Annotated in this window: 38 protein-coding genes and 1 pseudogene (1 of these 39 running past the window's edge); 27 read left to right on the plus strand and 12 right to left on the minus strand. The window is 61.5% G+C overall.

What is annotated here, in order from left to right; all coding sequences use genetic code 11:
* From SGJ19_14625 to SGJ19_14675, 11 genes are all read left to right on the plus strand, one after another.
* Window positions 1–1,347, plus strand: a 1,347-nt coding sequence (locus SGJ19_14625) for a DUF1501 domain-containing protein (protein MDZ4781482.1), incomplete at its 5' end; no start/stop codon positions are given.
* 286 nt (window positions 1,348–1,633) lie between these two features.
* Window positions 1,634–3,826 carry a PQQ-binding-like beta-propeller repeat protein gene (locus SGJ19_14630; GenBank protein ID MDZ4781483.1) on the plus strand — a complete coding sequence of 731 codons (2,193 nt, stop codon included), beginning with the start codon at window positions 1,634–1,636 and terminating at the stop codon, window positions 3,824–3,826.
* Window positions 3,817–4,149, plus strand: coding sequence for a hypothetical protein (locus SGJ19_14635; protein ID MDZ4781484.1), 333 nt, complete (start codon window positions 3,817–3,819; stop codon window positions 4,147–4,149). The genes SGJ19_14630 and SGJ19_14635 overlap by 10 nt, the downstream gene beginning before the upstream one ends.
* A 102-nt stretch (window positions 4,150–4,251) precedes the next feature.
* Window positions 4,252–6,000, plus strand: coding sequence for a PQQ-binding-like beta-propeller repeat protein (locus SGJ19_14640; GenBank protein ID MDZ4781485.1), 1,749 nt, complete (start codon window positions 4,252–4,254; stop codon window positions 5,998–6,000).
* Window positions 6,001–6,288: 288 nt separating this feature from the next.
* Complete coding sequence (locus SGJ19_14645; protein ID MDZ4781486.1) at window positions 6,289–6,663, plus strand: response regulator; 375 nt, start codon at window positions 6,289–6,291, stop codon at window positions 6,661–6,663.
* 206 nt (window positions 6,664–6,869) lie between these two features.
* The gene (locus SGJ19_14650; GenBank protein MDZ4781487.1) at window positions 6,870–7,634 is read left to right on the plus strand and encodes a hypothetical protein; all 765 of its coding nucleotides are present in this window, start codon (window positions 6,870–6,872) and stop codon (window positions 7,632–7,634) included.
* A 7-nt stretch (window positions 7,635–7,641) separates the two neighbouring features.
* Window positions 7,642–8,115 (plus strand): hypothetical protein, encoded by a 474-nt coding sequence (locus SGJ19_14655; protein MDZ4781488.1) that lies wholly within the window; start codon window positions 7,642–7,644, stop codon window positions 8,113–8,115.
* A 199-nt stretch (window positions 8,116–8,314) separates the two neighbouring features.
* Window positions 8,315–11,290: an anaerobic glycerol-3-phosphate dehydrogenase subunit C gene (locus SGJ19_14660; protein MDZ4781489.1), complete on the plus strand. Its 2,976-nt coding sequence runs from the start codon at window positions 8,315–8,317 to the stop codon at window positions 11,288–11,290.
* 21 nt (window positions 11,291–11,311) lie between these two features.
* Window positions 11,312–11,563 (plus strand): MoaD/ThiS family protein, encoded by a 252-nt coding sequence (locus tag SGJ19_14665; protein ID MDZ4781490.1) that lies wholly within the window; start codon window positions 11,312–11,314, stop codon window positions 11,561–11,563.
* Between the two features lie 178 nt (window positions 11,564–11,741).
* Window positions 11,742–12,161 (plus strand): molybdenum cofactor biosynthesis protein MoaE, encoded by a 420-nt coding sequence (locus tag SGJ19_14670; GenBank protein MDZ4781491.1) that lies wholly within the window; start codon window positions 11,742–11,744, stop codon window positions 12,159–12,161.
* Window positions 12,162–12,527: 366 nt separating this feature from the next.
* On the plus strand, window positions 12,528–15,281 hold the full coding sequence (locus SGJ19_14675; protein MDZ4781492.1) for a DUF4214 domain-containing protein: 2,754 nt from the start codon (window positions 12,528–12,530) through the stop codon (window positions 15,279–15,281).
* 359 nt (window positions 15,282–15,640) lie between these two features.
* On the opposite strand, the gene SGJ19_14680 is transcribed toward SGJ19_14675, so the two are convergent.
* Complete coding sequence (locus SGJ19_14680) at window positions 15,641–17,086, minus strand: Gfo/Idh/MocA family oxidoreductase (GenBank protein MDZ4781493.1); 1,446 nt, start codon at window positions 17,084–17,086, stop codon at window positions 15,641–15,643.
* Between the two features lie 288 nt (window positions 17,087–17,374).
* Here SGJ19_14680 and SGJ19_14685 point away from each other — a divergent pair, with 288 nt between their 5' ends.
* The 4 genes from SGJ19_14685 to SGJ19_14700 all read left to right on the plus strand — a co-directional run bounded on the left by SGJ19_14685 (window position 17,375) and on the right by SGJ19_14700 (window position 22,271).
* Window positions 17,375–18,589 (plus strand): FAD-binding oxidoreductase, encoded by a 1,215-nt coding sequence (locus tag SGJ19_14685; GenBank protein MDZ4781494.1) that lies wholly within the window; start codon window positions 17,375–17,377, stop codon window positions 18,587–18,589.
* Between the two features lie 93 nt (window positions 18,590–18,682).
* A complete protein-coding gene (locus tag SGJ19_14690) occupies window positions 18,683–20,017 on the plus strand; it encodes a (Fe-S)-binding protein (GenBank protein MDZ4781495.1) in 1,335 nt (444 codons plus the stop codon).
* A 59-nt stretch (window positions 20,018–20,076) separates the two neighbouring features.
* Window positions 20,077–21,273 (plus strand): ATP-binding protein, encoded by a 1,197-nt coding sequence (locus SGJ19_14695; protein MDZ4781496.1) that lies wholly within the window; start codon window positions 20,077–20,079, stop codon window positions 21,271–21,273.
* A complete protein-coding gene (locus SGJ19_14700; protein ID MDZ4781497.1) occupies window positions 21,270–22,271 on the plus strand; it encodes an AAA family ATPase in 1,002 nt (333 codons plus the stop codon). Before SGJ19_14695 ends, SGJ19_14700 begins: the two co-directional genes overlap by 4 nt.
* 32 nt (window positions 22,272–22,303) lie before the next feature.
* Here SGJ19_14700 and SGJ19_14705 read toward each other — a convergent pair whose 3' ends face one another.
* Together SGJ19_14705 and SGJ19_14710 are read right to left on the minus strand one after the other, a co-directional pair.
* Entirely contained in the window at window positions 22,304–23,470 is a 1,167-nt protein-coding gene (locus SGJ19_14705; GenBank protein ID MDZ4781498.1) for a DNA topoisomerase IV subunit A, read from the minus strand.
* A 20-nt stretch (window positions 23,471–23,490) separates the two neighbouring features.
* Window positions 23,491–25,488 (minus strand): DNA topoisomerase VI subunit B, encoded by a 1,998-nt coding sequence (locus SGJ19_14710; GenBank protein MDZ4781499.1) that lies wholly within the window; start codon window positions 25,486–25,488, stop codon window positions 23,491–23,493.
* Between the two features lie 540 nt (window positions 25,489–26,028).
* Between SGJ19_14710 and SGJ19_14715 the strand changes: the two genes are divergently transcribed.
* The 3 genes from SGJ19_14715 to SGJ19_14725 all read left to right on the plus strand — a co-directional run bounded on the left by SGJ19_14715 (window position 26,029) and on the right by SGJ19_14725 (window position 28,048).
* Window positions 26,029–26,379 (plus strand): hypothetical protein, encoded by a 351-nt coding sequence (locus SGJ19_14715; protein MDZ4781500.1) that lies wholly within the window; start codon window positions 26,029–26,031, stop codon window positions 26,377–26,379.
* A 28-nt stretch (window positions 26,380–26,407) separates the two neighbouring features.
* Window positions 26,408–26,776 (plus strand): hypothetical protein, encoded by a 369-nt coding sequence (locus tag SGJ19_14720; GenBank protein MDZ4781501.1) that lies wholly within the window; start codon window positions 26,408–26,410, stop codon window positions 26,774–26,776.
* 291 nt (window positions 26,777–27,067) lie between these two features.
* Complete coding sequence (locus SGJ19_14725) at window positions 27,068–28,048, plus strand: RluA family pseudouridine synthase (protein MDZ4781502.1); 981 nt, start codon at window positions 27,068–27,070, stop codon at window positions 28,046–28,048.
* 73 nt (window positions 28,049–28,121) lie between these two features.
* On the opposite strand, the gene SGJ19_14730 is transcribed toward SGJ19_14725, so the two are convergent.
* Window positions 28,122–30,104, minus strand: a complete 1,983-nt coding sequence (locus SGJ19_14730) for an alpha/beta fold hydrolase (protein ID MDZ4781503.1) — start codon at window positions 30,102–30,104, stop codon at window positions 28,122–28,124.
* 384 nt (window positions 30,105–30,488) lie between these two features.
* On the opposite strand from SGJ19_14730, the gene SGJ19_14735 reads away from it, so the two are divergent.
* Entirely contained in the window at window positions 30,489–34,616 is a 4,128-nt protein-coding gene (locus SGJ19_14735) for a hypothetical protein (protein ID MDZ4781504.1), read from the plus strand.
* Window positions 34,617–34,730: 114 nt separating this feature from the next.
* Here SGJ19_14735 and SGJ19_14740 read toward each other — a convergent pair.
* The 3 genes and pseudogenes from SGJ19_14740 to SGJ19_14750 all read right to left on the minus strand — a co-directional run bounded on the left by SGJ19_14740 (window position 34,731) and on the right by SGJ19_14750 (window position 38,706).
* Window positions 34,731–35,644: pseudogene (locus SGJ19_14740) on the minus strand (IS630 family transposase).
* Between the two features lie 93 nt (window positions 35,645–35,737).
* A complete protein-coding gene (locus SGJ19_14745) occupies window positions 35,738–36,490 on the minus strand; it encodes an amino acid ABC transporter ATP-binding protein (protein MDZ4781505.1) in 753 nt (250 codons plus the stop codon).
* A 122-nt stretch (window positions 36,491–36,612) separates the two neighbouring features.
* Entirely contained in the window at window positions 36,613–38,706 is a 2,094-nt protein-coding gene (locus SGJ19_14750; protein ID MDZ4781506.1) for a UvrD-helicase domain-containing protein, read from the minus strand.
* Window positions 38,707–39,012: 306 nt separating this feature from the next.
* Here SGJ19_14750 and SGJ19_14755 point away from each other — a divergent pair, with 306 nt between their 5' ends.
* Window positions 39,013–40,098, plus strand: coding sequence for a hypothetical protein (locus tag SGJ19_14755; protein MDZ4781507.1), 1,086 nt, complete (start codon window positions 39,013–39,015; stop codon window positions 40,096–40,098).
* A gap of 66 nt (window positions 40,099–40,164) precedes the next feature.
* Here SGJ19_14755 and SGJ19_14760 read toward each other — a convergent pair whose 3' ends face one another.
* Window positions 40,165–41,229, minus strand: coding sequence for a sialidase family protein (locus tag SGJ19_14760; protein MDZ4781508.1), 1,065 nt, complete (start codon window positions 41,227–41,229; stop codon window positions 40,165–40,167).
* A 335-nt stretch (window positions 41,230–41,564) separates the two neighbouring features.
* On the opposite strand from SGJ19_14760, the gene kdpF reads away from it, so the two are divergent.
* From kdpF to SGJ19_14790, 6 genes are all read left to right on the plus strand, one after another.
* Complete coding sequence (gene kdpF, locus SGJ19_14765) at window positions 41,565–41,657, plus strand: K(+)-transporting ATPase subunit F (GenBank protein ID MDZ4781509.1); 93 nt, start codon at window positions 41,565–41,567, stop codon at window positions 41,655–41,657.
* Entirely contained in the window at window positions 41,654–43,426 is a 1,773-nt protein-coding gene (kdpA, locus tag SGJ19_14770) for a potassium-transporting ATPase subunit KdpA (GenBank protein ID MDZ4781510.1), read from the plus strand. Before kdpF ends, kdpA begins: the two co-directional genes overlap by 4 nt.
* 109 nt (window positions 43,427–43,535) lie before the next feature.
* Window positions 43,536–45,608: a potassium-transporting ATPase subunit KdpB gene (kdpB, locus tag SGJ19_14775; GenBank protein MDZ4781511.1), complete on the plus strand. Its 2,073-nt coding sequence runs from the start codon at window positions 43,536–43,538 to the stop codon at window positions 45,606–45,608.
* A gap of 42 nt (window positions 45,609–45,650) precedes the next feature.
* Window positions 45,651–46,226: a potassium-transporting ATPase subunit KdpC gene (gene kdpC / locus SGJ19_14780; protein MDZ4781512.1), complete on the plus strand. Its 576-nt coding sequence runs from the start codon at window positions 45,651–45,653 to the stop codon at window positions 46,224–46,226.
* A 120-nt stretch (window positions 46,227–46,346) separates the two neighbouring features.
* Window positions 46,347–49,067, plus strand: coding sequence for a sensor histidine kinase KdpD (locus SGJ19_14785; GenBank protein ID MDZ4781513.1), 2,721 nt, complete (start codon window positions 46,347–46,349; stop codon window positions 49,065–49,067).
* The gene (locus tag SGJ19_14790) at window positions 49,064–49,759 is read left to right on the plus strand and encodes a response regulator (GenBank protein ID MDZ4781514.1); all 696 of its coding nucleotides are present in this window, start codon (window positions 49,064–49,066) and stop codon (window positions 49,757–49,759) included. The genes SGJ19_14785 and SGJ19_14790 overlap by 4 nt, the downstream gene beginning before the upstream one ends.
* 111 nt (window positions 49,760–49,870) lie before the next feature.
* Here the strand turns inward: SGJ19_14790 and SGJ19_14795 are convergent, their stop codons facing one another.
* The 3 genes from SGJ19_14795 to SGJ19_14805 all read right to left on the minus strand — a co-directional run bounded on the left by SGJ19_14795 (window position 49,871) and on the right by SGJ19_14805 (window position 55,138).
* Window positions 49,871–50,200, minus strand: a complete 330-nt coding sequence (locus SGJ19_14795; GenBank protein ID MDZ4781515.1) for a DUF983 domain-containing protein — start codon at window positions 50,198–50,200, stop codon at window positions 49,871–49,873.
* Window positions 50,201–50,241: 41 nt separating this feature from the next.
* Complete coding sequence (locus tag SGJ19_14800) at window positions 50,242–51,627, minus strand: DUF1501 domain-containing protein (GenBank protein ID MDZ4781516.1); 1,386 nt, start codon at window positions 51,625–51,627, stop codon at window positions 50,242–50,244.
* A 184-nt stretch (window positions 51,628–51,811) separates the two neighbouring features.
* Window positions 51,812–55,138, minus strand: a complete 3,327-nt coding sequence (locus tag SGJ19_14805) for a PSD1 and planctomycete cytochrome C domain-containing protein (protein MDZ4781517.1) — start codon at window positions 55,136–55,138, stop codon at window positions 51,812–51,814.
* A gap of 100 nt (window positions 55,139–55,238) precedes the next feature.
* Here SGJ19_14805 and SGJ19_14810 point away from each other — a divergent pair, with 100 nt between their 5' ends.
* Entirely contained in the window at window positions 55,239–56,330 is a 1,092-nt protein-coding gene (locus tag SGJ19_14810) for a hypothetical protein (protein ID MDZ4781518.1), read from the plus strand.
* Here the strand turns inward: SGJ19_14810 and SGJ19_14815 are convergent.
* Window positions 56,272–57,671: the 3' portion of a RimK family protein gene (locus SGJ19_14815; GenBank protein MDZ4781519.1), read on the minus strand. 70 nt of this gene lie beyond the right edge of the window; only the last 1,400 of its 1,470 coding nucleotides appear in the window; its start codon lies off the right edge, out of view; the stop codon is at window positions 56,272–56,274. The two genes, SGJ19_14810 and SGJ19_14815, sit on opposite strands and share 59 nt — an antisense overlap.

A 57,671-nucleotide genomic window follows, 5' to 3' on the forward strand; every position in this document is an offset into this window, starting at 1 on the left:
ATCAAGGATCGCGAGCGGCCGAAAATCTCGCGCCGGGCGCTGCTCTGCAGCGGCGCGGTCGGGCTATTCTGGTCGCAGTGGTTGCGCGCGGCCGAGATCGCGGCGCCGGCCCCTGGTCGCAAGGCCAAGAACGTTATCCTGATCTTCAACTGCGGCGCCCCGAGCCACGTCGATCTTTGGGATATGAAGCCCGGGGCCCCGGACAATATCCGCGGGCCGTTTCAGCCGATCGCCACGCGGACGCCCGGCATCGAGATCTCCGAACTGATGCCGCATGTCGTGGAGCATTCGGACAAGCTCGCCATCGTGCGCAGCGTGCATCACGAGCAAAGTCAACACAACTCCGCCATGTACTGGTCGATTGTCGGCCGGCCGTATCCGATCGACAGCACGCTGATCAATCCCAGTCGCAGCGACTACCCGTGCTTCGGCACACTGGTCGGCTGGCTCGCGCAGCGCGACGGCTATAGCGGCCGATTACCGCCCTATGTGATCACGCCGCAGCCGCATTGCGACAGTTTGCAGTACGTCACGCCGGGGCAATTTGGCTCATGCCTGGGCTCCAAGTTCGATCCCCTGGTGTTGAACAGCGATCCCAACGCCAAGGACTTCGGTGTGCGCGGATTGAAACGTCTGGAGCACGTCGGCGTCGAACGACTGCGCGATCGACAAGGTTTGCTCGCCGAGTTGGGCGCGCGCGGAACGCCGATCATCGACGAACGCGCCCGCGACTTGGACGTGAATCAATCGAAGGCGCTCTCGCTGATCGCCTCGGCCGACGCCGCCGACGCCTTCGATTTGTCGAAGGAACCGGACAAAGTCCGTGAGCGTTACGGGCGGCACACTTGGGGACAATCCCATTTGCTGGCGCGACGTCTGGTCGAAGCCGGCGTCAAGTTTGTCACCACCGTGAACGGCCCGAGCATCACTTGGGATACGCACAAGGACAACTTCAAGCTGTTGAAGAATCGGTTGGTGCCGCCGATGGAGCAGGCCTACGGAGCGTTGCTGGGAGATTTGGCGGAACGCGGCTTGCTGGATGAGACGCTCGTCATTTGGATGGGAGACTTTGGACGCACGCCGATCATCAACAAAGACGCCGGGCGCGACCATTGGCCGCAGTGCTACACGACCGTCCTCGCCGGCGGCGGCATCCGCGGCGGGCAATACGTGGGCGAATCCGACGCCCACGGCGCCGTGCCGCGCAGCCGACCGGTCACGCCCGCCGACATCCACGCCACGGTCTTCACAGCCCTCGGATACGATCCGCACGCCATCACCTACCAGACCGCCGACGGCCGCCCGATCCCAGTCTCCGAGGGACAGGCGATCCGCGAACTGCTGTGAACCGAGGCGGATGAATGACGAATGACGAAATCTGAATGTCGAATCAAATCCGAATGACGAAGTGTCGGGCGTTCATGCGGAGTTTGAGTCCGATCGATTCGACATTCAGATTTAGAAATTCGTCATTCCCCCGCCCATTGTCTTTTTGGCGCTGATTAAAACTCCCCTCGCGCCCCCACCAATAGGGACCCCGCCACCGCTTGTCCGTGCGCTCCGGTCGGCGTATCCTACAAGGGCATAGAAAACCTCGCCTGACCCGCGATTTTTGCCCACCTGCGAGTCGATCATGTTGAATCCTGGCACGGCGATTCCGCCGTTTGTTCGCAGCGTTGCTCTGGCCTGTGTGGTGATGCTCGGGACGGGATACTCGGCCAACGCCGCCGACCCGCTCGATTGGCCTTCGTGGCGCGGGCCGGAGCAGAACGGCATTTCGCGCGAGTCGAACATCCCCGACAAATGGGATGATTCGACGCAGGTCTGGGAAAATAAGTCCGCGCCGACGCGATCCACGCCGCTCGTCATGAACGGCAAGGTCTACGTGCTGGCGATTCAAGACCCGCTTACCGAAAAGCAGCGCGAAAAGGTGATCTGCCTCGACGCGGTGACGGGCGAGACGAAGTGGGAAAACATCTTCAACGTCTTCCTGTGCGACGTGCCGGATACGCGCGTTAGTTGGTCGTACTGCGTCGGCGATCCGGCGACCGGCCATGTTTATGCCCTCGGCGTGCAGGGGATGTTTCAATGCATCGACGGCGAGACCGGGAAGACGATCTGGTCGCGCTCGCTAGGCGAAGAATTCGGCATGGTCAACGTCTACGGCGGACGGACCAACGTGCCCGTCGTGTTCGACGATCTGGCGATCATCAGCGCGGTGACGACCGGGTGGGGAGATCAAGCCCGGCCGACGCATCGCTTCCTGGCGTTCGACAAAGCGACCGGCGAACTGCGCTGGATCAACGGCACTCGGCCGCAACCGGAAGACACGACCTACAGCGTGCCGCAACTGGCCGTGATTCAAGGCCAGGCGCAAATGATCTTCGGCTCGTCCGACGGCGGCGTCTGGTCGTTCCAACCGCGCACCGGCAAACCGCTCTGGAATTACACCCTCTCGCCGCGCGGGTTGAATTGCTCGCCGATGGTCGTGGGCGAGACCGTTTACATGGGCAATAGCGAAGAGAATCGTGACGATAGTTCGATGGGCGCCGTGTGCGCGATCAACGCCACGCTTTCTGGCGACATCACGCAATCGGGCGAGCTCTGGCGCACGAAGGACGTTGCCGTGGGGCGTAGCTCGCCGGTGCTGATCGACGGCAAGTTGTATTTCTGCGAAGACACCGGTTCGATGCGCGTCGTCGATGCGAAGACCGGCGAAAGCCTGTCCAAGACAAAGCTCATCGGCACGATGATGCGGGCCAGCTTGCTCTACGCTGATGGCCGCATCTATGCCGGCACCACGAGCGCCTGGCATGTGCTGGAGCCGAACGGCGACAAGGTGAAAATCCTGCAGCGCAAGCGGTTGGAAGGCGAAGAGATTTACGGGTCGCCGGTGGTCTCGCACGGCCGGCTGTATATCCCGACCACGTCGCGCGTCGTGTGCCTCATGAACCCAGGCGCGGGCGAGCCGCAAGCCAGTGCAGCGCCGGCGCCTGCTGTCGAAGCCGACGTGGCCGCGGATACCAAGCCAGCGCAGATTCAAGTCGTACCGGGGGACTCGCTGGTCAAGCCGGGAGAGACCGTTTCGTTCAAGACGCGCCTGTTCAACGCCAAGGGGCAATTGCTGAAGGAAGAACAGGCGACGTACACCGTGGACGCCGCGGGCAAAATCGAGGCTTCCGGCGTTTACACCGCTGACGCGCTGCCCGCGCATCGCGCTTCGCTCGTGACCGCCAAGGTCGGCGAGTTGACGGGAACCGCCCGGGTGCGCGTGGTGCCGGAATTGCCGTGGAAGTTCGATTTCAGCGACGGCGTGGTACCCGTCACTTGGGTCGGCATTCGTTTCCGTCATGTCGGCCTCGACGTCGATCTCTACGACAAGCTCAAGGCGCAAGATCCGCAGGCGGCGCGGTTGTATGTCTATTTGCTCGGTGAATTCGCCGGTCCGCCGCAGCCCTCGGTAAAGGTCGACGATTCCACGCCGCAAAAGAAATGGACGACGATCGTTCGCAAGCTGGAGTTGATCGACAAAACACGCAGCCCGAGCAGTTCAAGGCGGCGATGGACCCGAGTCTCAAATTGTTGGTGGACGAAAAGGTGCTCGCCAAGTGGACGTGGGGCATGTCATTGCTGGGCGGCCCGCAATTGGAAGTGCAGCGAGGCCCGCGCAAAGTGGATGGCAACGGCGCGATGGTCAGGGCGACGACCGTTCCCAAAGGGACGCGCAGCCAAGGCTGGTTCGGCTCGCCCGCGCTGTCGAACTACACGATTCAGGCCGATTTGCGCGGCGCCGAAGTCAACGACAAGGTTCCCGACATGGGCGTGATCGCCCAGCGTTACAAGCTATTCTTGATGGGGGCCAGCCAGCAGTTGACGTTGCATACGTGGACGCCGCAACCGCAACAAAGCTGGAGCGTACCGTTCACCTGGCAGCCCGACGTCTGGTACACGGTGAAATTCCAGACCAAGAACGTCGACGGCAAGGCAGTGTTGAAAGGCAAGGTCTGGCCGCGCGATGAACAAGAGCCGGAAGCCTGGACGATCGAGGCCGAAGACAACATCCCCAACACCATCGGCAGCCCCGGACTCTACGGCGACGCAACCAACGCGGAGTTGTTTGTGGACAATGTGAGAGTAGGAGTGGAGTAGACGGGAGGAGAAGAGGAGTAAAGGAGACGTTTCTCCTCGCTACTTTTCTCCCGTGCTCCTTTGCTCCACTGCAACTGCTTTTTCTCTCTCTGGATTTACCGCATGAAACGCCCCTGGTTTATTTTGACGCTGGCCTTCATGGCTGGCTGCGTGGTCGCGGCGGCGACGAATTTGCTCGCCCAACAGAACGCCCGCCAACCTTCGCCCGCCAAGAAGGTCATTCGCACGGCCGCTGCGCCGACCAAACCGACGACGCCGGCGCACGAAGCCGCGCTCGCTCGTCCTGGCGATTGGAATCAGTGGGGCGGAACGCCCGCGCGAAATAACACGCCGGAAGGCACGAACATTCCGTCGGCATGGAATATCGGTGAGTTCGACAAAAAGACCGGCGAGTGGGATCGGGAATCAAGCGAGAACATCAAGTGGGTCGCCCGGCTCGGCTCGCAGAGCTATGGTAATCCCGTGGTGGCGAACGGCAAGGTGTTTGTCGGTACGAACAATGGCGCCGGCTACCTGAAGCGCTATCCCGCGGCCGTCGACTTGGGCTGCTTGGTCGCGCTCAACGACGCGGACGGCAGCTTCCTGTGGCAGGACAGCAGTGAAAAACTCCCCACGGGCTTCGTCAACGATTGGCCGTTGATGGGCATTTGTTGCGCACCGTACGTCGAAGGCAATCGCGCCTGGTTCGTCACCAGCCGCGGCGAAGTGATTTGCCTCGACACCGAGGGCTTTCTCGACGGCGAGAACGACGGTCCCTACAACGCCGAGCCGAGCAACAACAAGGACGAATCCGATCGCATCTGGGTGCTCGACATGATGCGGGACCTGGGCGTGTTCCAGCACAACATGTGCAGTTGCTCGATCACCGCGACTGGAGACATCCTGTGGATCTGCACGTCGAATGGCGTCGACAATAGTCATGTGAATCTGCCGGCGCCGAAGGCCCCGAGCTTCATCGCCGTCGACAAGAACTCCGGCAAGGTGCTCTGGACCGATGACTCGCCCGGTCTCAACATCCTGCACGGCCAATGGTCGTCGCCAGCGTACGCCGAGATTGACGGCGTGCCGCAAGTGATCTTCGCCGGCGGCGACGCCTGGATTTACAGCTTCAAAGCCGACGCCGGGCAGAACGGCAAACCGGAATTGCTCTGGAAGTTCGACGCCAATCCGAAGGAATCGAAGTACATCCTCGGTGGCGCCGGCACGCGAAACGAGATCATCGCCACGCCCGTGGTGCACAACGGCCTCGTGTTCCTCGCAGTTGGCCAGGATCCGGAACACGGCGACGGCATCGGGCATCTCTGGTGCATCGATCCCAAGAAGCGCGGCGATATCAGCGGCGAGCTGGCGTTCAAAGTCGATGATTTGAAGACGCCGATCGCTCCCAAGCGCTTGCAGGCCGTCAACGGCGAAGATGGGGAAGTCGCCCGGCCGAATCCGAATTCCGGCGTGGTCTGGCACTACGACAAGTTCGATCTTGATGGCGACGGCGAATTCGCCTTCGAGGAGACCATGCACCGCACGTGCGGCACGGCCACCATTAAGGACGACATCCTCTATCTGCCCGACTTCTCCGGTCTGTTTCATTGCGTCGACGCCAAGACCGGCAAGCCGTACTACACGCACGACCTGTTCGCGGCCAGTTGGGGCACAGCCCTCGTGGTCGACGGCAAAGTTTTCGTCGGCGACGAAGAAGGCAAGCTGACCATCTTCAAGACCGGCCCGGAAAAAGAGATCCTCGCCGAAATCGACATGGGCAACTCGGTCTACAGCACGCCGCTGGTGGCCAACAACGTCCTGTACGTGATGAACAAGACGCACTTGTTCGCGATCACGGAAGGCGGAAAATGAGGGAATGTCGAAGTCCTAAATCGGAATGACGAATCAAATCCGAATGACGAATGTCGAATGCTTGAATGACGATGCGGGTTGTGGCACGGTCTCCCGTCCGTGACACGTTGCGGGTTTGCGATGCATGGAGACCTTCGGTCGGGGCGGTGTCATGGTCGGGAGACCGTGCCACTACGCGAGTCGCGCTACCAATCATTCGACATTCGTCATTCGGATTTGATTCGACATACCGATTTAGAAATTCGTCATTCATCCCAACGACTCGTTTCCTCGAATAGAATTCTTTTCATGTCCAGGCGTGTTCTCGACGTCGGCCAGTGCGTGCCGGATCATACTTCGATTCGCACCATGCTCGAAGCCAACTTCGACGTGGAGATCGTCCGCGCGCATTTGCCGGCCGATACGCTGTCGCAACTGCGCGCCGGCAAATTCGATCTGGTGCTAATCAATCGCAAATTGGATGAAGACTACACCGACGGCCTCGAGATTCTGAAGGAGATCAAGGCCGATCCCAAGATCGCGGCGACACCGGTGATGGTGGTCACGAACTACGCGGACCACCAAGCCGCAGCCGTAGCAGCCGGAGCGGAATACGGCTTCGGCAAATTGGAGCTGGCGCAGGCGGAGACGCTCGCGCGGTTGGGGAAGTTTTTGGGGAAGTAAAGGAGTAGCGGAGTGAGAAGAGCAGTCGAAAGGCCTTGAACTGATCTCATCTTTGTTGTGACACGGTCTCCCGACCGTGACACGGCGCTGGATTGCGGCGCGTGGAGACCTTCGGTCAACCCGGTGTCACGGTCGGGAGACCGTGCCACAACCTGTTCACTCTTTTAATCCTCAGCCCCTTTACTCCTCCATTCTCCTCTCTCCCCGTGCTCGTTCTCCTCCAGTTCCTCTACCGCCTTAGTCTCGGCCTCGCCTTCGCTATGGCGATCACTTCGCCGAAGCAAGTCACGAGCGGGTTCTTTCGGAATCACCTCTACGTGCTGCTGGGGTTGAACGTGCTGGCGGCCGCCGTGGCCTGGACCGATGAAGCGGGGCGATTCACGGCCTGGATTCCCACGACGGCGGCCATTGTTTCGTATGTCGGCGCCGTGCTGTGGCTGTACGAACTGCCGCATGTCGGACGGCCGGCAATTGGCGTTGTCGGGCTGCTGGGGCTGCTCGGAGCCTGGCAAGAGACCGTGCTCCCGTCGCCGCCGACGTTCGGCGACCAACTGTTGTTCCGCCTGGACCCGGTCGCCGGCGGCCTGACGCTCGGTATGACCATCGGCGCCATGCTGCTGGGGCATTGGTACTTGAACGCCCCGGGAATGAAACTGGCGCCATTGCGCCAATTGGTGCTCGGAATGGCCGCTGCGATCGTACTACGGGCGGTCGTGAGCGGCGTCGGTCTAGGGTTCACCGTGGCGAGCGATAGCGGCGCCTTGGAGACTGGCGTTTTTCAGGCGATGCTCGCCTTGCGGTGGCTGGCCGGAATTGTCGGCAGCCTGGTGGTGGCCGGCATGACCTGGCAAACGCTCAAGATTCCGAACACCCAGAGCGCCACGGGCATTTTATATGTGGGCGTGATCACGACTTTTCTGGGGGAGTTGACCGCCCAGCTCCTCTCCCAGCGGACGCCGTTTCCCTTATGATGGAACGATGCAAATCACGTTTCCGTGCCCGAGTTGCGAGCAGGCCGCGCAGACCGAATGGTCGCCGGGCCAGGAGCGATTGCCCTGCGCGCAATGCGGCCTGCAACTCGAGGTGCCGGCCGATGCCTGGGACGATGGGCTGTTGCGGCGCTGCCTGGCCTGTCCCAGCCACGACCTGTTCGTGCGCAAGGATTTTCCCCAGCGGCTCGGCGTGGCGATTGTCGTGACGGGGTTCGCGCTCAGCTCCGTGGCCTGGTACTACTATCAGCCGCTGTGGGCGTTCGCGTTCTTGTTCGCCACGGCCCTGATCGACGTCGTGCTGTACCTGGTCATGGGCGACGCCATCTGTTGTTACCGTTGCGGCGCACTGTACCGTGGCCTGCCGGACATCGAACGATATCAATCCTTCAATTTGGAAACCCACGAACGCTATCGGCAAGAGAAAATCCGGCTCGCGGAGAGCGCCCACACCAGCCCGTAGCGCCAGCGAGGGAGAGTTGACGCCGCTTGCTGACAACGGACCAAACTCTAGGTTGCTTCTACGCGATCCAACTGAGATTTCGATCTCTAACTGCAATCGATCTCAATTCTCCCTCGCTGGCGCTACGGGCTAGTGTAGAGATTGCCGGCGCAAATACTGAAAACTGAAAACTGAACACTGAAAACTCCCCGCTCCCTCCATGGACGATTCCCGCCAGCGCATCCAGGACGATCTTCGCGGATTGATCGCCGGGGATGTTCGTTGCGATGACGTGTTCGTCCAGATGTACGCCAGCGACGCCAGTATTCATCAACTGCGGCCGCTCGGCGTGGTGCGTCCGCGCCGCACGGCCGACGTCGTCGCCACCGTGCAGTATGCGGCCGCCAATAAGATCTCGCTGCACGCCCGGGGCGCCGGTACGGGACTGGCCGGCGAATCGCTAGGCGAGGGGCTGATTGTCGATTTTTCGCGCTACATGCGGCGGATGATTCAGGTCGATGACGCAACTGTGCGCGTGCAGCCGGGGTTGCCGCTCGGTCGCCTCAACGCATCGTTACGTCCGCTCGGTCGGATGTTCGGTCCCGATCCGGTGACCCAGGCGGTGACCACGCTCGGCGGCGTGATCGGCGTCGATTCCGGTGGCAGCCATTGGCTGCGCTACGGTTCGGCGCGCGGCCGCGTGCGCGAATTGGAAATCGTGATGGCCGACGGCCGAGTCTTGCGCGTCGGCGACGAACCGCTCACCGTGGGCCGCAGCCAGGATCCGCAAGAAGAAAAACGCGAGGTGGTGAATCGCGTCGCCGATCTCGTCGCGCGTAATCGTGAGCTAATCGAACAGCACCGTCCGCGCAGCCTGGTGAATCGCTCGGGCTATCACCTCTGGGACGTGTTCACGGCGGAGCATCTTAACCTGGCGCGATTGCTCGTCGGCAGCGAAGGCACGCTGGCGTTTGTCACCGAAGCTACGCTGGCGACCGATCCGATCCCGGCCCATCGCGGCGTCGTCCTGCTGTTGTTCGATCGACTGGAAAACGCCACGCGGGCCGTACAGGAAGTCCTCACGCTCAGCCCCGCGGCCTGCGACTTGATGGATCGGCGGCACTTGAGCTTGGCGCGCGAGACCGACGTGCGGTTCGATTTGCTCGTGCCGCCAGCGGCCGAAGCCGTGCTGCTCGTCGAGCATGACGGCGACAACCCGGCCGAAGTGCTAGATCGATTGCGGCAAGTCGTCGATCGCGTCTGCCGGCAATGGAAACTGGCGTTCGGCTTTCGGCAGACGGTCGAACCGGATGAGAGCGAAGTCTATTGGAAGTTGGCGCGGAACGTGATTCCCACGTTGTATCGCGTTAAAGGGGCGACGCGGCCGGTGCCGTATGTCGAAGACTTCGCCGTCCCCGTCGGCGTGTTGCCGAGCTTCATGGTCACGATGCAGAACGTGCTCAAAAGGCACCAGGTCACCGCGTCGCTGTTCGCTCACGCGGGGCACGGGCAGATTCACCTTCGCCCGTTTATGGATCTGACCAATCCCGCACAAGTCGCGACGCTTCAACATCTCGCCAGCGATTTGTACGAGGCAGTCTTCGAAGTCGGCGGCACGATCAGCGGCGAGCACGGCGACGGGCTGAGCCGCACGCCGTTTCTGCGCAAGCAATACGGGCCGCTCTGCGACGTGTTTCGCGAGTTGAAGGCGATCTTCGATCCGGATCGGTTACTCAATCCGAACAAAGTCACGACCGATTTTCCGTTGGAACTGAGCGAAATCCTGCGGCCGTCCGGCACGCCGCAACCGGCGCTCGTCACGACGGAAGCCGCGCCCGACGGTGAAACCACGCCGCGCGAAGTCGTCGCCATCCAGCTCAATTGGAGTCGGGCCGATTTCGCGGACGCGGCGCGCAATTGCAATGGCTGCGGCGCCTGCCGATCGCAAGAGGCGGAATTGCGGATGTGTCCGATTTTTCGCGCCGTACCGGGCGAAGAAGCTTCGCCCCGCGCGAAGGCGAATCTGATTCGCGGCGTACTGGCGGGCGAACTTCCCGCGGACGCATTACTCAAGGAAGACGTGAAGGCCGTCGTCGATCTGTGCGTGCATTGTCACATGTGCCGGCTGGAATGCGCTGCGGGAGTCGATATTCCCAAATTGATGCTTGAAGCGCGCGGCGCCTTCGTCGTCAATAACGGGCTGAACGTCTCCGACTGGTTGTTCAGCCGGATCGATCAGGTGAGCTCGCTGGCATCGTCGTTCAGCACCGTCGCGAATTGGGCGATCGGCAATAACATCGCGCGCTGGTTGATGGAGAAGACGTTCGGCGTCGCCCGCGGCCGCAAGCTGCCGCGCTGGGCGACGCGCAACTTCATGCGGCGGGCCTCCCGGCGAAGGCTGACCCGGCCGACGCGGCGCACGGATCGCAAGGTGCTGTACTTCGTCGATACCTATGCGAACTATCACGACCCGCAGTTGGCGGAAGCTCTGGTCGCTGTGTTAGAGCATAACGGGATTGCCGTCTATGTTCCGCCGGGGCAATGGGCCTCCGGCATGCCGCTGATCGCGAGCGGCGCGATTGACGAGGCCCGCAAAGTGGCCACGCACAACGTGGCGATCCTCGCCGAGGCGGTGCGGCAAGGGTATCACATCGTCTCCACGGAGCCAGCCGCGGCATTGTGCCTGGGACATGAGTACGCCCAACTCGTCACCGATGAAGATGTTTCCCTTGTCGCGGCGAATTCCAGCGACGCCTGCGCCTATTTGTGGAAGCTCCATGTCGAAGGACAACTCCGGCTTGATCTCAAACCGCTCAACCTGGAAGTCGGCTATCATCAGCCGTGCCATCAACGGGCGCTGCAGATCGGCGCGCCGGGCGAAGGGTTGCTGCGCTTGATTCCGGGCATGACGGTCCACCGCTTGGATCACGGCTGTTCCGGGATGGCCGGCATCTACGGGATGAAGCGGGCCAATTACCGCAACAGCCTGCGCGCCGGCTGGAAACTTATTTCCGCGGTCCGCGGCGGGCGCTGGCAAGTGGGCGCCACGGAATGCTGCACGTGTAAGATGCAGATGGAACAGGGCTCCACGAAACCGACGATCCATCCGCTCAAGCTGTTGGCGCTGGCCTATGGCGTGATGCCGGAGGTTTCCAAACTGGTGAGTGCCCGGGCTAGGGATCTGGTCACCAGTTGATGAGCAGCGCGAGATGAAACTATGAGTCAAACTATCCGCGTCAAGTTGTTCGCCGTGGCCAAGCAAATCGCCGGCGCTGAATCCGTTGAGCTGGCATTGCCGGAGCGCGGGACTGTGGCCGATGTGCGCCGAATGCTGCTGGAACGCTATCCGTCGCTATCGAACCTGGCGACGTTACTGCTCTTCGCCGTGAACGGCGAATATGCCGCCGACGCGACGGTGATTCCAAGAGACGCGGAAGTGGCCTGCATCCCGCCGGTGAGCGGCGGGTAAGATCACACACAAGTCCGTAGCGCCTGCGCGGGGCGGGGCGCCGGTGTCAAACAAACCGATTACGCCAAGCAAACCGACCACCGGCGACGCACTAGTCAAGCAAGTTGCCTCGGCGTTCGCGGCAACACATCACCGGCGTCCTCTTCCCCTCGATGGCGCTACGGGCTAGTGTAATTCGATGAACGCCCTGACTCACGAGCCGATTGACGTAGCGGTGCTCCTGCAGAAAGTGACTACGCCCCTGGCAGGCGCGGTCGTTCTGTTTCTCGGCACGGTGCGGGAAATGACAGGCGAGCGGCGCACGTTGGCGCTGAACTACGAGTGCTACCCGGAAATGGCGGAACGGAAACTCGCGGAATTGGAAACCGAAGCGCGGCGTCGGTGGCCGCTCGTGGAATGCGCCATCGTCCATCGGCTCGGCCGCCTGGAACTAACGGAAGCCAGCGTCGCCGTGGCAGTCAGTTCGGCCCATCGCGGCGACGCCTTCGAGGCCGGCAAATGGCTGATCGATACTCTCAAGGTCACCGTCCCGATCTGGAAGCAAGAACTCTGGGCCGATGGGTCGACCGAATGGGTTCATCCCGGGGCGACGAGCTGACTTTTTACAGGATCAGCGCGATCCTTCCCCCACGATTGAGTCGGCGGCCACCCGCGGGCCGGCCAGCGCCGCGCTTTTTTTCTTGCGGATTTCCAACGCATCTGGCTAGGATGGATTGATTGAGGATTCCCTGAAAAAGTCCTACCGGCGCTCCCGATGGCTGGGCAGCGCCACGCAGGTCAACATTTCCGCAACGGATGGCAGCACGCTGGGGGGGAACCGAGGAACTTCGGCGCCCGATTTAGCGTCCAAAGTCGGTTTATCGCCGTAACTTGCGCTATGCGATACCCTTCTCCTGGCACGCTCGTCCGACGGACTTGGGAATACTCACTTTTTAGCGTCACACAACACGCTCGGAACAGCACGATGTCGTCAGCTTTCAATCGCCTCGCCCGCACTCTTGGTTGGCAATCCAGCACCCGCTCGCGACGGAAGCCGGCTCGCCGTTCTCCTTTGCGCGACGCGCTGCAGCTTGAGTCGCTCGAACATCGCCACCTGATGAGCGTGGTTCCGGTCGGGCTCGAAACCCGGGCTCATCCGCTGATTACGACTCCGCAGGTGACGTGGCAAAACTCGCCGCAATCCGTCGACATGAACGCGAACGGCGCCGCGGTGATCGTGTTTTCCAGTCCCAACACTGATGCCCCCGCCGACAACGGCGGTACCCAGACCGGCGTTTGGTTTCGGCGGGTTCCCGCCAATGGAAACATCGCCATTACCTCTCCGGTGGAGGTGAACATCACCAAACCGGGCCAGCAGGCATTCGGATCGGTGGCTGTGGCTCCTGACGGAAGCTTCGTGGTCGTCTGGAACGGCAATGGCACTAATACCGGCGGTCGCCCGACCGACCTTCCGGCGCAGAACCAGGTCGACGGGACCGGCATTTGGATGCGACGCTTCGACGCGGCGGGAAACCCGCGTGACGCAGGCGAGCGATTGGTTAACACCACGGTGCCGACGGGCGTTGGGCAAGATCCCACTCAGCAGTTCCCGTCGGTGGCCATCGACAAAGACGGAAACTATGTCGTCGTCTGGACGGTCGATGAAGTCAGCGGTTCGCTCAACTCGCAGCGCAACGTATTCATGCGGCGCTTCACGGCCGGCGGCGTTCCGATTGACGTCACGGAAGTGCAAGTCAACACGTCGACGACGCAAGTCGAGCGTCTCGCGACCGCGGCGATGAACGCGAACGGCGACTTTGTCGTGATTTGGTCGGCTGCCAACGACATCAACGGCGACTACGAATCCTTCGGCCGGTTTTTCCGTAAATCGGACGGGCAATTTGGTCCCGTATTCACGGCCGCCACAGGCATTCTGAACGACCTGTATAACTCGGTCGATATCGCCGACTCCGGCGACTTCGTCGTCACCTATACCTTGACCACTCAGCTCAACGAAGATCCCCTGATTCTGACCGGAGACACCGAGGTCTTCTACCGGCGCTTTAACGCTCCGCTGGGTGTCGCCGCGCCCCCGGTCGCCAAGGACGTCGGCGATCGTTTCATGTTGGCCACCAATACGGCCATTGCCGGCGCGCAGCGGTTCTCGCGCGTCAGCGTCGTGCCCGAGACAGGCGATTTCACGATTGTCTGGGACGGCGTTGGACCGGCCACGGTCGACTTCAACGGCGACGCCGTTCCCGGGGAAACCGATCTCACCGGCGGCGGCGTTTTCGGTCAGCGTTTCTTGGCCAACGGTACGCAGGTCGGCAATCTGTTCCGCGTGAATACGTCACTCGCCGGCCCGCAACGCCTTTCCGGCGTGGCCGTCCGCGCGGACGAAGGCAACGCTCCCGAAAACCACAGCATTTTTGTCGCCTGGAGCGGCAACGGCACGCAGAACCTGACGGCCCAGCAGGACAGCCAGGGCGTGTTCTTCCAACGTTACCAAAAGCAAACTCCGGACATCAACATCTCCTTGCCAGGGCCGAATCCGGTCCGGTACTCGGTGCGCAACCCGATTCAAATGATCCTCGATCCGCAAGCCACGGTTACCGCGCCGGTGGGCATCTCCTACGCGGGATTGCGTTTCACCGTGGTGCTCTCCACCGCGGGGACCGGTGCGAACGCCATTAACGGTGCGCAGGAGACGTTGGGCATCTTTGACGACGGGCCAGGCGTTGACTCGATTGACGTGAACGGCGGCGCCATTCTCTTCAACAACGTCCAGATCGGCGCCTTCGGCTTCGCACCCGATCCGAACGACTTGCTGAGGTGGCAACTGGTCGTCACGTTCAATGCCCAGGCCACCACGGCGGCGGTGCAGGCTGTGATGCAGAACGTGTACTATCAGCACACCATTCCGCCGCAAAATCCGCTCTTGACCGATCGCCAGACGACCTGGTTCTTAACCGATGCTCAGAATCTCACGACCGACGTGTTGGTGAAGAACCTCATTTTCACGGACGGCACCGGCGGGGGCGGCGGCGGCACGCGGTTCCGTAATCGCGGCTTCTGCAACGGCTGCGGCATTCCGGCCGAACGCTACGCCACGACGCTCTACCGCGTGGTGCTGGAACGCGAGGGCAGTTCCGGCGAATTGACCACGCTGTCGAAGGTGTTGCTCAACGGCTACCCGCCAGGCAATGTTGTGGCCGGCTTCCTGAATTCGGTCGAATATCGCCGCTGGCTGATCGCCGATCCGGTGAACGGGTTCTATCCTCGGTTCTTGGGACGTCAGGCCGATGAAGGCGGCATTCAGTTCTGGTTGAATGCGATGGCTCACGGCGTCACGGAGCCGCAGGTCTTGGCGGGCATCGTGGGCTCCGGCGAGTTCTACGCCACGCAGGGCGGCGGCACCAACGCCGGCTACGTCAACGCACTCTACGACAAGCTCTTGAATCGCACGGCGGGCGCGTCGGAAGTCAACTTCCACGTGGGCCGCTTGAACGCCGGTACGGGCCGCGCGGATATCGCCTACGGCTTCATCCACAGCACGGAATACCGGCTCATCCTGATCAATGAGTGGTACGACCACTACCTCAGCATCAACCCTGTCGACAACTTGAAGTCGTCCCAGGCGTTGGCCAAGTTCGGCCCGAATGGTTCTTGGCAGAACGTGCAGATCTTTATCCTCACCAGCCGGGAAGCCATTCCCCGCCCGTTGATCCTGGGGAGCTAAGTCGCCTCTCCCAACACCGACATAGCCGTTCGGGTGGCTGGGGTCGAATGTACTCATTCGACCCCAGTGGAACGGCCTGGGGGCGGATGAGTACGCTCGACCCCAGCCACTCAACTCTCTTACTCCACCCGAATTTCGACGTGTGATGGACCACGTGCCCGACGCGCAAGCGAGGGAGAGTTAACGTTTAATTGTGTGCGACGTTGGCGATCGATCGACGCCAACCCCCGCTCGCTTGCGCTACGCTCTGTTGTGCTTCGACCCGCAAATGCGCTAAACAAATGGCCCGCCGGTTCAATTCCGGCGGGCCTTGTTGCGATCTCAAGTTTGAACGCGGTACTGCGATATCGAAGCGGCGACTAAGTCGCCGGGTCGACGTCGTTCGTCCACGGTCCGCCGAGCTCCTGGTAGGCCTTCGGATAGAGCTGGCTGCCGCGTTCGCCGGCGTTCCAGCCCGGGATGTGGACCGGCTTGGAGCGATCGTGTGACATCTTTTCCCAGCGGTCGGCCCAGGAGCTGTTGCCGTCGCTGATGGTCATCGTGTCGCGATCGAAGTGGAAGACTTTGCCTTGGCGATAGCTCATCGCGCCGAGTTTGACGACCGTCATTGCCGCCGCGCCGAGTTCCGGCGAGCAGTTCACTTTCTGAGGATCGCCGGCGCGGGCCGCTTCCACGAAGTTGTCGAAGTGGGTCAGCGACGAATCCTCGAGCGTGCCGATTTCAATGCGCTCCGACTGGAACGAGCGATCGTGCGTGGCTTGCGGACGTTCGGCGACCAGATCGTAGCCTGTAGAGTCTTCGCCATTGCCGGTGATGATCGAACCGCCGTGGCCGCGAATCGTGTGCTTGAGCGGCTGCTCCTGACTGCACATCGTGGCCGTGACGAGGCCCTGCACGCCTTCCGGAAAATCAGCGACGACCGTGGCCACGTCCGGCACGTCGCGGCCGTCGTATTCGAGATAAATGCCGCCGCCGCCGACCACGCGGCCCGGGAAGCGCAAGCCCGTGGCGAGCAACATGGCCGTCGTGCGATGGACAAAGAGGTCGGTGTAGAGGCCAGAACCAAACGGCCAGTAGCAGCGCCATTGGCCGAACACGGCGCGGTCGAACGGCATCTCCGGGGCGAGCCCGAATTCCGTGCCGAGGAACATCTTCCAATCGACGTTCTTGGGGTTCATGTCCTTGGCCAGCTCGTAGTACCGCCACTGGCCGACGTCGGAGTTGCGGTAGTACTCGGTCTGGTATTGCAGAACCTTGCCGATATCGCCTTTTTGCAGCCGCTCGCGGATCGCCGGGAAGATGGGCTGCGAAGTCGATTGCACGCCGACCTGCATCACTTTGCCGGAGGACTTCCACGCCTGATAAACGGCGAGGGCCTCTTCGACGGTGTGCGTCATCGGCTTTTCGCAATAGACGTTTTTGCCGGCGGCGAGGGCGTCGAGCGTTTGCTTGGCGTGCCAGTGGTCGGGCGTGGCGATCACCACGGCGTCGATGGTCGGATCGGCGAGGATTTCGCGGTAGTCGCCAGTGGCCGTGGGTTCCTGGCCGACGCCCGCTTTGACCTTGGCTTTGACTTCATCGCGATAGCGATTGAAGACGTCGCAGATCGAGACGATTTCGACCGATTGATTCTTGGTCTGCAGATGAATGGCGGAATCGAGATGCTGCTGCGCGCGGCCGCCGACGCCGATGAAGCCGAGGCGCAGCCGCTCGTTGGGACTTTTTGCCGCGCGAGCGGTCTTGGACATCGCGGCCAGCGCGGCGGTGGCGGCCGATGCGGCCAGGAAATTACGGCGAGTGGTCATGGATGGAGCCCTATTCGGATTGGAGTAGGAAGATGAGTGGGAAGAGCGCAGGACGGCGCCGACGTTCGAGATACCAAGAGTTTCGCCTGCCGGGAAAGGCGACGCAACTAGCGCTGAGGCGCCGTTGTGCGGGCATCGCCGCGATTTCATCGAGAGCGTCTCGGCGTCTGGATCGCTTTTTCGCAACGCTTGATTGTTGGTTGGGCGACTCCCTCCCTTCGGATTCAGCGGTTCCTACACTAACATCAAGAAACCTCGAAACCGCCGCCGCGCCCCTGCTTGCCCCTCATGCCTGACGCTTCGCCGTTGCCGATTCAGCGTAAAGCCGCGCCGCCGGATCAGGCGGCGCTGGCCGCCGAGGTGCGGGCCGCGTTTGCCGCGAAGACGCCGATTTATCCCGTCGGAGGCGGGACGGCCTTGGCGTACGGATTGCCGGCCAAGGAGCCGGGGATTGGGCTTTCGACCTCGCAACTCACCCAGATTGTCGACTATCCTGCCCGGGATATGACCATCACGGTCGAAGCCGGCGTGACGATGGCGACGTTGGCCGCGACGCTGGCGGCCGAGGGGCAGCAGTTGCCGATTGACGTGCCGTTCCCGGAACAAGCCACCATCGGCGGGGTGATCGCCACGAATTGGAGCGGGCCGCGCCGGTTCGGGCATGGGACGATCCGCGACTACGTCATCGGCATCAGCGCCGTCGACGGCCGCGGCGTCCCGTTCAAGGCTGGCGGCCGCGTGGTAAAAAACGTAGCCGGCTATGATTTCTGCAAACTCCTCACGGGGTCGCTCGGCACCTTGGCGGTGATCACGCAGGTCACGCTGAAGGTGAAGCCGATTCCGGAGGCGACAGCGTGGGTCGTATGCGACCTGAATGGTGTCGCGTGCGCGGAAGGCTTTTGCGAGGCATTGTCACAGTCGCAGGCCACGCCTGTAGCAATCGAGCTTAACGGCGGCCCGTTTTGGCAAGACAACGTGCAAATGGCAATTGGCGTCGAAGGAACCGCGGCCGAAGTCGCTTGGATACTAGAACGGTTGGCCGCGGAACGGCAGGAGAAAGGCTTCGGTGAGCTTTCAGTGCATGACATCACTGCAACTGCGGACGTTGGCGCAAAACGTCAGACGCTCACCGACTTCGCCGCGACGGTTGAGGCGCCACTCGTTGTGCGCATGAATGTGTTGCCGAGCCGTTTGGGAACCGTGTTGACGCAACTGGAGCGGAACGCCGGCAAGAGTTCCTTTCAGTCCCAAGCCGGCAATGGAATCGTCAATCTCGCCTTTCATGATGTTGCGCCAGCGGATGTTTCGCGGTTGATTCTCAAAGATTTGCAGCCCATGGCCGTCAAAGCGGGCGGCAATGTTATCGTCCTGAGTTGCCCCGGACAGGAGTTGACTCGACAATTGACCTGGGGGAACGGGCGCGGTGATCGTGCGGTGATGCTGGCGGTGAAACAGCAATTCGACCCGGCGGGGATTCTGAATCCTGGGCGGTTTGTTTATTAGCCCGCGAAACACGCGAAACACGCGAAAGGCGAGAGACGATACGGTGCTCGGCTGGGGTTGTTTTGGCTTCTTCTTACTTATGGCTTGTGATCTGTGACTCACGCGACTGATGACAATCCGCTGCCGATTCTTTCCCACGGGTCGCGCAATCCGGGGGCGGGGATTGATTACGAGTTGTTTCTCGATTGCGTGCATTGCGGATTGTGTACCGCGGCTTGTCCGACGTACGTCGAATTGGGGAATGAGAACGACAGCCCGCGCGGGCGCATCTACTTGATGCGCGCCGTGACCGACGGGCGGTTGCCGCTCAACCATGAGGTGCGCCGGCATTTGGAGTTGTGTCTCGACTGCCGGGCGTGCGAGACGGCTTGCCCTTCCGGCGTGCAATATGGGAAACTGATTGAGCCCTTTCGGATCGCGATGGATGCTGCGGGCGATGAGCCGGCGAAATCGCGTGATTGGTTTCATCGCTGGATTTTGTTTGGACTCTTTCCTTACCCCCAGCGCATGCGACCCTTGCTGTGGCCGGCAAGGGTCGCGCAGCGCCTGGGGGTGTTTTCATTGTTGGAAGCCAGCGGCGCAATGAATCTCGTGCCGCAGCGGTTGCGCCAACTCATGCGCACACTGCCGCCGCCGCGCAAGGCGGAACCGGCGTTGCCCGAGTTCCTGCCGGCGATCGGCCCGCGCCGCGCGCGGGTGGCGCTGTTCACCGGCTGCGTGGCGGACGTGATGTTCCGCCACACGCATTGGGCCACCGCCCGGGTGCTGCAGCAAAACGGCTGCGACGTCGTCGTGCCGCGCTCGCAGGTCTGTTGCGGGGCGATTCATTTTCACGCCGGCGCGAGCGAGCCGGCCCGTGAGTTGTCCAACACGAACATGGCCGCGTTCGATACGCAGGATGTCGACGCGATTATCGTCAACGTGGCTGGCTGCGGGGCGATGTTGAAGGATTACCCACACCACTGGCACGACGGCCGCGAGGGAGATCGCGAGCGATTCGCGGCGAAGATCAAGGTCGTGCATGACTTCCTGGAAACGCTCGGCTTGATCCCGCCGAAGGGCGCCATCAATCGCCGCGCCACCTACCACGACGCCTGCCATCTGGGCCACGCCCAGAAAATCCGCGAGGCCCCGCGCCGCCTGTTAGCGCAAGTGCCAGGCCTGGAACTGGTCGACTTGCCGGAAACCGAAATCTGCTGCGGCGCGGCCGGGACTTACAACTTGACCGAGCCGGAAATGTCGGCCCGCCTCAGCAAGCGCAAGATGCAAAACATCCTCAGTACCGGCGCCGACCTGATCCTGACCGCGAACGCTGGCTGCCTGTTGCAAGTGATGCGCGAAGCGCAGGTGCAGCGGCAGAAACTGTGGATCGCGCACCCGATGGATTTGCTGGATTTGAGTTACCGGGGCGCGCAGCCGGGGGAATGACGGCCATGGGCGATTGCGCCAAGTCTCGATAGAATGCTGAGCAGGAGGATGATAATACGATGTTAAGCGACGCTGATTTAGGCTTGCTCATGCAGGATCTGGAATCAGATCGAGTAGAGCGCAAGGCCTCCTTCTCCGATTCCGACCGTGCGCGCGAGGCGGTATGCGCGTTCGCCAATGACTTGCCAAACCACAATCAAGCTGGCGTACTGTTTTTTGGCGTAAGCGACGACGGTCGTTGCACGAATCTGTCGATCACGGACGACTTATTGCTGCGCCTCTCCGATATGCGGTCGGACGGAAACATTCTTCCATTTCCGACGCTGGTCGTGCAAAAGAGAATCGTAAACGGTTGCGAAACTGCAGTCGTCATGGTCGCGCCGGCCGACGCGCCGCCTGTGCGTTTTAAGGGGCGTGTCTGCATCCGTGTGGGGCCGCGGAGAGCGTACGCCAGCGCCGAGGAAGAACGTAGGCTCAGCGAAAAGCGCCGATCGCGCGATTTGCCGTTTGACTTGCGCGCTATTTCGGCGGCGAGTTTGACGGACTTGGATCTTGACCGCTTCACTCGAGAATACCTCCCAGTGTCGGTTGCCAGGGACGTATTGGACGCCAACCAACGTACGATCGATCAGCAGCTTGCTTCACTACGATTCATCGCAGTTGAGCCGCCGCATCATCCGACTGTGACTGGAATCTTGGTTGTCGGGAAATCGCCCCAGGACTTACTGCCCGGCGCGTACATTCAGTTCCTGCGAATTGCGGGCGACCAACTCGCAGACCCCATTGCGGCACGCCACGAGATTTTTGGTCCGGTGTTGGACCTCCTGCGTCGTATTGACGAAGTGATGCTGGCGAATATCGACATCGCGACGGACATCCAGGGAGGGCCATTGGAGGTGCAGCGACCAGACTATCCGCTCGGCGCGCTCCAGCAGCTGGTTCGAAATGCCGTAATGCATCGGGATTACCAGTCGAGCAACGCACCGATTCGCGTGACATGGTTCAATGACCGGATCGAGATCCAAAACCCTGGCGGACCATTTGGACAAGTTACGGTGGAAAACTTTGGAACGCCAGGTATCACCGACTATCGCAATCCCCATCTCGCGGAGTCGCTACGGAATCTAGGATTTGTGCAACGATTCGGCGTGGGAATCGCGATCGCGCGGAAGCAACTCGCAGACAACGGCAGCCCTCCTTTGGAATTCGAGAGGCAGCCAAATCATGTGCTTGCCACCATCAGGAGGCGCACATGAGCGTGCCGGTGATCGCGTTTTTCAACAACAAAGGGGGGGTCGGTAAGACCTCGCTTGTCTACCACGTTTCGTGGATGCTCGCCGAATTGGGATTTCGCGTGGTGGCAGCAGACTTGGACCCTCAGAGCAATCTTACGGGCGTGTTTCTTGAGGATGACAAACTAGAGTTGCTTTGGCCCGAAGAAGAGGAACGTCTGACAATCTACGGCGCTGTCCGGCCCATTAAGGTCGGGCTAGGTGACATTTCAGCCCCCGGACTCGAACCGATCGCATCTAGGCTGGTACTTATTCCGGGAGATATCGCATTGTCCGAGTTTGAGGACGATCTATCCGCGGCTTGGCCGAAATGCTTAGATCAAGATGAGCGTGCGTTTCGAGTCATGTCGGCTTTTTGGCGCGTGGTACAGAAGGGAGCCGCCGAACATGAGGCGGATATCGTCCTCGTCGATCTTGGGCCGAATCTCGGCGCAATTAATCGCGCGGCCCTGATCGCAGCGGATTTTGTCGTGATTCCGCTCGGCCCCGACCTTTACTCTTTGCAAGGTATGCAAAACCTCGGACCACGACTGCGTGAATGGAGAAAGGGATGGAATGAACGAATGCAAAAAAAGCCAGCATCAATCGGCGAATTGCCCTCTGGAAACATGACTCCCTTGGGATACATCGTGATGCAGCATTCGGTACGACTGGATCGACCAACCAAGTCCTATGACCGCTGGATTGCGCGGATTCCAGGCACGTACCGCAAATATGTGCTTGACCAACGCAATGGCGACTCGAATTCCGTTACAAATGATCCGAACTGCTTGCTGCTGCTAAAGCACTTTCGGAGTTTGATGCCGATGGCGCAAGAAGCAAGAAAGCCAATGTTCGCTCTGAAGCCAGCGGACGGCGCACTTGGAGCCCATGCAAACGCCGTTCTGGACGCGTCGGCGTCGTTTCGGAAACTGGCGAACGAAATCACGCGCCGCGCGGGCATCGTGAAATCGTCTGCATAACTGGTCAAGAGAATACGTCACAGCGTACGCCGTCAATCCAGCCAGTCCCGCTCCGCCAATCGTTCCGGCGTGTAGACTTCCGTCACGTAGCTGACGTCCTTGCTGATCAGTGATTCGACTTCCAGCTTGAAGCCGTTCTGCAGCATTTTCTCGATTTCCTTTTGCCAGGCTTTCTTGGCCGCGAACCAGGGGTATTCCGCGATTTGTCGGGCGCGCTTGATGTCCACGGCGTTCAGATTGATCTTCACGCTAGGCGACAACTCGCAGCGTTCGAAGTCGATGGACCGCAATCCCAGAAATTTGGCGTCCGGAATCGCCATCCGCTTCGATTCGTACGCGAGGTTGATCGAGCCTTGCTTGATGACGCTGTAGATGTAGTACCCCCACGGATCATTATCGAGCAGACAGTACACGGGCAAATTCAGCTCATTGTGAAGGCGATTGAGCAACCGGCGCACGCCGCGCGGGGGCTGGCCTTTCCCGTGAGTCAACAAGCAGTTGTGCTTTTTCCAGAACTTGTCCTCATTGAAGCGCTGCCAGACCGTGCCTTTTTCGACGTGGAGAATGAACTTGGCAGTGCACTTCTTGATCTGAATCGTCTCTGGCTCCACGATCGACGGGATTCCGTACCCGCCGGAGCCCATCCGCGCGCAATCGATTTCGTCGCCGCGATCGACAAGCACGATATCCCCGACCAGGTCTCCCCATTTCTCGGCGAACAGGTGCAATTCCTCGCGCAGGCTGTCGAGCATGACCTCGACATCCTCGATAATTGGGTCGCATTCATCCTGGTCGTTGAATGTCTCCTCGTTCGTGCCTCTGATGGTCCCCTTGAGCATGTAGAAGAGACCGCGGATGGAGCTGTTTTTCCCTTCCGCGATCAGACGATTGCAGCCTTTGGCGACCAGCAAAGTCTGCATATAGGCCTTGGCCTGGGAGACATTGAAGAGCTGGCGCCGATTGGTGTTCGACCCCATCTCGATAAAACGCTTGGACTTGTTGTACTTGACGTTCGACAGGGATCGCGCCGGAATCTCGAGTTGTGGATCACGACGTTTTTCTACGACGGTTACGACGTCGTTCGCCAGTTTCATAATGCTGTTGAACGTCTTCTGATCCCTGTCCGACAAACGACGCTGCGCGCCCGCTGCCGTCGTGTTGGAGGACGTTGATGCCTTCTTCGGTGTCCGTTTCGCCATGGTGACCCTTCCGTTTTCGATCAAGTGTCCTGCGGGACGATCAGCACGTTGTCTCCAAAATCTACTTCCGCTTCTTCGATGGCCTTGCCGGACTGATCGAACCTGGTATCTGCCTCGGCAGTTTTCTTTTTTGCTACCAGCAGAAGTTGTTCGTAGAGCGCTTTTTTATCCGCCCCGTTGATCTCGTGGACCGCCGTGGCGACTTCTCCCAGATAGCGCAAGAAGATATTGCGGCGCTGCCCCTCCTGCTGCACGCGCTGGCGGCGTTTGAGGTACATGCCGAGTTTTCGGCCCACGCTTTGCAGGGCGAGGCGGAGTTCCTTTTGAATCTCCGGGTAGCCAGCGACTGCTTCTTTCGATTCGCTCGTGAACGGCACCCAGACGCTCGCCATGTGGACCATGATGCTCACGGGGCCGCCCGGCAGCCCGCCGCGGGATTGCGTCAGTCCGTAGGAGCGCCAATTCGTGGCCATCACTGCTTGCGTAATGGCGCAACCTGCTTGCTGAAACTGCAACGGCACGCGGTTGGCGAACCGCATCACGGACATCGTTTGTCCGTCATCCAGGTTGACGTTGTGCATCGCCTCGAAGAGCGTGTCGACTTCCTTCTTCGCCAGTTTCGCCGGCGATACCCGCACGCCCACTTTGGCGGCGTCGAGAATCTTGTCCGCCGCGTCACTGCCCAGGCCATGGAACGTATTCACCAGGAACTGCCGCAACGTGCGAGCGTCGCTCTCGGAGAGCAACTCGTCGAGCGCGTCGCGCGTGACCTTCTTAGTCGGCGAACTGCCGCCGTAAGCCAGCGCCGCTTCGATCAGAAACGGATTCCCGCGATACACCGCCGGCGGCCGCGTGCTGGCAACGTAAAACTCGCCGGGCACGACGTGATGCAGCCCCTTGAGCAACGTCTGCTCGCCGATCGGCGAGATGCAATCGGTGGCCGGCGCCGGAATGCGTGTTTGTTGGATGGCCTGAAAGAGCGCGTCGGCCTCTTGCTGGCCGATTCTGCGTGGGTTGGCGCGCGTGGAGAGTTTCGCCGTTTTGCAGAGCCCTTGCGCGGTGCTCGGGCTGACGCGGGAAAAACTCTGCGTGAGGAATTGCGACAGCGATCCGCCCGGCGAATCCTTGAGCAGCGCGACCAGCCGACCCAACTCGACGCCGTAGGGATGCGGCTTGATCTCTTTCGGCTCGACGGGGAGTTCGTCCGTGCTGCGCGTGTAGTCGCGCTGTTCGTTGTCCGGATCGAGGTAATGGAACGTCGCGTGCGGGTTGGCGATCGCGGTTTGTTCCAGGTACTCGTCGACGCTGCCGCGGCCGCGCTGGTGTTTGCCTTCCAGCTCGATCGTGACGCGCGTGCCGTGGTCCTGATCGACCCATTCGATGCCGTGCTTGGCGATGTATTCCGCGCCGGCTTCGCCCGGCGGGATGTCGACGCCTTCGCCTTTGCCGTTCAGAATCTCCGGTTTGTTTTTCTTGGTGTCGATCTGGATCTCGAAATAGTGCGACGGCTTTTTCTTATGCGTCTTGGAGATGATTTTGACTGGTTTGCCGGTCGTTAGCACGCCATACATTCCGGCGGCGCTGATGCCGATGCCTTGTTGGCCGCGGCTCATTCGCAGGCGATGAAACTTCGAGCCGTACAGCAGCTTGCCGAAGATCAGCGCGATCTGCTTTTTCAGAATGCCGGGCCCGTTGTCCTGGACGCCGATTTTGAAGCGATTGGCGGAGGTTTGCTGGATGTGGACCCAGATTTCCGGTAGGATGCCGGCCTCTTCACAGGCGTCGAGCGAATTGTCGACGGCTTCCTTGACCGTGGTCAGCAGCGCCTTGCGGGGGTTGTCGAAACCGAGCAGGTGGCGGTTCTTGGCGAAGAACTCGCTGACGGAGATATCACGCTGGCTGGCGGCCATGCTTTCGGCCGTCGCGCGGCGACGCCCGTTCTTGGACGCCTTGCCGTTCGTCGCGGGAGACTCTTCCGATTCGGTTGAGGTTTCGTCCGTGGTGACCTCGTCGATCATTTTCCCTCTCGATTTGCGGGGCGCGGGCACGGTCAGATGCGGCTTATTCCGGTGGGGCCGATTGTAGCGTTTATAGGGCGATTTTCCCAGCCGACTTGGCGGCGCAAGTCCCTACAGGGCGTTAGTTTGTTACATCCGGCAGACAAAGATTTACCCGCGCCGCCGGACCCGGCCGAAAGGGAAAGCTGACAGCGAGCGAAGTCGCTCGTCACACGGCTCCCGGGAGAACTGTAGATCGACGTTTGTGGGAAGCGACTCCGACGCCGCCGGCAAGAAAGCGCCATGGTCGCGTCTGTTTGAATGCCGAGTTTGGGGTGCCACTGGCGGCTTGTCCGCTAGTGCTAGCAGCGCTCATTCACTGGCGGACAAGCCGCCAGTGGCACCCCCAGCGTGCAGTCAAACAAGACGCGGCAATGAGCAAAGTACGGCGCAGTCGGCGACGGAGTCGCCTCCCACAGAATAGTCCGATTTGCAGCGGAACGTGCGACGAACGGCAATCGGCTCGCCAACCGCAACTCTATCCCGTGGGGGGAAACCAACATGAACGCGAAAAAGATTCGCGCGCTCGTGGCCGGCTCGGCGATGTTCGCCGCCGCCGGACTGGCATCATCGGAAGCGCGCGCTCAAGGCCCTGGCACATTGGGAACTTACGGCTGCATTCGGCCGAATTCCCGCGCCGATCTGTTCTACAACTACTACGCCCAGCCCTGCGGCGACGGCGTGGGGGCGCAACTTTACGTTTCGCCGCAACCGGTGCCGCCCTTCGTGGGGCACACCTACATCACCTACCAACCGTTGATGCCGCACGAGTTCCTCTACAAGCATCACCGGACGTACTTCCGCTATCACCCCGGCTCCGGCGTCACCAAGACCCACGTGCATTGGTGGTAAATCACAACGCCAGAAAGGATGCAAGACGATGAGGATCGGATTCCTCGTGTGGACAATCTGGGTCACGCTGGCCGCGGGCATGCTCGATTCGCGAGCCGACGCCGGCTGGGCTCATTGGGATCGCACGGCGCGTCGTCGCGCTTCGACGTTGTCCTGGCATGATCGTTACTACAACGCTCAGTACGGCACGCCAGTCGCGCTCGTCGTCCCGCCGACGGCCGCGTACCAGACCGACTGGTCCTGGGGCGTCTCCGGAACGCGGATCACGCCGACCTGGCACCAGTTTGGCCGCACGTACCCGGGGCCCGGCGGCGGCGGTGGTAGTTTCATGCCCACCCCGCTCTGGCCGAGCGACACGGACCAATTCGGCGTGCATCACGTCCGCGGCCCGTGGTAGTGAGTGCATAAGAAATACAGGGGCATTCCCCCAGTGGCCCGGTGCGGCGCAGCCAAGCGTCGCGCCGGGCCGCGTTTGTTTTGCGCTTATGCCACAATTTTGTGCCGGATGGCTGGGGTCGAATGTACTCATTCGTCCCCAGCATTATTCGACCTGGGGGCGAATGAGTACATTCGACCCCAGCCACCCACCTCAAGTCGCATTCGCCGGACCGCACTATGGCGACGCAAATGCCGTACAATGCAATGCTCAAAGTAATGCTGAAGTCATTGACCTGCGATCTTGCCCCTCATGCCTACCGGACTTTCCCACGAGCCTGTTGAACTTGTTGTGCCGCCGGAACACGCCGGCAGCCGGCTCGATGTGTTCTTGGCGCAGCACTTTACCGATCACAGCCGGGTGCAATTGCGCCGCGTGATCACGGCCGGCGGCGTGCGGATTGGCGATCAAGGGGGCAAGCCGAGCTACCGGCTGCTGGCCGGGCAAACGATCCAAATCGTGTTGCCGCCGATGCCGGCTGCCGGACCGAATCCAGAAGCGATTCCGATCGACATCCTGTATGAGGACGATTGGCTGGCCTTGGTCAACAAGCCGCCAGGCATGGTGGTGCATCCGGCGCGCGGTCATTGGAGCGGCACGTTGACCAGCGCGCTCGCGTATCACTTTTCATCGCTGAGCGGCGCCGGCGGCGTGACGCGTCCCGGAATCGTACATAGGCTCGATCGCGACACGAGCGGCGTGATTCTGATCGCCAAGAACGACACGGCGCATCATCGCCTCGCCGCGCAATTCGCCGACCGCGAGATCGAAAAACAATACCTGGCGTTCGTCGTCGGCGTGCCGGATCGGGATCGAGATCTGATCGATCGGCCGATCGGCATGCATCCGCATCAGCGCGACAAGATGGCCATCCGACCGCTCGACCCGGATAGTCGCACCGCCCAGAGTTTCTACGAAGTGCGCGAGCGGTTCAAGCACTTCGCGCTCGTGGCGATTCAACCCAAGACCGGCCGCACGCATCAGATTCGCGTGCATCTGGCCAGCATCGGTCATCCGGTCCTATGCGACGCCCAGTACGGCGGCCGCGACATGATCTCACGCGGCGAACTACTCGGTGGGAAACCGGACGAGGACATGGTGCTCAACCGCCAGGCATTGCACGCGGAGCGACTCTCCTTCACGCATCCGGAAGACGGCCGACGCGTGACGATCGAAGCGCCGCTCCCGGCAGATATGCTCACGGTGCTGGAAATTCTTCGCGGTGCGAAGTAGGCGAGCCATGGTCTCCTTTCGCTCCGCGAAAGGCCCAACCTTTCGCGGAGCGAAAGGAGACTATGGTCGGAGACTATTGGTGATGGCCGGCGTCGACAGGCGGAGCTGGCGGCGGCGCGAAGTTTCTCTGCCCCGGCGCTTGAGCGAAGTGAAACGGCGACGGCGGGCCGACTGGCGCGGTTTGCGCGTGCTCCAGCAGAATGCGGCGCACTTCCAACACCGCCAGCGGGTGTTGATGTACGCGCGAGTGATCGGCGTTGATTACGACTTCAGAATCGACGCCATCCAGGTGCGCGCTCTCGTACGACACGATGCCGTCGGTGCCGGCGGCGAATTTGCCGACGATGCCGCCTTCCGGCAGCACGCCGATTACGTTGTGAAAATGCACGCCAGGCGCCGGCCGCGAGGAAACCAACACCGGCAATAGCGGCGAGTCGGGCGCGAGGCTATCGAGGCTCGTCTTCGCTTCTTGAAATGACGCGTCGCGGAACAAATCCGGGTTATCGCGTCGCAATTCGTCGGAGCCGGTCATCAGCATCGCCGGTAGGGTGATCAACTTGCGTCCCAAGTACCGCGTCGTGTTATTGGCGAACTTGCTGCCACGATGCGGCGTGCCGATCGTGACCACGCGCTTCACGGAAGGACTCGCATGGAAATAGAACGTGCCGCCGAGCACCTCGCGCGTCTCGGGGCTGGCCTTCACCAGATGGAACGGCTTGGTGGCCACGGCGTCCCAGAATTGATTGCCGCTTTCCACGACTTGCAGCTTGGAAATCAAGCCGCCCATGCTGTGCCCAACCAGCACCATCTGATCCAAGCTGCCTTCGCGCTGCGCGGGATCGACGGCGGTGCGGACCTTGGCGAGGTCTTGCCGCAATTGCGCCGCGCTGTACCAGAACGGCTGTCCCGTGGGATACAGATAGAACCAGAACTGATAGCGCGAGCGGATGTTCGGATCGCTCCGCAGATCGTTAAACATTTCCATCCACGTGAGCGGACTCGACCATAGCCCATGCACCATCAGCACGGGAATCTTGCCCGGCTGGTACGGCTCCAACATGTACAGCCCTGAGACCGCCGCGGTTTTGTCGGGACGTAGCAGGCCTGCCGTGCTGAGTTTGTTGAGCTGCGGATTGTTGAGGAAATGCGCGAGCGGCGTGCTCAGGTCGCATTCCAATGGCACGCGCCGCGCGCCGACCCAATTGTCGGTCGACGACAACGGATCGCAAAGTTCCAACACCGCGCGATGACGCTTGCCGGCGCCGGTTCCGGTTTCGTCCGGCAATAATCGCAGAAACGCCGTCACTGGGAAACTAAGACCCGGCGGGTAGAATTTCTCCGTGGCGTTTTCGCCGGGATGACTCTTGCGTACGGCGATCATCGGCACGCCGAGACCGTAACCGTGGTACTGGTTCGTCAGCCCGCCTACTTCATAGTCGGAGCAAAACTCCAATTTCTCGAAGTCATCGTCGTGCCAGGCGGTCCCGCAAGAAACCACACGCAAATCCCAAGTGTCGGTCGCCGAGGTGATCTCGCAATCGCAACCGGGCGCGAGATTGCCTTGCTTCTGCATCAACCGCATCGCGCCTTCGAGCGCGCCGTTGTAGAGATCGCAGGCGCCGCGAAAGTGCGGATCGTAAGGATTTCGCCATTCCGCGTGCTGATCGTCGAACAGGTAGATATAGGCGTAGGCGACGCTCGCGCCATAAAAATCGAGCGCCTGCTTGGCGTCGTGCTTTTCCGCCCGCTTCGCAGCGAGGTAACTCAGCTCCGCGTAGGCGTGCAACTTCTCCGCGCTCGGTTCGCGCTCAATGCACTGCTGGAACTTCGCTAGCAGTTCCTTCGAATCGAGGTCGAGTTGATCGTCCAGATCGTACTTGCGCAACACGAGCATCGTGCGCTCGCTCGGCTGCGGCCCGTACCAGCTCGCGAGCTGCAATGTCTCGGTGAGCGGGTTTTTCGGGCTCGTCCGAATCTTGACATACTGCGATGCGGAACAGGCCGGCAATACGGCGATGCACAGCAATAGCAGCCACGCCCGCGCGGCGCGCGGCATGACACTGCTCGGTTCGACCGTCGTCTTCACTCTCGCCATAGGCGGAGAAGTAGGACATCGCCGCGGCAACGTCAATGCCGGCTGAGAGTTGCCACGCGGCGCAGAGAGCTGTGGGAGGCGTCTCCGACGCCGATGGAGTGGACGACGTGTGAAGGGAGCACGTCGTCCCGTCAAACAGCGTCAATTTCATCGGCGTCGGAGACGCCTCCCACAGCGGTATAGAGATCGCCGGTATGAAAAAACTACGCGCCGTTTGTGAAAATCTTCAAAACTGCCCTTGACCGGTCTTGCCGCCTCAGTTAATTACCCGCCCGCATTTCTGTCGAAACTCAACCACCCGTGGACAGCGTCCGCGCGCCGAGGCCTTGCGCCCCCGCACGCGACATGTCGCACGGAGACGATCGCGGTTCGCACACGTTGCAAAAGGAGAACGCGTTGAATACGACGGCACGCATCCTGTTAGTCGGACTGGGCATGGCTTGGGCCTGCCTTCCGTCCTCCGCGGCGGCCGCGCCGTGGAGCATTCCTCGAACCTGGCTCTCGGCGCCCATGGTGCGCCAAGCCGACGGCGACGAGGAGCGGGACCTTCATGCCGAAGCCCGCGATCTATTGGATCGCGCCCGGCAGGCGATGAAGGACGGCGATCTCGACGTCGCGGACAAGCTCGTCCGCGAAGCCGAGAAGCTTGACGTGAGCTACAACCCGCTCCATCTGGGCGATACGCCCAAGAAGGCGCGGCGCGACGTGGAACGCCTGAAGAAGCGGAAGTCCGGCCAAAAGGAAACTTTGGCCGACCGCTTCAAGTTCTTCGGCAAGGACGAAGAAGAAGCGAGCGAAGAAGTCGAAGACCCGTTCGCCACGGCCGTGCCGCAAGACGAACAGGCCGAGGAGCCAACCGCGTCGCCCCGAGCGGCCGCGCCGAAATCGCAGCCGGCCCCGGCTCTCGACGAACCGTTTAGCAGTGCGCCGGCGGATCAACGCCTGCCGCGCACCGCGGCGACCAGCCCGGAACAAACTCGTGCCAAGAAATTGCTGTTCGACGCCCGTCGGGCTATGGCCTACGGTGACATGAATCGCGCCAAGGCGCTGACCGAGCAAGCGGCGGCGATGAAGCTCACCTATGAACTGACCGACGATTCGCCGGCCAAGTTGCAATCGACTTGGACGCGGTTGAGTGAATTGCAGGAACGCGATCCCAACTCGAGGAACACTGAGGCCTATCGCCGCGAGTATTCGACGTTGCTGCTGGAACAGGCCGAAGCCATGTTGCAGTGGCGCGATCTGGAAGAAGCGGAACGTCTCTGCAATGTCGCCAGTCAACAGCAAGTCAACTACGGGCCGTTCGACGTCAAGCCGGATACGCTCATGCAGCGGATCACGTCCGCTCGCACGGGCAAGGAAGCGCCCGGCGGTTTGGTCGGCGTGACGGGCGAACCGCCGAAGTTGCAGCCGATCGGCGCGGGCACGCCCCTTGCCGGGGAACAACCGAACAAGCAACAGGTCGCCGAGCTGATGCGACAATCACGCGTTGCACTCCAGGCAAACGACTTGGAAGCTGCGGAGCGCCTGGCCGTGCAGGCCGAAGGCGTGCGACTGCCGGAAAACACCTTCGCGCAAGGCGAAGATCAGCCGTGGATGTTGCGATTGGATATCCAGAAAGCGCGCATGGAAAAGGCCCGCGGCAATGCCGCTCCGGCCGTGTATGACTCGACATTGGATGGCACGCGCAACGTGGCCGTTCAGGCCACGAGCCCGTTTGACGAAACTTCGCCGACGTTGGCCCCGGATGCATTGCCGGACACCGAGCCGTCCGGTACCAGCCTGCCGACGCCGCCAGGCGAAGGCCCGGGCTTCGCGTTGTTCCAACAAGGCGAGGAAGCTCTGCGTGCCCGCGATGTACCGCGTGCCGCGCAGTTGTTCCGGCAAGCCGCCGGCTACAAGGATGAATTCGATCCGCTCACTTGGCAGCGTTTGCAGGACCACTTGCAATTGCTGTCACCTTCCGCGACGGGTGTCGCCGGCCCGGGCAACCCGGCGCAAGACGCCGCCGCACGGCAGCAACTCGCCGCCCGGCAAGTGGCCGCTGAACTCGCCAGATTGGAAGCGGAGTCGGGCCGATTGATGGAAAGCGATCCGCGCCGTGCCCGTGAAATGCTGGTGACGGCCGGACAGATGGTCGAGAACTCCGGCGTCGAGCCGGCGATTCGCGAACAACTCTTGCGTCGCGTGCAACGCACGTTAACGCAAGCCGATCTGTATATCACCAACAATCAAGGCCGGATCGAACTGCTGGACAGCAACCGCGACGTGAAGGGCCAGATCGATCGCGAGGCCAAGGTCAAGGTCGAAGTCGAGCAGAAGCTCGCCATGTTGGTCGACGACTTCAATCGAAAGATGGACGAAGGCCGCTTCCCGGAAGCCGAGTTGATCGCCAAGCAGGCGAAGGAATTGGCGCCGGACGAACAGGTGGTGATGCAGATCAACACGCAAGTCCGGCAGATGCGCCGCCTGCGCAACGAGATGGATCTGGCGGATCTCGAGGAACGAGGCGTCGTGGACAGTTTGACGAATGCGAAAATTTCCTCGCAGCCGTTCGATGACAACAAGCCGTTCCAGTTCGGCGACGCCAAGGAATGGGAACTACTGACGGCCCGCCGCAGGTCGCTCGATCCGCGGACGAAGATGCGGAGCGAGAAGGACTTGGAAATCGAAAAGAAGCTCAAGACTCCTGTCTCGCTGAGTTTCCAGGCGAAGCCCTTGGCCGAAGTGATCGACTATCTCGGCAAGGTTGCTCAAGTCAACGTCTACCTCAATCCCCAAGGTCTGTCCGACGCCGGCGCCACGTCCGATACGCCGGTTACGATCGACCTCAAGAGTGAGATCTCGCTGAAGAGTGCGCTCAACCTGATCTTGGAGCCGCTCGACCTGACGTATGTCATCAAGAACGATGTGCTGAACATCACCAGCCACGACCAGAAAGACGGGAGCTTCTACCCTGTCGTTTACAGCGTGGCCGATCTGGTGATCGGCATCCCGAACTTCGTCCCGAATAGCCGGATGGGGATGTCCGGCGCGTTGCACGACGCGTACGGCTCGCTCGGCTACGGGGGCGCTGGCGGAGGGTTCGCCTCGCACAGCCCGATCTCGGTCGTGGCGAGCCGCGACGGCGCGAACGCCAACGCCACCATCAACCCAGCGATCCTGGCCTCGATGGGCGCTTCGGAAAGCGTGCATACGGGGGCGACGCAGTCTCCGATCGGCGACGGTCCGGGCGGGATCGGCGGCGGGGTGCAGCCGGACTTCGACAGCTTGATCGAATTGATTACGTCGACGATTCAACCCACGACGTGGACGGACGTGGGCGGCACCGGCGCCATTCAAGAGTACGCCAACAACCTGACCCTGGTCATCAGCCAGACGCAGGACGTCCACGAGGAGATCGCCGATCTGTTGGAACAGTTGCGCCGCTTGCAGGACTTGCAGGTCACGATTGAAGTGCGGTTCATCACGCTCAGCGATCAGTTCTTCGAGCGGATCGGCGTCGACTTCGACTTCGATCTCGACGACGACAGCGATCGGCCGTTCCAGACCTTCGGCATCTCCAACGACGATTCTGACGGCACGGGCGGCAATCCGACGCGCGACACGCAGGACCGCGACCATGGTCCGTCGACCACGGTCGGTCTCGATCCGACCGGGAACTTCACCTCCGACCTGGACGTGCCGTTCACGCAGGGGCACTTCCCCTTGGCGGTGCCGCAGTTCGGCGGTTACGCTCCGGGCGCGGGGGCCACGTTGGGCTTCGCGATCTTGAGCGACATCGAAGCCCGCTTCCTGATGGAAGCGGCGCAAGGTGATCGTCGCAGCAACATCATGCAAGCTCCGAAGGTGACGCTGTTCAACGGGCAGCAGGCGATCGTGAGCGATACCTCGCAGAGCCCGTTCGTGATCAGCGTGATCCCGGTGGTCGGCGACTTCGCCGCCGCCCAGCAACCGGTGATCGTCGTGCTGAACGAAGGAACGCACATGAGTGTGCAGGCCGTGGTGTCGAGCGATCGACGCTTTGTCCGCATGACCGTCGTGCCGTTCTTCAGCCAGATCGGCGACGTGGACACCTTCACCTTCACGGGTGAATCGAGCACCACGGAAGACAGCGCGTCGGAAGGTCCGGACGACGACACGTCCAGCCGCAACAACACGCGGACGACGACGTCGGCTGGCACCACGGTGCAGTTGCCGACCTTCAGCTTCACCACGGTCACCACCACGGTCAGCGTGCCGGACGGCGGTACGGTGCTCTTGGGCGGCATCAAACGCATGAACGAAGGACGCAACGAGTTCGGCGTCCCGCTCTTGAGCAAAGTGCCGTATGTGAACCGATTGTTCAAGAACGTCGGCATCGGCCACGAGACGCAAAGCCTGATGATGATGGTCACGCCACGCATCATCATTCAGGAAGAAGAGGAAGCTCTCCTCGGCGTCCCGCAAACCGGCGCCGCGGCTCAGCCGTAGTGGCGACGTTCGTAGTCTGAATGCAATTTCAACGCCCAGCCGCCGTGGCACAAACCACGGCGGCTGTCTTGTTGCGCGCCAGAACCGCCGTCCAGCAATGCCGATCCTTAAATGTCATGCTGTCGAATCGAGGCTGTGGAGTTGGATGCTGGCATTTGCGGTGGTGAATCGCCGGCGGGCGCCTTGTTTGCTTGCGTTGCGGGCGCGTTGCCAGCGGCGCATGGCGTCTGCCATTTGCGCGGCGCTGTCGAAGCGGCGGCCGAAGCACTGCCGTGTGAGCACGCTCAATTCCATTTCCGCTATGTTGAGCCAGCTGCCGTTGCGCGGCGTGTGTTCGAGCCGCAGTCGGCGCGCGAGGCAATGCGCCGTCTCGGCGTCGAAGGCCGCGTACAGGCTCGCAATGTCGTGCGTGTTTAAGTGGTCGCAGACCAGCGTGACGCGTTTGGCGCGCGGGTAGTCCTTGTCCAGCAGATGTTGCACCTGCAGCGCCCAATCGATTCGCGTGCGGCTCTCGCAACTCGCCACGCGCCGCCAACCGCGGAGCGGATCGAAGCACATGAACACCGCGCGCACTTCTTTGCGCTGGTAGTGATGATCTTCGCGACGCGGCTGGCCCGGCGCCATCGGCAGCGCCGGTTCCACGTCGCTGGTGATCTGCTTCGCGGCCTCGTCCAGGCAGATCAACGGGTGTTCGTCGTCGTACGTTTCGCAGTAGACGTCAGGGATCTTTTCGAGGTGCGCGACGAATCGCGCGCGGTCGTGCCCGGCCGCGAACGCGGCTTGCGCTCCAATGCCGGCACGTCGCCGCCACGCGCAAACTCTTGACGCACGCGCACCGCCTGCCGCTGGCAAAGTCCGATCGCGTGATCCGGCTGCGCGCCGCCCGACTGGTTCGCGTCGGCCATCAACAGAATTCGCGCCTTGCGGACCTTCGTCGCCGGCGCGCTGCCTTGCCGGCACAACGCCTCCAAGTTGCGCCGCACCGCCGCCTTCAAATACACCCGCAACTTCTCATTCGATCGCGGCATCCGTGCCTCCCGAAAAAAACTGGCCTTGATTAAATCACGAACGGCCAGCCGATTTGCGCATGACAGTTAAGGATAGCCGGGCTAGTGCTTTTTTCACCCCAGCACTTGGCTTAAGAACTGCCTTGTGCGATCTGTCTGAGGGCGGTCAAGGACTTCGCTCGGCGGGCCGCGTTCGATGATTTTGCCGTCGGCAAGGATCATCACTTGATCCGCCGCGCGGCGGGCGAAGCCGATTTCGTGGGTGACCATCAATAGCGTGAGGCCGGTGTTTTGCAGGTGTTCCAGCGTTTCCAGCACCTCGATTTTGAGTTCGGGGTCGAGCGCGCTGGTGATCTCGTCGCAGAGGAGCACCTGGGGTTCCATGGCCAACGCGCGGGCGATCGCTACGCGCTGCTTTTGGCCGCCGGAGAGTTGCCGCGGGTAGAAGTCCGCGCGGTCGGCCAGGCCGACGCGTTCCAGCAACGCCAGGCCGCGCTCGCGCGCCGCGGTCTTGGGCGATTTCAGCACATGCACCGGCGCTTCCATGACGTTGCCGAGCGCCGTGAGATGCGGGAAGAGTTGGAAATCCTGGAAGATCATTCCCGCCAACCGATGCACGGCGCCGCGCGTCGCCCGGGAATTTCCTTCGCCGTTGGGAAGCAACGTGTGCTCCCCGACGCGAATCCGACCGGCGTCGAATCGATTGAGACCGTTGATGCACCGCAACAGCGACGACTTGCCGCCGCCGGACGGGCCCAAGAGCGCCACCGTCTGCCCGGCAATCACCGACGCGCTCACGCCGTCCAGAATGCATCGCGCCCCATAACTCAGGCGCACGGCGTCAACGTCAATCAAGGTGTCAGACATCGCAACTCAATCGGCAAACAACCGCAAACGCGAAACAGCCCCTGATTGTAGAACTCCCGCCAAAAACATCCACAACAAAACTTGCTCTCCGACAACCCACTTCTCCCTTTCCCCTCCGGGTCTCAGCGCCTCCGCGGTTTCCCCGCGCCGCGCCCGCTCCGCGGCTTGCGTGGCTCCGTGGCGGCCTCTCCTCCTCCGGAGCGATCGACGCGAGTTTCCACTTGCATGGTTTCTCCCTTGTCGCCGAATTCCTCGGTAATGCGAGCCAACGCCATCCGCGCTTGAGGGCTGTCCGCTTTGCCTTGCATCTCGAACAGAAAGCGGCTCGGGATGGTCGGCCGGGGTTTGCCCCATTTCATCCGCGAGAGGGCGAGTGAAATGGTCAATCGATCTCGCGCGCGCGTCACGCCGACGTAGCAAAGCCGGCGCTCTTCGTCGATCGCGGAGCCTTCTTCCTTGATCGAGCGAATGTGCGGCAAGAAGCCTTCTTCCATGCCCACCAGAAACACCTGCGGAAACTCCAGTCCCTTGGCGGAGTGAAGCGTCATCAGCGCCACGGCGTTGCGCTCCAGCTTCGTTTCCTTGTCTTCTTCTTCCTCGCGATCGGCGAGTAGGATCTCTTCCAAAAACTGCGACAACTTGCCGGACTTGTTGCGCTGCTGGAATTCCGCCAACGAGTTGACCACTTCCTGCACCGCATTCCAACGCGTGATCGCTTCGTTGGGATCTTTATACACGCGCGCCAGTTCGTCTTCGTAGCGAATCTCGCGCACCAAATCGGTGACGACCTCCGCTAGCGGCTCGCCGGGCAGGCGCTGGCGATAGCGCGCGATCAGTTGCCCGAAGCGTTCCATGGCCGTGGCCGCCGGCCCGGAGACGCCGGCGATCTCGCGGGCGGTGGCGAGTAATTCTCCCGACGATTTGCGCCCGCTCGTCGCGGCGGCGGTGAGTTTCTCCACGGTGCTTTGCGTGATCCCGCGCGGCGGCAGGTTGATGATGCGTCGCAGCGAGACGTCGTCGCTCGGGTGCGCGAGCAGCTTCAAATAAGCCAACACGTCGCGGACTTCCTTGCGATCGTAGAACGACCGGCTACCCATCAACACGTAAGGTATTTTTTCGCGGCGTAGTTCCTGCTCGAAGAGACGCGGCTGCTGGTTGGTGCGAAACAGGATGGCAATGTCGCGCGGCTGCGCTTCGCGCTGAAAAACCTGACGTCGAATCTCCTCGACCACGGCATGGGCTTCGGCTTCCGCGGTTTCGCACTGCCAGAGCTTCGGCTTTCCGCCGTCGCTCCGCGACGCGCGCAAGACCTTATCGTGTCGTTCCTTGTTGAACACGATCAACCGATTCGCCAGCGCGATGATTTCGGCCGTGGATCGGTAGTTGTCTTCCAGCCGCACCACTTTGGCTTCCGGCCAGTCCCGGCGAAAGCGCAGGATGTGCGCCACCTCGGCGCCGCGCCAGCCATAGATCGATTGATCGTCATCGCCCACGACGCACAGATTGCGATGCGCCGACGCCAAGGCCTTGATGATGCGGTATTGCGAGCCGTTCGTATCCTGGTATTCGTCGACCAACAGATGGCGAAATCGCGCCCGCTCCTCGGCCAATGCCTCGGCGTGTTTTTCGAAGAGCTCCTCGGTGCAAAGCAGCAGGTCGTCGAAGTCGAGTGAGCCAGACGCCTTGAGCGCGTTCTGATAACGCCGATACGCGGCCGCCGCGAGGTGTTCCTTGTCAGTCCGCGCGACCGCCGAGGCCTGGGCTGGGCGGACCGACGCCGACTTCCAGCGGCTGATCTGATTCACCAAATCGCCGGGCTTGAGCGTTTCTTGCGCAACGTCGATTTCCTGCAGCGCCGTCCGCGCGACGCTTTCTTGATCGCCCCGATCGCAGATGGAAAACTCCGCCGGATAGCCCAGCCGGGTGATCTGCCGGCGCAGAATGCGCACGCAGAGCGAGTGGAAGGTGGAAATCTCGGGCTTGGTGGGGCGTCGCTTCCCCAAGAGCGCGCCGGCCCGTTCCTGCATCTCGCCGGCGGCTTTGTTGGTGAACGTGACGGCCAGAATCCGCTCCGGGGCGACGCCGTGGCGGATCAAATTGGCAATCCGGTACGTCACCACCCGCGTTTTGCCGGTTCCGGCCCCGGCCAGCACCAAGAGCGGCCCGCTGAGCGTTTCCACCGCCTCTTGCTGCGCCGCGTTCAGTCCTTGAGCCATGGGCGGATGGTAGCTGTCGGCAAGTTGCGTGGAAAGGTGGCGCCGTCGCGGGAGCGAGCCATCCGCCCACTACGTCTCTCCCCCCGGTCGGATGTTGCGTTGGAAAAAGATTGACTTTTGCCCGAGCGACCGCAAGAATGCGCGACAGTTCTGATGCGCCGGTTCTCGGCCATTCAACGTGTTGGGCAAGTCGTCGTTTACTAGTTCAGACTTGTGTCCTCCGTGAACGATTCAAATCGTTCCACTTCGATTCCCTGCGTGCGTTGTTAGTGTTTGGCTCTCTCATTTCTTGAAAGGAGCGATTCCATGTCTATTGGTTGTCGAATCAAGCGGTGGTCGTGCGCCATCCCGCTGCTGTGCGCCGCGGTCGCACTGAGCGCGACGACGCCTGTTGTTGGGCAGGATGAATGGCTAATCGACGATCTTCCGGATCACATCACGGCGTCGATGGAAGCTCGCGAACGATTGCTGGCGGGCCTGCCGCAAGGTGATACGCCGGGCTTTGAGTTCTTTGTCAGCGATTTGCAGAAGTGGCTGACGGGTTCCACGGTGACCGTGGCTTTTCTCGGCGGGGACGACGCTCTGCATCGCGACATTGCCGAGGCCACTAAGCAAATCACCGACGCGGGCAATATCACACTCGACTTCGGATTGAACCCAGCCACGGGCAAGTACCGCACTTGGTCGAGCTCGGACGCGGTCCACAAGGCCGACATCCGCGTTTCCTTCGATCAAGGCGGTAACTTTTCCTTAGTGGGGCGGGACAGCAACAATCCCTCGATCGGGAATCCCTTGCAAGCGATAGGCGGCCGCGCGCATCAACGCAGCTTAAATCTGGGCGGTTATGATCAGTTCCGACCAGCGAGTTGGAAGCGAACGACGCGACACGAATTCCTGCATGCGCTGGCGTTCAATCACGAGCACCAGAGCCCCATCGGCGGCTGCGATGCGCAGTTCCGCTGGGAGAACGACCCTGGTTATGTACCGACAAAGGATGGCAACCAACAATACGTCAACGACTCGATGGGCCGCCGTCCTGGGATTTACACGTTCCTTTCTGGCGCTCCCAACTTTTGGCCGAAGGCCAAGGTCGATCACAATCTTCGACAGGAGCCAGCGGGCAGCGGGTCCGCCGGAACCTTTGATCGGGCTTCGATTATGCTCTATCGCTTTCCGAAGCTGTTTTACGTCTCCGATCCTAACCCATGCGCGCCGATTTCAGACAGCGAGGATTTGTCCCTGGGCGACATCGCAGGTTTGAAGGAACTTTACCCAAACGCGATGCAGGAAATTCTCGTGCAGAACGAGCGTGAGCAGCGATTGATGAAGGCGATCACCGAATCGCCTCGCATCAACGAGAACGTGAAGGCGTCGCTGATTGCGCCGCAGTAGTCAAAGTGCGCATGCACTATTGCTGCGTCGGCGCCGCTGAACCACGGTTTAGCGGCGTCCGGCGAGCTATTTCGACTTCAACACCGCCGCCTCGTCAAACACGGCGTGGTTTACCACGGTTCGCTCGTCGGAAGTGTAGACTAGGTGGATCTTGTCGTCGCGAGATTGGATCGCGTAGGGATATCCAAAATCCCCGGCGCCGAAGACGATGTCGCGGCTCGCGGCATAGGTCTTGTCGCTGTCGACGGAAATCGCGGCCGTGAGCGGCGTGCGGTCCGACATGCTGTTGTTGTAGGTCAGCAGCAAGTGGCCGTTGCGCAGCTTAAGAAAATCAATCGCAGCATTGGGATTGGGAAATTCGGAATCGACGCCTTCGGTCCAGGTCTGGCCATTGTCGTGAGATTCGCTGCGGACGATGTAGCCTTTAGTAGTAGGCAGATAGTCGCCGGCGCGGCGGCAATAAGCGACGAGATGGCCCGGCTCCAACTCGGCGACGCCCGGTTGCAGGTTGCCTTTCGGCGAGCGAATTCGACCGGTCTCCGTCCATCTTTTGGTCTTCGGATCGCAACGCAAGAACAGCGACGTCGAATCTGCGCCGGTTTTCTCCGGGTCCTCGCCGGTCTCGTGATAGATTGGCAACAGGTACTCGCCGTTGCTGAGCGCGATCGGACGGTTGCGCACCATCGTGCCCGGTTCGAGCGTGAGTAGCATCGAGTCCGACCAAGTCTCCGAGCCATCGCGCGAGACTTTGGCTTTGATCCGCGAAGTGGACCAGGTTTCGCCAAAGCGGCAGACGTAGAACAACCAGACGAGGCCATCCGGCGCTTGCCACACCACCGCGTTGCCGTCGCCGGTGAAGGGCGTGTCGGCGATCACCTTGGGCGCGGGCCACGATTTATCCCCGGGGCGCTTCCGCGAGCCGAAGACCGCCGTATCCCCTTGATACTCTCCCTCGCCGCCGTAGTAGACGAGCAAGAGATCGCCATTGGCAAGCTCCTCAATCGCGGCCGGATGCTTATAACGCCCCGGCACCTCGGGCCCGAAGACCCGTTCGAAGGTGATGTCGTCCGCGACGGCGACGGCGCCCATCGCCAGCAACAAGAGGATCGCGCGCGGCAGGTGAAACATCATGGCGGGGCTTCCGTCGCAGTGCAGTGGACAATCGATGCTGGACCTACCGTAGTCGCCGCCAGGGGACAGGGCAAGCCGGTCCCGAGGGCGGGAATCCTCCACAAGGCGGCCGTCTTAATGCAATCTTGATGCGCCCGACCCCGGTTTTGACGTCAACTTTGTGTCGCCGCCGCTAGGATTTCTTCGAAGAGACAGAAATCCAACCCCGAGGGAGCCATGGAACTCACGGTGTTCTTGACGTTGGGCGTGTTATCGGCGGCGACGGCCGGACTGGTCTGGTTGTGCGAACGACTGCGGTGATCTCCGCCAACGCCTTCCGTGAAAGCAGGGAAAACATGTCACTCATTTACTCGATCGGCGCACTCGTTTCGGTGGGCTTGATGATTTACCTGGCCGTCGCCTTGTTGAAGCCGGAGTGGTACTCATGACCGCGAACGCCTGGATGCAATTTGCGTTGTTCTTCATGGTGCTGTTGCTGGCGGTGAAACCGCTGGGGCTGTACATGGCGCGCGTCTATCAAGGGCGCGTGTTCGGGCCGGGATCGAAACTCGGCAAGTGCGAGGCGTGGCTTTATCGCCTGGCGGGCGTGAACCCGAGCGAGGAAGTCGACTGGAAACGCTATGCGGTGGATGTGTTGTTGTTCAATCTCGTCGGGCTCCTAGTGATTTACGCGCTGCAGCGATTTCAAGGCGCGTTGCCGCTGAACCCGCAGGGTCTGCCCGGCGTGGGACCGGATTCGTCGTTCAACACCGCGGTCAGTTTCGCGTCGAACACGAACTGGCAGGGCTACGGCGGCGAGTCGACGATGAGCTATCTGACCCAGATGCTCGGTCTCGGCGTGCAGAACTTCGTCTCCGCCGCGACCGGCATGGCGGTGCTCGTGGCGTTCGTGCGCGGGCTGTCGCGCAAATCGGCGGCGACGATCGGCAACTTTTGGGTCGATCTGACGCGCTCGGCGGTTTATATCCTGTTGCCGATGTCGACGGTGTTGGCCCTCGCGCTGGTCTCGCAAGGCGTCGTGCAGACGTTTGATCCATACAAAGTGGTCTCGGTGGTCGATCCGATCGCGAACGCCGACGGTTTGAGCGTCACGGAACAAACCTTGCCCTTGGGACCGGCGGCATCGCAGATCGCGATTAAGCAACTCGGCACGAATGGCGGCGGGTTCTTCAATGTCAACTCCGCACATCCCTTCGAGAACCCCACGCCGCTGAGCAATTTCCTGCAAGTGCTGGCGATTTTGCTGATTCCCGCGGCGCTTTGCTTCACGTTCGGAGAACTGATTGGCGACCGAAGGCAAGGCTGGGCGATTCTGGCGGCGATGCTGGTCATCTTCGTACCGCTGTTGTTCGCCTGCCAACTCTGCGAACAGGCCGGCAATCCCAAACTCGCGGCACTCGGCGTCAATCAATCGGCCAGCGCCACGCAGTCTGGCGGCAATCTGGAAGGCAAGGAAACCCGCAACGGCATCGTCAATTCCACGCTCTGGGCGACGGCCACGACCGCAGCCTCGAACGGCAGCGTGAACTCGATGCATGATTCGTTCACACCGCTCGGCGGGCTCGTGCCGCTGTGGCTGATGCAGTTGGGCGAAGTCGTGTTCGGCGGCGTCGGCAGCGGGCTGTACGGCATGTTGGCCTTTGCGATCATCGCCGTATTCATCTCCGGCCTGATGGTGGGCCGCACGCCGGAATATCTCGGCAAGAAGATCGAAGCCTATGAGATGAAAATGGCCTCGCTGGTGGTGCTGATCCCGTGCTTCGTCGTACTGACGGGAACTGCGATCGCCGTGCTCGGGCCGGGCCTGGAATACCACGCCGCGGATACCGGCGAGTTGAAGGGAAACCTCAACAATTCCGGCGCGCATGGTTTTTCGGAGGTATTGTATGCCTTCACGTCGGCCGGCAACAACAACGGCAGCGCGTTCGCCGGCCTGAGCGCGAACGTGCCGTTCTACAACCTGGCATTGGGCACGGCGATGCTGATCGCCCGGTACTGGCTGATCGTTCCGACGCTCGCCATCGCCGGATCGCTGGCCGCAAAGAAAATCGCGCCGGTCGGGCTCGGCACGTTGCCGACGCACACGCCGCTGTTCGTGGCGATGCTCGTCGGCGTCGTGGTCATCGTCGGCGCCCTCACGTACGTCCCGGCGCTCGCCCTCGGCCCGATCGTGGAACAATTAATGATGACGCAGTGACAGGAAGTGATGAGTGCGGAGTGATGAGTTTCAGACAAGTTCCAACTCATCACTCATCACTCGAAACCACAATCGACTCAGCTACTACCAACCACCAGCGCATACTCCCATGTCCGCTCAAACCAAAGCTCGCCCGTTGTTTGATTCGCCGATTGTGCGGCGGGCGGTGGTCGATTCGTTCAAGAAACTGGACCCGCGCCACCAGGTCCGCAATCCAGTGATGTTCACCGTGTTTGTCGGCAGTCTGCTGACGACGGGGCTTTGGGTCCAAGCCCTGCTTGGCGACGGCGAGGCGCCGGCAGGCTTTATCTTCGGCATCAGCGTCTGGCTCTGGTTCACGGCACTGTTCGCGAACTTTGCCGAGGCCATGGCCGAAGGGCGCGGGAAGGCGCAGGCGGATTCCCTGCGGCAAGCGCGGCGGGATGTATCGGCGAACAAGCTCGCCGAGCCGCGCCACGACGCCGCCTCACAGAAAGTGAGCGCCTCGACCCTGCGCAAAGGCGACGTCGTGCTGGTCGCCGCTGGCGAACAAGTTCCGGCCGACGGCGAAGTGATTGAGGGGGTCGCCTCGGTGGATGAAAGCGCCATCACCGGCGAAAGCGCACCGGTAATTCGCGAAAGCGGCGGGGATCGCAGCAGCGTCACCGGCGGCACGCGTGTGTTGTCGGATTGGTTGATCGTGCGCATCTCCGCAAATCCGGGCGAGACGTTTCTCGACCGGATGATCTCGCTCGTGGAAGGGGCGAAACGTCAAAAGACGCCCAACGAGATCGCGCTCAACATCCTGCTGGCGGCGATGACGATCATCTTTCTGATGGCGTGCGTCACGCTGCTGCCGTTTTCCATTTACAGCGTCGACGCCGCGGGGCAAGGTTCGCCCATCACTGTAACTGTGCTCGTGGCGCTGCTGGTCTGTTTGATTCCGACGACGATCGGCGGGCTGCTCTCCGCGATCGGCATCGCCGGCATGGACCGGATGATTCAGGCCAACGTGATTGCGATGTCGGGACGCGCGGTCGAAGCCGCCGGCGACGTGGACGTGCTGCTCCTCGATAAGACCGGCACGATCACGCTTGGCAATCGACAGGCCGTGGAGTTTATTCCCGTAAACGGGGTCGACGTCGGATCGTTGGCGGACGCGTCGCAGATCGCTTCGCTGGCCGACGAAACGCCCGAGGGGCGCAGCGTGGTCGTGCTTGCCAAGGAGAAATACGGACTGCGCGGGCGCAATATTCATGACCTCCATGCCACGTTTGTGCCATTCACCGCGCAAACGCGGATCAGCGGCGTCGACATCGACGGCAAGCAAATTCGCAAGGGCGCCGCCGAGGCCATCGAACAATTCGTCAGCGAACGCGGCGGCCGCTATCCGGCGGAACTGAAACAGCAGGTCGAAGAGATTGCGCGACGCGGCGGCACGCCGCTGGTCGTGGCCGAGAATGATCGGCCGCTGGGCGTGATTTACTTGAAAGACATTGTGAAGGGCGGCATCCGCGAGCGTTTCGCCGAGCTCCGACGCATGGGCATCAAGACCGTGATGATCACCGGCGACAATCCACTCACCGCCGCGGCGATTGCGGCCGAAGCGGGCGTCGATGATTTTCTCGCGCAAGCCACGCCCGAGGCGAAGCTCAAGATGATCCGCGAGTACCAGGCCGGTGGGCGGCTGGTGGCAATGACCGGCGACGGCACCAACGATTCGCCGGCGCTCGCGCAAGCGGACGTGGCCGTGGCGATGAACTCCGGCACGCAGGCTGCGAAAGAGGCCGGCAATATGGTCGATCTGGATTCGAATCCGACGAAATTGATCGAAATTGTGGAGATCGGCAAGCAACTGCTGATGACGCGCGGCGCGCTGACGACGTTCAGCATCGCCAATGACGTCGCCAAGTATTTCGCCATCATTCCGGCGGCGTTCGCGACGACCTACCCCGTACTCAACCGATTGAACATCATGCACCTGGCGACGCCTTCGAGCGCAATCCTCGCGGCGGTGATCTTCAACGCTTTGATTATCGTGCTGTTGATTCCCTTGGCGCTACGCGGCGTGCGCTACCGCGCGGTCGGCGCCGCGACATTGCTGCGCGACAACCTGTTGATCTACGGCCTCGGCGGCCTGATCGTTCCGTTCATCGGAATCAAGCTGGTCGACCTGGCGCTGGTGGCTCTTCACATCGCGTGAAGACTATACGAGTCGCTCATCTTTTTCACAAAGTCCATTCCCATGTTTCGCTCAGTACGTACCGCCGTCATCGTCTATTCCGTCCTCACGCTCATCACCGGCGTAGTGTATCCGCTTGTCATCACCGGCGTTTCCCAAGTGCTGTTTCACGATCAAGCGAACGGCAGCGTCCTGCTGCGCGGCGAGACGGCCGTAGGCTCATCGTTGATCGGCCAAGCGTTCGATGACCCGCGTTACTTTTGGGGCCGACCATCGGCCACGAGTCCAGCGTACAACGGCGCCGCATCGTCCGGCAGTAACTTGGGCCCGACCAACCCGGCGCTGCTCGACGCCGTCGCGGAACGCGTCAGCACCCTTCGCGCCGCACATCCCACCCAGACCGGCGCGATTCCTGGCGATTTGGTCACCGCCTCGGCTAGCGGACTCGATCCGCACATCAGCCCGGCCGCGGCGCAATTTCAGATCGATCGCGTCGCTACGGCCCGAGGTCTTCCCGTCGATCAAATCACGGCCCTTGTCGCCGCTCACACCCAATCGCGCACGTTCGGAATGCTCGGCGAGCCACGCGTCAACGTCCTGGAATTGAATCTGGCCCTGGACACCGTGCATCGACCATAGTTCTCGCATCTCCTTTCGACCTCCTTTTTCTGCGTGTTTCGCGTGTTTCGCGGGCAATAACGCTGTCTCTCCGAGGTCACAGACCTCGGCTACAGCAGCAAGAGACGCTAAGCTTTACTTATGGACGATGCTCGGCCGAATCCTGATGCATTGCTGGAGCAAGTCGCCGCGGCGGAGTCGGCGGCGCGGCGGGGCAAGCTGAAAATCTTCTTCGGCTACGCCGCGGGCGTCGGCAAGACCTTTGCCATGTTGCAAGCCGCTCAGCGGGAGCGTGCCGCGGGCGTTGAGGTCGTCGTCGGGTACGTCGAGCCGCACGGCCGCGCCGAAACCGAAGCCTTGCTGACGGGCCTCGACATGTTACCGCCGTTGCGCATTCCCTATCGCGGCGTGGAACTGCTGGAATTCAATCTCGATGCGGCCCTGGCGCGCCGGCCCAAGCTGATTCTGGTGGATGAGCTGGCCCACTCGAACGCCGAGGGCTGCCGGCATTCCAAGCGCTGGCAAGATGTGCAGGAATTGCTCGGCGCCGGCATCGACGTTTACAGCACGCTCAATGTGCAGCACATCGAGAGCATCAACGACGTCATCGCCAAGATCAGCGGAGTCGTCGTGCATGAACGCCTGCCCGATTCGGTTGTGGAACAAGCCGACGACTTGGAATTGGTCGACATTACGCCTGAGGGGTTGATCGAACGTCTTAAGGCGGGCAAGGTGTATCTGCCGCAGCAGGCCGAGCGCGCGATCCAGAACTTTTTTCAGAAGGCAAATCTCGTCGCGCTGCGCGAACTCTCCTTTCGCCAAGCGGCGGCGCGATTACATCGCGAAGTGGATTGGCAGCGAGCGCTGCGCAAGGACCAAGCGCCCTGGGCCACGAGTGACCGTGTACTGGTATGTATCGGGCCCAGCCCAACGACGGCGCGGGTGGTGCGCACCGCCAAGCGATTGGCCACGGCGCTCGATGCCGAATGGGCAGGCGTGTCCGTCGATACTGGCCGAGTGGAAGCGGAGTCGCCGGACGTGCGCGAACGCATCGCCAAGCATTTGCGCCTGGTGGAACAACTCGGGGGCGAGACCCACACGCTGGTCGGCGCGGACGTGGCGGCCACGATCTTGAGTTGGGCGCGCGATCAGAATGTCACCAAGATCGTCGTCGGCAAGACGGCCGAAAGTTGGTGGCGGCGCATCCGGCAAGGTTCCGTCGTGCAGCGACTCCTGCGCGATTGCGGCGACATCGACGTGTATGTCATCCACGGCGAACGAGAACCGCTCACGCCAAGAAAGGCCGCGACAACGGTGCGTTCGGTATGGCGGTGGGATGGCTACTTGCGCGCCGCGTTGATCGTCGCTGTTTGTACGCTCGTCGGCTGGTTGTTTCACGCATGGGGCCTCGCCGAGGCCAATATCGTAATGCAGTACCTGCTCGGCGTGGCGCTCGTGGCGGTGCGCTACGGGCGCGGGCCGGCGCTGGCGGCCACGGTGGCGAGCGTTATGTTGTTCGACATCGTGTTCGTCCCGCCCTATTACACGATCGCCGTCAGCGATTCGGAATACTTGCTGACGTTCATCGTGATGCTGATCATTTGCATTTTGATCAGCACGCTGACCGCGCGGCTGCAGGCGCAGGTCAAGGCCGCGAGTATTCGTGAACGGCGCACGGCGGCGCTCTACCATCTGACGCGTAGCCTGTCGCAGATTTCTGGGACGGACTTCCTGTTGCAACTTGCGGGCAAGCAACTCGCCGAGATCTTTCGCGGCGAAGTGGCCATCTACCTACGCGAGCCGACTGGCGCTGTGACGCCGCGGTTCGGCGCCGCATCGGAAATTGCTAGGCACCCTGTCAACCCACTCGTTGCGCATTGGGTGGCGAACCACGCGCAAGTCGCCGGCGCGGGTACAGATACGCTGCCAAACGGGTCGGCACTGTTTGTGCCCCTCGAAGGTTCGCAGCGCGTGATCGGAGCGCTTGGTATCCGTTGCGACGACTTGATCGTCTACCACGACCCGGAGCAGTTCCGCCTACTGGAAACATGCGCCGGTGTGATCGCCCAAGCGATCGAGCGCGATCAAATCGCGCTGGAAGCGCATGAAGCCAAGCTGCAAACCGAAGCGGAACGCTTGCGGAACAGCTTGCTCAGCGCCGTATCGCATGACTTGCGTACGCCGCTGGCCGCGATCGCCGGGGCGAGCAGCACGCTCATCGCCGAACACGACACGCTCGCCGCGGACACGCGCCGCGAACTCGCGGAATCGATCTACGCCGAAACCGATCGCCTCAACCGTCTCGTGGCCAATCTTCTCGACATGACGCGCCTCGAAGGGGGTGCAATGACGCTCAACAAGGAGTGGCAATCGCTGGAGGAAATCATCGGCGTCGTGCTGCGAAGATTGAGCGGTCGCTTGGCGAATCATCCCGTGACGACGCGTTTGCCGCCGGACTTGCCGCTGGTGCCGTGCGACGACGTGCTGATTCAGCAGGTGTTGATGAACTTGCTGGAGAACGCGGTCAAATACTCGCCGCCCGGCGCCGCGATCGACATCGCTGCTCAGGCGCGCGCCAAGGATATCGTCGTCGAAGTCGCCGACCGCGGCCGCGGACTCGCCCCGGGCGATGAGCAACGCGTGTTCGATAAATTCTACAGGGCCAGTCCCGGAGGGCTGCCGGGCAGCGTCGGCCTGGGGTTGACGATCTGCCGCGGTATCCTCGATCTGCACGGCGGGCGCATCTGGGCCGAGAACCGCGCCGGTGGCGGCGCGTGTTTTCGGTTCGCACTTCCGCTCGGAACGAGTGAGCCGAGCAGCGCACCCATCGCAGCGACGATGCAACCCACCGGCGCCACATGACCAACCCAGCGCGGATCTTGATCGTCGAGGACGAACCGGAAATTCTCCGGTTTCTGCGGGTTTCTTTGGAGCACCATGGGTTCCGGTTGACGGAAGTGACCACCGTGCGCGAGGCCATCACGCAAGCGGCGATGCAACCGCCCGATTTGATGATTCTCGATCTGGGATTGCCGGACGGCGATGGGCTGGACGTGATCAAGAATGTCCGCGGCTGGTCGCCGCTGCCGATCGTCGTGCTCTCCGCCCGAGGGCAGGAACAGGACAAAGTCCACGCCCTCGACGCCGGCGCCGACGATTACCTCACTAAGCCTTTTGGCATCGAAGAATTGCTGGCCCGCGTGCGCGTCGCCCTGAGGCACGCGGCGCGCACCGCGGGAGATGATGCGGCGGCGGTGTTCCAGGTCGGCGACTTGTGCGTCGACCAGGCGGCGCGTCGCGTGACCGTGCATGGCGGCGAAGTGCATCTGACGCCGACCGAATACAAGCTATTGACGCTGCTCGTACGACACGCCGGCAAAGTGATGACGCATCGCCAGTTGCTCAAAGAAGTCTGGGGACCCGGCAGTGCGCATGAAACTCAATACCTACGCGTCTTTATGGCGGCGCTACGGCAAAAGCTCGAAGACCAGCCGGCGCAGCCGCGCTATCTGCTGACAGAACTCGGCGTCGGCTACCGACTGGCTGCGGAATGAGAAAGCATGGATCGTGGAAACTAAGCCCAGGGAAGGTCATCCCGAGTCATTGCAATTGGCAAAGTCTTCGAGGACCTTCCCTGGGCTTTTCGGCGTCAGTGCCGAAAGACGTTAGCGCGGATCGAACCGCTGATCGAAGTGCAGCCAGGCCACGCGTGAGTAGCGCAGCAAGAGGGGCGACATCAACGCGAGTTGCGCCATCACCACGCCGAAGATCGCCCAGGGCGAATACTCGTGGTAGAACATCACCGCGCAGATCGGCAGCGACGCCAGAATGCCGAGGCCGTAGCTGAAGTACATCGCCCCGAGAAAAAAGCCAGGCTCGCGCGCGAACTTCAGCCCGCACTCGGGACAATGCTCGTGCATCACGAGCAACGACTGAAAGGCCTTGCCCCGCAAGCAACGGGGACAGCGTAAACCGAAGATGGCGCGCCAATGCATCGTGAATCACTGTTTCTTTACGTTGTGTCTTGCGCGCCGGCCTAGGCCAGGATTCCGTCCACCACGTTGCCATGCACATCCGTCAAGCGCATGTCGCGCCCGCCGAAACGGAAGGTGAGGCGCTTGTGGTCGACGCCGAGCAGATGCAGCATCGTGGCGTGGAGATCGTGAATCTCGACGCGATCGCGAATCGCCTTGTAGCCGAACTCGTCGGTCTCGCCGTACACCGTGCCGCCCCGCACGCCGCCGCCGGCCAGCCAAATGGTGAAGCCGAATGGATCGTGATCGCGCCCGTCCCCTTGCGCGAACGGCGTGCGGCCAAACTCGCCCGCCCAGACGACGAGCGTCGATTCCAGCAATCCCCGCGCTTGCAAGTCTTCCAAGAGCGCCGCGATCGGTTGATCGACCGCGAGGGCGTTCATTTCGTGCCCTTGCTTCAATCCCGCGTGCTGGTCCCAGCGATCGTTGCCGTTCGTCTTGGGACAGGTTAGCTCGACGAACCGCGCGCCGCGCTCGATCAACCTGCGCGCCAACAGGCATTGCGCGGCGTAGACACGGGTGGGCTCATAACCAGCCTCCATGCCGTAGAGACGTTTCATCATCGCGGTCTCGCCGGAGAGATCCATCAACTCCGGCACCGCGGTTTGCATGCGAAACGCGGTCTCGTAGTTTGCGATGGCCGCTTCGATTTCCGGCTGCGCGCCGTGGCGCGTTTGCGCTTCACCGTCGAGCGCGGCGATCAAGTCGAGTTTCCGGCGCTGTTCCCCGGCCGTTTTTTCCCGCGGAATAATGTTCGCCACCGGCGGATCGCCGCTGCGGAAAATCGACGCCTGGTACGCGGCCGGCAAGAATCCGCTGTTGAAATTGTCGATGCCGCCGGGCGGAATCAGCCCGCCATTCAGCACAATGAACCCGGGCAACTCGGCGTTTTCGCTACCGAGGCCGTAGCTGGTCCAAGCCCCCATGCTCGGGCGACCCTGGATGCCGGTGCCGGTGTGAAGAAAGTAGTTTGCGCTCGTGTGTTCCGGAAACTGCGCGACCATCGAGCGGACGATCGCCAGCTTGTCGACATGTCGCGCGACGTGCGGGAACAAGTCGCTCACCCAGGCGCCGCACTGGCCATGTTGCTGGAACTTCCAGGGCGAAGCGGTGATGGCGCCGACATTATCGAACTGCGTGGGCTCGACTTTGAACAACGTACTGGGATCGACGCCGTGATGCTTCTCCAGAATCGGCTTGTAATCGAACGTATCGACCTGCGACGGCCCGCCGTCCATGTAGAGGAAAATGACGTTACGGGCCTTGGCCGCATGATGCAGCGCCGTCAGGTTGGCATTGTGCGGCAACATGTTAGCTGCGCGCGATGCATCCGCCCACAGCGCCGCCAAGGCCATCGCGCCGAACCCGTTCGCGCAGCGCGCAAGCATTTCGCGGCGCGAGTGCGGCGTCGGGATGTAGTGGCGGCAGTGCATGATTCAGGTCAATGTTGGATCGATTCTCGATACCGGTCGGACGCACCAGCCGGGAGGAGACGACGTCGTTGAGAGTGTCAACTTTGCGTTGAAAACGACGTCCGCTCTCCCTCGCTGGCGCTACGGGCTGGTGTTGGCGTTAGTTCACGAAGACGAACTCCTTCACGTTCCAAAGTGCATGCGCCAGGTCCTTCCAGGCGTTCTCGCCAGCCTCGTTCACGAAGGCTTCGCATTGCGCTCGCTCGGAATCCGTGGGCGAACGTCCGAAGCACTCCTCGTACATGCTACCGATTCGATCCGCGTTTCCCTCGACCTCTGAACAGATTGTCTGAGCCCAACGGCTGGACAATTCGTGCACCAGCGGGTCGTTGAGCATTACCAGCGATTGCGCCGGCACGTTCGAAACGCTGCGACGCCCGACCGTGGAAAACGGAATCGGCGTGTCGAACGCCAGCATCATCGGCGAGGGGAAGTTGCGGCGCACCTCGAGGTAAATGCTCCGCCGATTCGCACCATCGAGCGGGCCGCTGTTCTCCGGTCGTCCGCGGCCTTCCATGAATGAATCCAAGTGCGTCGGAACAGATCGCCCGTATGGTCGGCGATCGAGGCTGCCAGAAATTTGCAACATCGCGTCGCGAATGGCCTCTCCTTCCAATCGCCGGACACGGGCGCGGGAAAGCAAGAGATTCTGCGGATCGCTCGGCGGCCCGACCGTTTCGCCTCCGGACGCCAGCCGATAAGTGCTCGACAAGGTGAGTTCGCGAATCAACCGCTTGATGGACCAACCGTCGTGAATGAATTTCGTTGATAAATAGTCGAGCAACTCCGGATGCGTGGGCATGTCGCCCATCACGCCAAAGTTGTCGACCGAGGCCACGATGCCGCGTCCAAACAAGTGATGCCATACGCGGTTGACCATCACGCGCGGCAGCAACGGATTCGCCTTGGCATCGGTCAACTGTCGCGCCAGTTCTAAACGCCCGCTTCCGGACCCGGTCGCCAGTGGTGCGTCGCCGTACAATGCTTCGAGCCCGCGACGGGGCGTGGCGACGCCCAGGTTTTTCCAGGAGCCGCGCAGGAACACGTGTTCATCGACGCCGGTGTTGTCCTGCATCGCCATGCAAAGGCGCGACTCCGTCTTGATCCTCGCCAGCACCTGCGCTCGCCTTGCTTTCCAATCGTCGGCCAGCGCAGCGACCGGCGCAAATGCGGCATCGGGGTCAGGCGTGAACAGCGATGGATTCGCAAGGGCCCAGTTCGCCAATCGCGCGTCGTGAGCGGCGTGTTCTTCGTCGATCGCTCTCGCATCTTCGAGCCGAGCGAGCAACGCCGCAAAGCGATTGCGCAACGCCGCGGCCATCGAGTCCGGCGTGGCGCTGGCGTCGACAGGCACCAGGCCGGCTAATGAATCTTCCAGAGGCGCTGGCGGAGTCGCTCCCTGCGCCACGGCGCTGACCTCGATCGTTTGCTCTTTGGCAGGCGTGAATTCTAGGTGTGCCGTGCGGCCGACGTATTCGCTCAGGTCGCGCTCCACCCAACGCCATGCGCCTTCGGTATTGAACCCGCCGACGAGCACGCCATGTAGCGGGCCTGCGATGAGCGCGTGTTGGTCGACGGTCGCATAGACCTGGCCAACGCCGCGCACGAGCACATAAACTTTACCCTGCACGGTGAAATTCGGCGTGTAGAGCGTCCGCCCTGGCCGCACGACGTTGCCGACCGCGCCCGGTTCCAATTGATGTTCGGCCGCCAAGGTGCGCACGTCCCAGGCCGGATCGAACACGGCCGCGCCTCGTTCCGCGAACTCGATGCGCGGCGCAGTTGTTCCGCGCGAGATGGCTACCGATCCCGGCGACCGCGGCGCGAGACCGTAACTCACGTCGTCCGGCAGCCATTTTTCCGGCGCAAGTTGGGAGTAATCAACGATCATCTCGATGGAAGGCGGCGTCACTTCATCGCAGCTAGCCGTGGGCGCTTCGGCAACTTGATCCGGCGTGGCAATCGCCTGCGCGTAAGCGTGGAAGAGATCGTTGTCGTCGTCCACGGCGTTCGTCAACCGCCGTCCCCAGGCGCGAAGTACCCGCGCGTCCAACCCGCGTTCCGCCGCGATATCATCCACGACCAGAGATTCGTCAGCGAACAGATCGCGCACGGCCAACAAGTAGGCGTCGAGCCGTTCCACGGTGGGACGTAGCGCCAGCGCCGCCGCGGCGCGGAGCGGTTGCTGTGCTGCGCGATCGATCGCGTCCAACTCGACAGCCAATTGGCGATCCTGCTCCAACGTCTCGAACCGCGCCAGTCGCCCGCTGCTGCTTTCCAGGAAGCCGAACAGCGCGTAGTAGTCGCGATTGGAGATGGCGTCGAACTTATGGTCATGGCACCGGGCACAGGCCACGGTCAATCCCAGAAAGGTTTTCGACATCACGTCGATACGATTGTCGAACCGATCCGCCTGGTCCTGCCGCGTATCGACGGGCGAATGCAGTTCCTCACCGAGAAACCAAAATCCGGTGCCGATGAGCGACTCGTTGAAGCGTTCGGTCGGATGCAATCGCGGTTCCGGCAGTAAGTCTCCCGCCAGGTGTTCGACGACGAACTGATCGTAAGGAACGTCGGCGTTCAAAGCCCGGATCACATAGTCGCGATATTCCCAGGCGTTGGGGGCCGCATAATCGAACTCGTGCCCTTTCGTCTCCGCGTAGCGCACCAGGTCAAGCCAGTGCCGCGCCCAACGCTCGCCAAAGTGGGGCGACGCCAGCAGGCGATCGACGACCTTTTCGTGCGCCTCCGGAGACGCATCCGCGACAAACGCGTTGATTTCCTCGATCGTCGGCGGCAGGCCGATCAGATCGAACGTCACGCGTCGCAACCAAGTGCGGCGATCGGCCTCGCCCACCGGAGCAATGCCGGCGGCCTCCAACTTGGCAAGGATGAATCGGTCCACATCTCCGCGCGGCCAGGATTTGTTTTTTACTGTCGGCGGCTCGACGGTTTGGATCGGCTGCCACGCCCAATGCGTCTGCTTGCGAGCTTGCAAGTCAAACGAGGCTTTGGACTCCGTCGTCGGTGTTGGTGCAGCGGCCTCTTCCGGCCAAGGCGCGCCGCGGCGAATCCATTCCCGCAAGTGTTCAATCGCCTCGTCCGGCAACTTACCGTCGGGCGGCATTTGCAGGTCGACGTCGTTGTACGAGATCGCTCGCAGCAGGCGGCTTTGATCGAGATCGCCGGGAACGATCGCCGGCCCGTTTTCGCCGCCGTGCAGCACGCCGTCGCGGGAATCGAGCCTCAACCCGGCGTCCGGTTCGTCCGCCTGGTCGGAATGGCACTCATAGCAGCGTTCGACCAGCACCGGTCGGACGTGCTTTTCGAAGAATTCCAAATCCGCCGGGTCAACATCGGCAGCCCAGCCCGACCGGCCAACGCCCAGCAAGCAGACCAACGCGAAGATCCAACCCAAACGCGACATGCCAACAAACCCGGCCAAGGGAGCGCAACTGCCACTAGCTCTAGAATATCAGGCAGGGGGGAAGTTTTGGACCCCTGGGGGCGGGTTTTGCCGCATAAGCGTGTTGGCATCGGCGGTGAGAGCTGCGCCAGGCGGCAACGTCGTATCAACCGAATCGTTGAACCACTTCAAACCGCACGGGAACAGGCCCATCCTGGGGTATGACTTTCAGAATCGCGTGACCCAATCCGCGTTCATCTCGGGCGAAGAACAAACGCTCTTTCGTGCGGCCGCCGAGTTCATCCAAGAACAGCCAGTGACCGACGCGAGAGCCTTTGTACCGACATTCGCGCAACTTCGTGCATTGCCAAGTCGTCAATACATTCTCAGCGACCAGAAACGAACAGAAGGCAGTGACCGTGTCCGGCAACCTGGTGGCGGGAAGATAATTCTTGCGATAGCGCTCAACGAGTTCACCCACCGCCCGCTCGGTCGCCAGACCACTTCGGCGGAGAAGTTCGACGAAGCCTTCGAATTCGTCGGGCCATGGATAATCCATTGTGTGACACTGCATTTTGAGCAATGCCCGCTTCGTTCGTTGCTATGCAGCCCCTACAGCCGCATAGACTTTGCCATGCTGCGTCAGCCACGCCAAGTCGCCTTGCTCAGCGTGTTCCTTTACCTCGCGCAGCAACTCCACGGTTTCAGCCTCGTAGCACGGTTCGCTAGGGTCGTCCGGCGGAATGACCATTTCCACTTCAACGGCTACGACGTATTGATCCGTTTGGATCAACCGCGTTCGTTTGATTCGTTCGCCAGCAATACGCATTGCTCAATCCACATCAAAGAAGTGAACGGTTACCAATTTCGCAAGGTCGCTCCGTTGCATGTATGCCCATACAGCCTTGAACTCGGTCCCGTCAGGCAGTATTTCGCGAACTTCCACCGTTGGATTGGGCTGCGAATCCTGATTCTCACGCAAGCATGCGCCGTCTTCGAGCCCTACGACGGCCTGCCATTCCATTATACCGCGAAGTTCCAGCCGTTCGGAAGCATGCTGACCGATAACATAGCGTTCCTCGCGAACAAGGCGTCGCAAATGCTCGAAAAGGCGGGACATAGACGATTCCCATTCAACCAATTGTTCGGCCCTGTTACGCCCTCGCCAGCCCCGCCTTCCGGCTTTCAATCCGTTCCAGGAACACCTCCATGATGCGGCGATAGAGTTCTTCGCGGAGGATTGAATCTTCGAAGCCGGAGTCGATGTTGGGGTTGTCGTTCACCTCGATGACGTAGCATTCCTTGCCGGATTGCTTGAGGTCGACCCCGTAGAGGCCGTCGCCGATCAGGTTGGCGGCTTTGAGCGCCGTGCGCATGACGTTCCGAGGCGCGAGCTCGGCCGGCATGGTTTCCACCTTGCCGTACTCATGCTTGCCGGGGCCCTCGCTCTTGCGGATTTGCCAGTGCTTGGGCGCCATGTGGTATTTGCAGGCGAACAGCGGGCGCTGGTCGAAGATGGTGATCCGCCAATCGAAATCGGTCGGCAGGAATTCCTGCGCGACGACCAGGTCGGATTTGCCGAGGAATTCCTCGCATTGCGCGGCCAAGTCCTCCTCGTTCTCGGCCTTGACGACGCCGCGCGAGAACGAGGAATCGGGCTGCTTCAGCACGCACGGAAAGCCCAACTGGCTGCCGATTTCTTCGATGTTGTCGCGATGGACAATCAGCGTGCGCGGGATCGGCACTTTGTGGCGCGCGAGTAACTCCGCCAGATAGACCTTGTTCGAGCACTTCATAATCGACTCGGGGTCGTCGACCACGACGAGCCCTTCGATCGCCGCGCGGCGGGCGAAGCGATAGGTGTGGTGGTTGACCTGCGTCGTCTCGCGAATGAACAGCGCGTCGAACTCGGCGATGCGGCCATAGTCGTCGCGGGTGATCAGTTCCGCGCCGAGCTTCATTGATTCCGCGGCTTTGATGAACTTCTGAATCGCCTTGCTGTTCGACGGCGGCAACTCTTCGTCGGGATTGGTGAGGATCGCCAGGTCGTATTTCGGCGCGGTTTTCTTTTTGAACGCCGCGGTGCGACCGGCGAAATGCTCGTTGGCCGTCTGGAACACGAACGGGCGGTGCTGCATGGGGATATCGCCCACCGGCACCGGCGTGATGTTGCGCAGCGTCCATTTGCCGTTGCGCGTGAACTGCGCGCGGAGCATCGGCGCGTGGAACAGATTGAACAACTCGCGCGAGAGTTTGTCGTACCGCTTGGCCAGGTTGCGGCCGAAGTAGATGCTCAGCGTGAACTTGTCGGACTGGATCGGCGACAGGCTCTGCTGGATCAGTTCGTCCAGGTCATCGGACACCATCCGCACGACCGTCTGCGACTTCATGTCCTGCACGGCGGTGATATCCGGCAATGGTCGATGCCCGCGCGCCGTCGCCAGCAGCGTGACGTAATAGCCCGTGCTCTGGTAGCGGTAGGAACGGCAGAGGTTCAGGAGTTTGACGCCGCGCATCTCGCCGTATTCCGGCTTGGTGAGATACGAGCGTGCCC

Source organism: Planctomycetia bacterium (genome assembly GCA_034440135.1).
Classification (GTDB): domain Bacteria; phylum Planctomycetota; class Planctomycetia; order Pirellulales; family JALHLM01; genus JALHLM01.

Coding starts and splice junctions, on each gene's coding strand:
- SGJ19_14630 (MDZ4781483.1), top strand. CDS start 1,634: ATGTTGAATCCTGGCACGGCGATTCCGCCGTTTGTTCGCAGCGTTGCT.
- SGJ19_14635 (MDZ4781484.1), top strand. CDS start 3,817: ATGGGCGTGATCGCCCAGCGTTACAAGCTATTCTTGATGGGGGCCAGC.
- SGJ19_14640 (MDZ4781485.1), top strand. CDS start 4,252: ATGAAACGCCCCTGGTTTATTTTGACGCTGGCCTTCATGGCTGGCTGC.
- SGJ19_14645 (MDZ4781486.1), top strand. CDS start 6,289: ATGTCCAGGCGTGTTCTCGACGTCGGCCAGTGCGTGCCGGATCATACT.
- SGJ19_14655 (MDZ4781488.1), top strand. CDS start 7,642: ATGCAAATCACGTTTCCGTGCCCGAGTTGCGAGCAGGCCGCGCAGACC.
- SGJ19_14660 (MDZ4781489.1), top strand. CDS start 8,315: ATGGACGATTCCCGCCAGCGCATCCAGGACGATCTTCGCGGATTGATC.
- SGJ19_14665 (MDZ4781490.1), top strand. CDS start 11,312: ATGAGTCAAACTATCCGCGTCAAGTTGTTCGCCGTGGCCAAGCAAATC.
- SGJ19_14670 (MDZ4781491.1), top strand. CDS start 11,742: ATGAACGCCCTGACTCACGAGCCGATTGACGTAGCGGTGCTCCTGCAG.
- SGJ19_14675 (MDZ4781492.1), top strand. CDS start 12,528: ATGTCGTCAGCTTTCAATCGCCTCGCCCGCACTCTTGGTTGGCAATCC.
- SGJ19_14680 (MDZ4781493.1), bottom strand. CDS start 17,086: ATGACCACTCGCCGTAATTTCCTGGCCGCATCGGCCGCCACCGCCGCG.
- SGJ19_14685 (MDZ4781494.1), top strand. CDS start 17,375: ATGCCTGACGCTTCGCCGTTGCCGATTCAGCGTAAAGCCGCGCCGCCG.
- SGJ19_14695 (MDZ4781496.1), top strand. CDS start 20,077: ATGTTAAGCGACGCTGATTTAGGCTTGCTCATGCAGGATCTGGAATCA.
- SGJ19_14700 (MDZ4781497.1), top strand. CDS start 21,270: ATGAGCGTGCCGGTGATCGCGTTTTTCAACAACAAAGGGGGGGTCGGT.
- SGJ19_14705 (MDZ4781498.1), bottom strand. CDS start 23,470: ATGGCGAAACGGACACCGAAGAAGGCATCAACGTCCTCCAACACGACG.
- SGJ19_14710 (MDZ4781499.1), bottom strand. CDS start 25,488: ATGATCGACGAGGTCACCACGGACGAAACCTCAACCGAATCGGAAGAG.
- SGJ19_14715 (MDZ4781500.1), top strand. CDS start 26,029: ATGAACGCGAAAAAGATTCGCGCGCTCGTGGCCGGCTCGGCGATGTTC.
- SGJ19_14720 (MDZ4781501.1), top strand. CDS start 26,408: ATGAGGATCGGATTCCTCGTGTGGACAATCTGGGTCACGCTGGCCGCG.
- SGJ19_14725 (MDZ4781502.1), top strand. CDS start 27,068: ATGCCTACCGGACTTTCCCACGAGCCTGTTGAACTTGTTGTGCCGCCG.
- SGJ19_14730 (MDZ4781503.1), bottom strand. CDS start 30,104: ATGCCGCGCGCCGCGCGGGCGTGGCTGCTATTGCTGTGCATCGCCGTA.
- SGJ19_14735 (MDZ4781504.1), top strand. CDS start 30,489: ATGTCGCACGGAGACGATCGCGGTTCGCACACGTTGCAAAAGGAGAAC.
- SGJ19_14745 (MDZ4781505.1), bottom strand. CDS start 36,490: ATGTCTGACACCTTGATTGACGTTGACGCCGTGCGCCTGAGTTATGGG.
- SGJ19_14750 (MDZ4781506.1), bottom strand. CDS start 38,706: ATGGCTCAAGGACTGAACGCGGCGCAGCAAGAGGCGGTGGAAACGCTC.
- SGJ19_14755 (MDZ4781507.1), top strand. CDS start 39,013: ATGTCTATTGGTTGTCGAATCAAGCGGTGGTCGTGCGCCATCCCGCTG.
- SGJ19_14760 (MDZ4781508.1), bottom strand. CDS start 41,229: ATGATGTTTCACCTGCCGCGCGCGATCCTCTTGTTGCTGGCGATGGGC.
- kdpF (MDZ4781509.1), top strand. CDS start 41,565: ATGTCACTCATTTACTCGATCGGCGCACTCGTTTCGGTGGGCTTGATG.
- kdpA (MDZ4781510.1), top strand. CDS start 41,654: ATGACCGCGAACGCCTGGATGCAATTTGCGTTGTTCTTCATGGTGCTG.
- kdpB (MDZ4781511.1), top strand. CDS start 43,536: ATGTCCGCTCAAACCAAAGCTCGCCCGTTGTTTGATTCGCCGATTGTG.
- kdpC (MDZ4781512.1), top strand. CDS start 45,651: ATGTTTCGCTCAGTACGTACCGCCGTCATCGTCTATTCCGTCCTCACG.
- SGJ19_14785 (MDZ4781513.1), top strand. CDS start 46,347: ATGGACGATGCTCGGCCGAATCCTGATGCATTGCTGGAGCAAGTCGCC.
- SGJ19_14790 (MDZ4781514.1), top strand. CDS start 49,064: ATGACCAACCCAGCGCGGATCTTGATCGTCGAGGACGAACCGGAAATT.
- SGJ19_14795 (MDZ4781515.1), bottom strand. CDS start 50,200: ATGCATTGGCGCGCCATCTTCGGTTTACGCTGTCCCCGTTGCTTGCGG.
- SGJ19_14800 (MDZ4781516.1), bottom strand. CDS start 51,627: ATGCTTGCGCGCTGCGCGAACGGGTTCGGCGCGATGGCCTTGGCGGCG.
- SGJ19_14805 (MDZ4781517.1), bottom strand. CDS start 55,138: ATGTCGCGTTTGGGTTGGATCTTCGCGTTGGTCTGCTTGCTGGGCGTT.